Below are 56882 nucleotides of genomic sequence, written 5' to 3'. Positions count from 1 at the left end.
CGGCACGGTGAGCACCGCGTGGGGCAGCACCGCCGACGTGGTGACCGCGGACGACGCATCCGTTCTCGTCTGGTCCGACGGCGTCGTCGCGGCGACGGTCTCGCCGACGACCGTTCCCGTCGGCACGCCGGAAGCCGCCGCCGGGGACGTCGCGTACACCGTCACGGGCGGGCAGGTCGCGGGGGCGAGAACCGTCGAGGTGCCCCTCCGTCTCTCCGGTGAACTGGAACCCGCGGGTGCCTGGTGGCGGCTCACCCATCCCGGTGCCGTATTCGGCTGACGCCGCTCCCGGCGCCACGCCCGGCCGACGCCGCTGCCGGTATCGCGCCCGGCCGACGCCGATTGCATATCAGACTTCCGCGCGGGTTGGCACCCTCTTCACAGGGTCGGACCGTAGTGTAGAAAAGAATCAACGCGAGCGATTGCTCAGTACACCGACTGGCGAGTCGATGAAAACCAGAGGTTTCATGAGCAGCTCAACGATTTCGACGCCCGCCGTGCGCATTGTGCGCACGAAGCCCGGCGGTGGCGGCAGCGGTAAGAACGTCGCATCCGAATACTCCGCGCTCCTGCACACCGTGCGGGAGGCCGGACTCCTGGGGCGTCGCAAGGCGTTCTACATCACCATGTTCAGCATCATCTGCCTGCTCACCGCGGGCGCCTGGACCGCGTTCGCCCTGCTGGGTGACAGCTGGTACCAGCTGATCGTCGCGGCCGGCCTCGGCATCCTCTTCACCCAGTTCGCGTTCCTCGCTCACGAGGCGTCGCACCGTCAGGTGTTCGCGTCGGGCAAGGTCAACGACACGTCGGGCCGACTGCTCGCCAACATCTTCGTCGGCATCAGCTACTCCTGGTGGATGACGAAGCACAGCCGTCACCACGCCAACCCGAACGTGGTCGGCAAGGACCCCGACATCGAGCCCGACTTCATCGTCTTTCGCGAGGAGGACGCCACCGGCCTCAGCAAGTTCCGCACCTGGGTGACGCGTCGACAGGGCTACCTCTTCTTCCCGCTCCTGCTGCTGGAAGGCCTCAATCTCCACGTCACGAGCCTCCGCACCGTGTTCGGCCGCGGCAAGGTCGACAAGCGCGCCCTCGAGATCTCCATGCTCAGCGTGCGGATCATCGGCTACCTCGCCGTGGTGTTCTACTTCCTGCCCCTCGGCATGGCGTTCGCCTTCGTCGGCGTGCAGCTCGCCGTCTTCGGTCTCTACATGGGTGCGTCGTTCGCCCCGAACCACAAGGGAATGCCGCAGCTGCCGAAGGACAGCAAGGTCGACTTCCTTCGCCGCCAGGTGCTCACCTCGCGCAACATCCGCGGCGGTGTCGTGATGGACAGCTTCATGGGCGGCCTCAACTACCAGGTCGAGCACCACCTCTTCCCGAACATGGCGCGACCGAACCTGCGGAAGGCCCAGCAGATCACGCGGGAGTACTGCGCGAAGCACAACATCCCGTACACCGAGACGTCGCTGATGGAGTCCTACAGCATCGTGGTCGCCTACCTGAACCGGGTCGGTCTCGCGGCGCGCGATCCGTTCGACTGCCCGATGACCTCGCAGTTCCGCACGCGATAACCACCCCCGTAATGCCGAAGGCCCGCCCCGTTAGCTCGGGGCGGGCCTTCGGCATTACGGGGCATGGGCCTTCCGCTTGCGCGATAGGAGCCCCCCTTTTCGCCTGCGCGACAGGGGCGGCGCGTACGCGGCGGGTCAGGACGCGTAGGGCCCGGCTTCGGGTCGCTTCGCGGTCCGCCCGTCGCCGGACGACTGGTTCCGCACCCGACGGAGCACCCACGGCACGAAATACTCGCGCGCCCAGACGAGGTCCTCGGCCCGCGCCTGTCGCCACGTGCCGACCGGCAGCGCATCCGGCTGGCGGGGCTCGAGCTCGTTCTCCACGTGGAGCGCGGCCAGCATCGCCCGAGCCACCGTATGGTGGCCGAGCGGTGCGAGGTGCAGGCGGTCGACATCCCACATCCGGGTGTCCTGCAGCTCGCGCATGGCCCACAGGTCGACGACCACGCAGTCGTGGCGGGCGGCGATGGCCCGCAGATGCTCGTTGAGGACCGCGACTCTGCCGCGCAGCCTCGAGAAGACCGGTGCCCAGCCCACGTCCATGCCGGCGAAGATCACGACCGTTGCGCCGGTGCTGCCGAGCCGCTCAACCATGCCTTCGAAGCGCGCGGCGATGTCGTCCGGGTCTCCACCGGGCCGGAGAATGTCGTTGCCCCCGCCGTTCGCCGACACGAGATCCGGCTTGAGCGCGACCGCCTGCTCCACCTGTTCGTCGATGATCTGCTGCAGCAGCCGCCCCCGGATGGCGAGGTTGGCGTAGGCGAAGTCGTCGGGGCTGGCGGCGAGGACCTCGGCCACCCGGTCGGACCATCCCCGGTGCCCGCCGGGGCTGCTCGGTTCCGGGTCGCCGACGCCTTCGGTGAATGAGTCGCCGATGGCGACGTAGCGCCGCCACGGATGCAGTTCTGACACGGTCGCCCCTCTCGATGATCGCGCCCCCCATTATCCGCCCCCGCGAGCGCGCCCTGCATCCGCCTTCCGACGGACCCGCTTCCGGCTTCCGACCCTTCGTGTCGGTGCCGGAGGGGCTGGGGATCGCGTCGGGGCGAGGCAGACTGGAGGGATGACACGCTCGCTGCTCGACGACGCCCAGCTCGAGCGGATCCGCGGACGTGCGGCGCGGTACGACCGCGACAACGCGTTCTTCGCGGAGGACCTCGACGAACTGAAGGATGCCGGGTACCTGCGCCAGTGCGTGCCGGTGGCGCTCGGCGGTTCGGGTGCGTCGCTGGAGCACGTGCTGCACGAGCAGATCCGGCTCGCCACGGCGGCTCCCGCGACGGCCCTCGCCCTCAACATGCACCTGCTGTGGACTGCGGTCGCACGCATGCTGGCCGAATGGGGCGACCCGAGCCTCGACTGGGTGCTGCGGGAAGCGGCCGACGGGCAGGTGTTCGCATTCGGAGTGAGCGAGCCCGGCAATGACGAGGTGCTCTCCGACTCGCTCACGCGGGCCGAACCGCAGCCGGACGGCGGCTACCGATTCTTCGGCACGAAGATCTTCGGCTCGCTGTCCCCGGCCTGGACCCGCCTCAGCGTCTTCGGGCGGGACGACTCCGACCCCGGCGCACCGGTGCTCGTGCACGGCTTCATCGAGCGGGACGCAGCCGGCTACCGCATCCTCGAGGACTGGAACGCGCTCGGGATGAGGGCGACGCAGAGCCACACGACCATTCTCGAGGGGGCGTTCGTGCCTGCGGAGCGGGTGGTGCGGGTGCTGCCGGTCGGCCCATCCGCCGATCCGTTCGTCTTCGCTATCTTCGCCGGCTTCGAGCTGCTGATCTCGGCGGTGTACGTGGGGATCGGCGAGCGCGCCCTCGCTCTCGCGGTGGAGTCGGTGCGGTCGCGCACGTCGCTCCGGGCAGGGGGTGCCCCGCTCGCCGACGATCTGGACGTGCGTTCGGCCCTCGCCGATGCGGGTATCGCCCAGGACGGCCAGTACGCCCAGCTGACGGCTCTCGCCCGCGATGTGGACTCCGGGGTGGCCGCGGGCGCGGAGTGGTTTCCGCGGCTGTCCGGGGCGAAGGTGCGGGTGACCCGCACGGCGCGTGAGGTGGTCGACCGCTGCGTGGCGGTAGCCGGGGGCGCGTCGTACCGGGCGGACTCCGAGCTGTCGCGCCTCGCCCGTGACGTGCTGGCCGGCCAGTTCCATCCGTCGAGCGAGCGGGCCGCCCGGCGGGCGATGGCGGCGTCCCTCCTCGGCCCCGTCACCGGTCGCGGCGCCTGACCCGGGCGACCGTGTGTCGCACCCCACGGTCCCTGAGCCTGTCGAAGGGACGTGACGGGCCCGTGTGTCGCACCCCACGGTCGCTGAGCCTGTCGAAGGAACGTGACGGGCCCGTGTGTCGGAGCGGACGCGCCGCGGTTTCGGTCAATCGCCAGCGAAGCAGCGGCGGCGATTGACGGAAACGGCGGCGGCGGTGAGCGAAAGCGCGGCGATCGACCACAGCGGCCGCTCCGACCGCGTGGCGTCAGTGCCTGCGGACGTCGCGACCCGTGACGGCGAGCAGGCGGGACTGCAACGGCGCATCGTCGGGAAGCGGCACCGCGGGGGCGAACAACCCGCTCAACGACAGGGTGTCCTGCTGCGGCTCGTAGATCGTCCACGTCGCCGCCACGAGCTCGGCGTCGAGCGTGTCATCCGTGCCGGTCGCGCGGGCGAGGTCCCAGGCGTGGATGGTGACGTCAGCCACCTGTTCGGTCAGGTAGTCCTCCGCGGACACCACATCGGTGGAGAGGCGCACGGTGGTGCCGGACGGCACGGACAGCCACGCCGCGAGCGCGGCCCTCGAGGCGTGCGCCCACTCGGCGGGCAGATCCGCCTCCGGGCCGACGCTGGCGGGTGCCGGGCTCCCGGCGAGGAGCATCGGCACGGCGCGCTGGCCGTCGATCACGTGGCGCACCAGGTCGCCGACGCTCCAGCCGTCGTCGGGCGTGGGCGCGTCCCAGTCGGTGACCGAGGCGAGTCGGGATCCGAACTCCTCATGGGATCGGTGTTGCAGTTTCAGCCAGTTCACGGTCACGTCGTTCTCCTTCGCGTTCCTTGTGGCCAACGCCGGGGAAGTGCGCATTTCTTCCCGGAGCGGGAACGCACCACCGACAACGGATCACCGATGGCACACCGCCGACGGCAGCCACCGACGACGCAGCGGCGACGGAACCGTCGGTGCGGAACGGTATCGTGTAGTCAAGTGAGCACCCCGGCAATCGACTCCCCGCACCCCGAGGACTCCCGACCGGATCGGATGAGCGCCACGCACCCCGAGGGCCCGCATCGGGACACCAGTCACCTCGGCCGATCCGCCGCCGAACACCTGTCGCCGGCATTTCCGGAGCGCGCGGCGTGGGGCACGGTCACCAAGCTGCGCGCCTGGCAGGAGGAGGCGCTCACCGCCTACTTCGATCGCGAGCCGCGCGACTTCCTCGCCGCGGCCACGCCGGGCGCGGGCAAGACCACGTTCGCCCTGCGGCTCGCCTCCGAGCTGATCGCTCGTCGTGAGATCGACCGCGTCACCGTGGTGGCGCCCACCGAGCACCTGAAGCGTCAGTGGGCCGACGCCGCTGCCCGCATCGGCATCCGCCTCGACCCCAACTTCCGCAACAGCGACGGCTGGCAGGCACGCCACTTCCACGGCGCGGCGGTCACATACGCGCAGGTCGCCGTGCGCGCGGGCCTGCACCGCAGCATCACCGAGTCGGGCCGCACCCTGGTCATCCTCGATGAGGTGCACCACGGAGGCGACGCACTCAGCTGGGGCGACGCCATCCGCGAGGCGTTCCAACCGGCGACCCGACGGCTCTCACTCACCGGAACGCCGTTCCGCACCGACACGGCGCCCATCCCGTTCGTCACCTACGCGCCGGACCATCGCGGGGTGCGGGTGAGCCTCACCGACTACAACTACGGCTACGGCCGTGCCCTGTCCGATGGCGTCGTGCGCCCCGTGCTCTTCCTCGCTTACGCCGGCAACATGCGGTGGCGCAACAAGATGGGCGACGAGATGGAGGCGCAACTCGCCGAGGGCAACACCAAAGATGTGACGTCCCAGGCGTGGCGCACCGCCCTCGACCCCGAGGGCGAGTGGATCCCGCAGGTGCTCGCCGCCGCCGACCGGCGCCTCACCGAGGTGAGGCACGCCATCCCGGATGCGGGCGGTCTCGTGATCGCCACCGACCACACCACCGCCCGGGCCTACGCCGCCATCCTGCAGCGGCTGACCGGCGCACCCGTCACCCTCGTGCTGTCCGACGACAAGGAGGCGAGCGACCGCATCGAGTCGTTCTCGCACGGCACGAGCCGATGGATGGTCGCCGTGCGGATGGTGTCCGAGGGCGTCGACGTGCCGCGTCTCGCCGTCGGCGTGTATGCGACGTCGGCGTCGACGCCGCTGTTCTTCGCGCAGGCCATCGGACGCTTCGTGCGCGCGCGACGTCGCGGCGAGACCGCATCGATCTTCCTGCCGAGCGTGCCCAACCTGCTCCTGCTCGCGAGCGAGCTCGAACGCGAACGCGACCACATCCTCGACCGGGAGAGCACGGGCGAGGACGGCTTGTTCGCCCCCGAGGATGCGATGATGGCGGAGGCCAATCGTGACGACAAGGGATCGGACGCGCTGCTCAGCGAGTTCACGTTCGAACCTCTCGGGTCGCAGGCGACGTTCGATCACGTGCTCTTCGACGGGGCGGAGTTCGGATCGGTGGCCGACGTTGGCAGTCTCGAGGAGCAGGAATTCATCGGTCTTCCGGGAATCCTCGAACCCGACCAGGTGCGCGAGCTGCTGCGGCAGCGATCCGCACGCCAGTCCCGGCACGCGTCGGAGCGGGAGCGGTCGGCGGCCGCGAGCGGGGAAGCGCCCAAGGACGTTCCGCTCTACCGCACCCTCAAGGAGCAGCGTGCGTTGCTCAACCGTCTCGTCGGGATGCGAGCGAAAGTGGCGGGGGAGCCCCATGGCATGGTGCACGCCGAACTGCGGCGCATCTGCGGCGGGCCCGCCGTCGCCCAGGCGACCGTGACCCAGTTGCAGGCGAGGATCGACCAGCTCCGGCGCTGGATGGCCGGCTGACCCCGTCGACTCCGGAACCGGGGCCGACTGCGAAACGCCCCATCGTCTGCGAGGGTTGAGGCATGCAGACTTTCCTGCCCTTCGAGAGTTTCTCGCGCAGTGCCGAGGCGCTCGATTCCCCGCGACTCGGCAAGCAGCGCGTCGAGACGCTGCAGGTGCTGCGCGCCCTCGTGCTCCCCGGCTACGGGTGGCAGGCGCACCCCGCCGTGCAGATGTGGCGCGGCTACGTGCCGGCGTTGACCCGGTACGGCCTGGACATGGTCGAGGCCTGGACCGATCGCGGCCACGCGGACTCCACCGCCCCGCAGATGCTCGAGTTCGCGCCGGAGGTCGCCGGACTCTCGCAGAGGGATCTCGGGAACGCCGGGCGGCTGCCCTCCTGGATCGGGCGGGAGGACCTGCACCTGAGTCACCGGTCCAACCTGGTGCGCAAAGCTCCGCAGATCTACGGGCCGGTGTTCCCCGGCGTGCCGGACGACCTGCCCTACCTGTGGCCCGGGCCGGACCCGTCGCCGGCCGAGGACGACGAGGTGCCCGGCGCGACGCTGTGGATCCTGCGCGCGAGGGACGAGGCCGAGATGGACGAGTGGCGGGCGACGGGGGAGGTGCGTCTCGGGGTGGTCTCTCCGCGCGGAACCGTCTCGCGCAAGTGGCGCGGCCAGTTGGACGACTTCGCGAGCGGCATACGTCGGGGTGATCGTGTCGCGGTGCTCACCGGGCCCGGCACCGAACTGCACACCGGGGTCGTCACGGGCTACCCCCGGGACGTGTCGACGGGCGATGAGACACCGCCGTTCGTGGCGCGCGCCGTGGACTTCGACGGCGTGCTCGCCCGATCCGCGATGCCGTACCCCGCGATGCTGCAGGACCCCCGCGTGCTGTTCCCGGTGCGCGTCGAGTCGTAGGCCCAGGCGCGAAGCGGGTGGCGAGCGGCGGCCGGGGCGCGAAGCGGGTGCCGAGCGGCGGCCGGGGCGCGAAGCGGGTGTCCAGCGGCGGCCGATAGGCTCGCGACGTGCCTGAACGCCCTCCCGAACCGACCGCATACGAGGTGCTGGGGGTACCGAGAACGGCCTCGGCGGCCGATATCCGAACCGCCTATCGTCGGCTGGCCCGGCGGGCTCATCCCGATGTCGGCGGGACAGCGGAACAGTTCCACCGGGTGCAGCTGGCGTGGGAGCACATCGGTGCCCCGAGCGCCCGCGCCGACTACGACGCGGGCCTGGCGTCATCCGCCGAAGCACCGCATCCGGCCTGGGCGGCCGGCACCGCGCCGCCCCGCCGCACACCGCCGCCGTCGTCGTCGGGAGGGTGGACGAGTTCGGACGACGCCGCGCGGGACGCGCGCTCCCGGGCGCGCTCGACGCCGGCGCGGAGCTTCGGGCACCCGGGAGGCAGCGCACGTCAGCACTACCTCGATCTGCTGCGGACACGGTTGTCCGATCCGGTGCCGCCGACTCCTCCGGCGCGGTCGTTCGTCTACGACGGACCGCCGCCCCTGGGCTGGAGCCCCGCTCCCTACGTGCGGCGCGCCTTCTGGCTCGTGCCGGCTGCGGCCGCCGTTCTCGGGTTCGGCTGGTGGGTGATCACCGCTCTCGCTTCCGGGTCGATCGACGGTGGCGCACTGATGTCCGCCCTCTTGATCGCGGGCATCGCCGCGGTCGTCGGGGTGGCTCTCGCCTGGCCGCTCGGCATGCTCGCCTTCACGGCGCAGTCCGGCCGCCGGACCCGGGTGACTCGATCGGCCGAGGACGCTCTCCGGCACGAACAGCGCCTCCGTGACTATCCCGGGCTGCAGCGCCAGTACGAGGAGCATGTCGCGCGCATCCGGCCCGTGCGGGAGCGCGTGCTCGCCGCACCCTATGCCGACGAGACGCAGGGCGACGTGCCGGCCGACATCCGCCTCTGGCTCGAGCGGGCCCGTGCCGAGGAGGCGACCGCCCGTGAACTGCTGAGCCTCGGACCGGATTTCACGGTGTGGAGCGACGTGGCCGTGCCCGGCACTGCCGAGAAGGTCGATCATCTCGTCCTCGGGTTCCAGGGTCTGTTCGTGGTGGATTCGGGCTCGGCGGGCGGAGCGAGCGACTGGACGGCCGAGGGGCTCGCCGCGGAGCATGTCGCCGACGCGGTGAAGAAGCGCGCCCGGACCCTGGGGCGCGCGCTCGGAGCCGACGTCGCCGCGATCGTGCTCGTGGTGGACCGCGACCCGGGCGGCGCGTCGGGAGCCCGCCTGGTGCGCGGCGGATCGCTTCCCGCGTTCCTGGTCGCCCGTTCCCGGCTGGCGGCGGTTCTCGGCTCGGGCCTCCCGGAGGTCGAACGGGGAAGCCGGGACGAGGTGTTCGCCGCGCGGTCGCGACTCGTCGGCAGTGTGCCCTTCGTCTGAGCGCGTGGGCGAGCGGCCGACGGTGCGGTGCGGCTGCACTGCGCGCCTGCCTCGCCATCCCTTCCCGAGCGGGTAACTTCGGTCCGGTGAACGACGACCGCTACGGCTCCGATGTGCTGGCCACCGACTGGAAGAACTCGCGCCGGAAGCCCGCCGAGCGGGTCGAGGCGGAACGGGACCTCGTGATCGAGGATGCGGGAACGGGCTTCTGCGGAGCGGTACTGCACGTCGAGAACTCCGCCGTGCACCTCGAGGACCGGCACGGTCGCGTTCGCGCGTTCCCCCTCGGCCTCGGCTTCCTCCTCGACGGCGTGCCGGTGGACCTCGTGGCGCCGACCCGGCGGCCATCGGCGGGCGCGATGCCCGGGCGGACGGCATCCGGGTCGCTCGCCGTTCCGGAGGCCCGCGCCCGGGTGGCGCGCGCCAGCAGGATCTTCGTGGAGGGTCGGCACGACGCCGAACTCGTGGAGAAGGTGTGGGGAGACGACCTCCGTATCGAGGGAGTGGTGGTCGAGTACCTCGACGGCGTGGACGATCTCGCGTCGCTTCTCGCCGACTTCGGCCCGACTCCCACGAGGCGGGTCGGTGTGCTCGTCGATCATCTGGTGCCCGGGTCGAAGGAGAGTCGCATCGCCGAGCGCGTCCGCTCCGGACCCCACGGCGCGAACGTGCTCGTCGTCGGGCACCCGTTCGTGGACGTGTGGCAGGCCGTGCGTCCGGAGCGGCTCGGAATCGCGGCGTGGCCGGTGGTTCCCCGGTCGATCGAGTGGAAGCACGGCATCTGCGAGGCGCTGGGCTGGCCGCACGGCACGCAGGCGGATATCGCTCGCGCATGGCAGCGCATCCTCGGTCGCGTGTCGACCTATGCGGACCTCGAACCGGCACTGCTCGGTCGCGTGGAGGAGCTCATCGACTTCGTCACCGCGGCATGAGAGCCGACACTCAACCGGATTTCGAACGGAATGCAAGCCCCTAGGCGCGCTCTGCGCGCGGTCTTTGACTGGGGAGCACCACAGCAGCTCCTACGGAAGGCACACCATGAGCACCCCCCAGAACAACGACCGGAATGTCGGTCGCCCCGACGACTCCGTCGCGCGTCCCGTGGGCCGCGGCGATGTCGGCACCCCGCAGACGACCGGCGCCGCGCATGACCGTCACTCGGTGGTCGCGCGCGAGAAGGAGCAGTTCGGCGGCATCAAGTTCGGTTCCGCGTTCTTCGGCTGGCTGGCCGCCACCGGTACCGCCGTCATCCTGACCGCACTCGTCGCCGGAGCCGGAGCCGCCATCGGTCTCGGAGCCGTCGAGGACGCGGACGCTGCCGCGGACGTCGCCGCCGCCAACGCGGAAACCGTCAGCCTCATCGGCGCGATCGCGCTCATCGTCATCCTGTTCGTCGCCTACTACTGCGGTGGGTACGTGGCCGGCCGCATGGCCCGATTCGACGGAGCGAAGCAGGGCTTCGCCGTGTGGCTGTGGGCCATCGTCATCGCGATCATCTTCGCGATCGTCGGTGCCATCGCCGGAAGCAACCTCAACGTCCTGGCGAACCTGAACAGCTTCCCGCGCATCCCAATTAACGAGGGCGACCTCACCACCGCGAGCATCATCACCGCCGTCATCGTCGCTGCCGCGGCGCTCATCGGCGCGGTCCTCGGTGGTCTGGCCGGCATGCGCTTCCACCGCAAGGTCGACAAGGCCGGTCTCGGCGCCTAGTCGACACCCGTCTCCTCCGTCAGCGGCGGCCCCCCGAGGGGGCCGCCGCTTCGGCGTTGACCCGCGGCCGCGCAGGGAAGCGACGTGCGGATGACTTCGGCGTAGGCGCGGTTACCCGCTGCATTCGGATGGAAGGCGTCGGGACCATCGGCCAGCACGAACGGCTGAGCCGAGCCGATGCCGTGGCCGGTGAAGGCGCCGATCACGTCGACGAAACACACGGCACGACCGGACGCGACGGCCGGTGCCACCGCGGCGCGGATGGCGTCATTCAGCGCCACCGTCGTCTCGTTCAGCGCGGCGACGGCGTCGAAGGACGGATCATCGGGGGCCGGGGCCTCGAACAGGAGCGGGTATCCCGTCACCACCAGTGCCGCATCCGGGGTAGCGATCGCGATGTCGGCGAACGTGGCCGAGAGACGCTCCGTGAGCTCACCGGAGTTCAGCAGTTCGCGCACGGCGGCCAGCGACGCATCGCACTCTGGGGATGCCGGGGCTTCGGCGCAGAGGACGGCTACCCCGACGGCATTCAGGTCATTTCCCCCGACGGTGATGGTGACGAGGCCGGTGTCGTCGGGCAGTCGAGGCACCTGCTCCGCCCGCACGTCGACGGTGGTGGCACCGGAACAGCTGGCGTCGACCACGAGGTCGATGGCCGGCTCGGCGGACCCTTCGCCCGCGTCGGTTCCGGCGCGGGACCCATCGAGTTGCGCCGGGTATCCCGCATCGCTTCGGTAGCACACACCGGTCGACCCGCCTCCGCCCTGGCCGGCGGCGAAGGAATCGCCCAGCGCACCATAGCGAAGGGGGAGGGGAGCACCCGTCGGTGTGGGTGACGTGGTCGGCGACGCGGTCGGCGTGCCGGGGAGGGGAATCGGCGATTCGACGCCACGCCCCGTCAGGAGCACGGCCGCGCCGACGAGAACCACCAGTGCCGAGACGATGGCGATCACCACGAGGGCCGGACTCCGCCCGTTCCGCCCCGACTCCATGGGCCGACCGTACTCGCCGGTGAGTCGTGCCGCGAGTCGACGCTCCGGCATGTGACTTTCGGCCCTGTCCTCGCGCACGTGCACTCGGCAGGGTGGAAGCATGGATGTCGCGCCGTCCTTCCCCGGAACCCTGCTGGTGCCCTCGGCCTCGGCGGTGCTCGACGGCCCGCTCACCCGGCGATTCGTGGTCGGGGTGGACGGGTCGGACGCCTCCATCGATGCGCTCCGGCAAGCCGCCCTGCTGGCCCCCGCGTTCGCCGCGACAGTCGAAGTCGTGAGCGCCTGGCAGTATCCACCAGTGGTGATGGACGCGTTCCCCACGGTGGCGTGGACTCCCGAGGAGGACGCGGAGGAGATCATCGCGACCGCCGTGGACACGGTGTTCGGGGGAGCCCCGCCGGCGTGGGTGTCGTCCACCGTGGCGTCGGGGCCCGCGGCGAAGGCGCTGATCACCGCCAGTGAGGGGGCCGACCTCCTCATCGTGGGCAGTCGAGGGCACGGAGGTTTCGTCGGCCTCATGCTCGGTTCCGTCAGTTCCGCCTGCTCCCAGTACGCCCGCTGCCCGGTGCTGATCCTGCACGAGCGGCACGAGCGGCATGAGCGGCACGAGCGGCGGGAACGAGGCGGGCGACCCGAGGGTGACGTCCGGAATGAACGGGCTGACGGACATGCGCTCTGACCACCCCGCCGTCCTTCCCGTCCCATTGCGGGCTCGAATAGTCCACAGGTCCGGCGACTTCCGCGAAGCGCTTGCTACCATGGGTGTCCGACGTCGACGCACAGCAGCTCCGACGCCCACCCTCGAGGGCCGCGCACTCCGTGCGGCGCCGACACGAATGTCGAACATTCGTCCCCGCCTTTCCGAGCAATCGACCCGCTCCGCTCGCGACTCCCGCAACCACGAGGACCCCACCGTGACCGACCTTCACGATCGCATTCTTTCCGCCGCGTATCCGCTCTTCGTCTCCCGGGGCATCCGCGACGTCTCCATCGATGACGTGCAGCGCGCGGCGGGGGTGAGTTCGTCGGAGTTTTCGCGCGAGTTCGCGTCGAGAGATGCGTTGGCAACCGAATGCCTCGAGCTTCGGGAGCGGGAGTGGACCATCGGCGTCGTCGTGGCGGGTGCCCGCTCGCGGGGCACCACGCCGGAGGGACGGCTCCTCGCGATCTTCGACGTCTTCGAGGAGTGGTTCCACCGGGACGACTACGAGGCGTGCACCTTCGTCAGTGTGCTGCTCGAGATGGGGAAGGATCACCCGCTGGGGGCGGCGAGTGCCGGACACCTGCTCACCATCCGCCGTCTCGTGGCGACGCTGGCCGACGAAGCGCAGTTGCGGGACGCCGACGACTTCGCGCTTTCCATGCACATCCTGATGAAAGGCTCGATCGTCAACGCCGTCGAAGGGGACCGCGACGCCGCGGCGCGGGCGAAGGAGATGGCGCGCGACCTGATCGCCCGCCACCGCTCGCACGATCTTCCGCGGGAACTGACTCACACCGACGTCGACTGGTTCGACGGCTGTCTGCCCGACGCGGGCTTCCTCGACGTGCAGTACGACACGACGACCACCCCGGAGGGCTCGCACGCCGACGCGTCCTCTGTCAACGCGGCGGAGGACGCCGGCGAAGACGCCCCGCCCGCGGTGCCGGCGGTGACGTGGGGGGCGGTGCGACGCGATCTGTGGGTCGGTCGCCAGGACGGCGAGTTCGCCGGAATGGTCGAGGAGATCGCGGGCAACTACTCCGCCACCAGCAGGCACGGCAAGTTCGTGGGCACGTTTCCGACCCTCGGCGAGGCGCAGGACTCGCTGAGCGCGGAGGCCACGTCTCCCGCCGAGTGGTGGATCTGAGCCGGCCGACGGACTGAGCGGCCCGAGCATCGGGCGGACCTGGGGCTCGGCGCTGCGCCGTCGAAGAAGCGGCGGTCGTCGCCCGACCGTTCGGCTGCCGAACGCTCCGTTCCCTCGGCGCACTGCGCCCCTCAGTCGGACGGAAGGGTCGCATCCAACGCGACGTAGTACTCGAGCATCGGTTCGTCGTATGCGCTGAAGGGCGCGGGCTCCCGCTGCTGTCTCGCCGCCTCGAGCCGGTCGAGGTAGAACTCCCAGCCCGCCCCCACGGTCGACGGCATCACGCCGTTGCGGAGCAGATGACGGAGGGTGAGCGTGGTGGTCCCGGCCTCCTCGGTGAGGTTCACCGTCACCCGCCACAGGCCGGCGTCCTCACTCCCGGTGATCACCGCCAGCCGGGTGGGTGGAGCGCACTCCAGCACACGGACGGTCTCGGTCGGTGCGCCGTCCTCGGCGGTCCAGCTCATCTCGATCGAACCGGACGCGGGATCGCCCGACCACCTTCCCGCCCAGCGAGCGGTCCAGTCGGGGTGGGTGAGGCTCGTCCACACGTCGTCCGGGGCCGCGACGAATCGGCGATCGAGCGCCAGTACAGGACCATCGGGCGTGTTCTCGATCCGTCCGGTGGGTAACGGTGTCATGGGAATCTCCTTCCTCGTCATCGTGCGCCCACATCGCGACTCGGGCAATCATCCGCTGAGGGAGGCGACGTGGTTCAGTCGTAGTCTCGACCACCGACGCGCCGGGCGGAAGAGTGACCGGGGTGATGAGTGGGCCTGGAACCCCGGGGGCTGTGCTGATGGACGGCGGGGGCGGCGCGCGCCCCCGAAGGCACGCTCCCGTACTGGGGGTGCCGACCGGGTTCACGAATCCGTAACGTGTGTGGCGGGGGATGCGTCGGACGCTCACGACAGAGCGGAAGTCGCATCGGGGGATGCTTTCCGATCGTCGGCTCGTCGAGTCACGTAACGGTTGGTCATCGCGCCACGAGGACGGCGACGCCGCACCGGTGGTGCGGGATGACCGCGCACGACCGATGCTCTGCGCTTCCACCGCGTGCACACCGGTTCGACCCCCGGTGTGCGGAAAGTGACTCATGAAGAAGCCCTCGGCTCGCATCCGCACCGTCCTCGGTCTGTCCGCCGCACCGGTGGCCATCCTCCTCGCCGGAGGTATGGTCTGGCAGGCGTCATCCGCCGCCTTCACCGCCACCACCCGTAACGCGGGCAACTCCTGGTCCACCGGGTCGGTCACTCTGACCGATGACGACCGGGGCGTCGCGGCCTACTCCGTCACCAATCTGGTTCCCGGACAGACCGGCACGAAATGCCTCGTCGTCACGTCGACCGCAACCGTGCCCGGCGAGGTGCGGTCCTACGTGACGAACCTCGCCCCCTCCGCGATCGGCCTCGCCGAGAGGATCACCTACAAGCTGGAAGCCGGCACCGGCGGTTCGTTCAACGACTGCACCGGCTTCGTCCCCGATGCCGGAGTGCAGGAGACGGCGTACCCGGTTTCCGTGGTCGCCGCGGCCCGGCATGACTATGCGTCCGGCGGTCACTCCTGGATCACGACCGGTAAGGCGGGCGGCGAATCGCGTTCGTACCGCGGGACGTGGACTTTCGACACCACGGGCATGACGCAGCAGCAGATCGATGCCCTGCAGGGGTCGTCGATGACCGCGGACCTCGTGTGGGAGTTCCGCAACACCACCCCGGCCCAGTAACGGCACCCGTGCGGAAGCCGCCCGTGACCGCTCCGTCCGGCCGTTCCCTCTGGCGGGACGGCTGGGCGGGGCTTCTCGTCGTGTCGTCCGCGAGGTCGTACCTGATGTTCCTCGCCACGCTCACCGCGATGGCGATCCTGCCTGGGCTGCTCGGCTGGAGCGGCTCGGTGGTGCAGTCCGGGTCGATGGAGCCGAACATGTCGGCGGGAGACGTCGTCCTGACGTCGAAGCTGGCCGACACTGCTCCGCTTCCCCTCGGCCGGGTCATCACCTTCCTGGTGGACGACACCCAGGTGGTGCACCGGCTGGTCACGGTGGGAGACGACAACACCATCGTCACGGCGGGGGACGCCAATCCGGAGGTCGACCCGTGGTCGCCCGCGCGGGAGGACATCACCGGTCAGGCACGAATACTGGTGCCCGCGATCGGACTGCCGAGCTTGTGGATCGGCACGGGGAACCTGTTCGCGTTCGCCATCTGGGCCTCGGCCACGGCGATCGCGCTTCTCGTCGTCGGCTCCTCCCTGGGCGGGAGCAGGTCGAACGCTCCAGGTGCTCGACGTGCACCCGGTGGCCGATCGGGACGGCCGTGGTGGCCGCGTCGGTCGCGGGTCGGCCGGATAGCCCTCGGGACCACCGTCGCAGTGGTCGCCGCGATGGCTCTGCCCATGCTGCCGCACGGCTCGGCCGATGCCGCGTTCTCGGGACAGACCCGGGCGTCCGCCTCATGGTCGGTGCGGTCACAGGCGCCGGTGACCGTGGGATCCATGGCCGGATACGGGATCATCGCGGCGAGCGCGATCACGGATGACAGCAACAACGGGTTCGGCAACGGCAGCTTCGTTCGAGGCTCGGTGGCCACGACGCCCGGCACGACCGTCATCGGGTACAAGGCCCGCGAGATCGACGGACGCATCGACCTCGCCAATGCGGCGGCACGGAACGCCATGGCGGCAGCAACTGCGGCACGATCGGCGCTGCACACCCGCGCCATCACCGCGACGATCGCTCCGACCCTCTCCGGGACCCTGTCGGCCGGCGTGTATGCATCGAGCACCGGCGCATTCTCCGTGCCCGGCAGGCTCGTGCTCGACGCCCGGGGAGACCCCGGGGCCCAGTTCGTCTTCCGCCCGGCGTCGACGCTGACGATGGCCGCGCGAGCACAGATCGTGCTGGTCAACGGCGCCCGGGCCGAGAACGTGTGGTGGGTGGTCGGCACGACCGCGACCCTCGGTTCGACCACATCGTCGACGGACACCATCGCCGCAGGGTCGTATCTGGTCTCCGGCGACGCACGGCTGCGCGGCGTCTCCCTGTCCGGGCGGGTGGTGTCCTTCAACGGGTCCGTCCACACCTCGGTGTCGGTGCTGACGCCGGCCGACTGAGGGCCGGTCAGTCGCGAAGGGGCGATCCTACGACGTCGAACGAGAAGCCGCCCATCTCGCCCGAGAGCAGCGGCATGGCTTTCTCGATCGAGGCGCGCACACTGTCGAGCTGGAGCGACGACCGATGGGCGTCCTCCGACTCCCACAGTTCGGCGACGAACACCGTGTCGGGTGACCCGTCGTCGATGCCCACCTCGTAGAGCAGGCATCCGGAAGTCCGGAGCTCCGGCATCGGCCCGAGAAGGATGGCTACGAGGTCGTCGCGCCGCCCGGGTAGTGCGCCGAGGGTGCCCACATTCGCGAAGGTCATGGGCTCATTGTGCTGATCGATTCACCGGGGGGCAATGCCCGAGCGCAAGCAGCCTGGGAATCCGGACGCGTTGACCGCCTGCGAGCGGAGAGCTGCCTAGGAGGGTAGTGCGGCCTCGATCCGCTCGACGATCTCCGGCGCATCGGGTTCGGTCGACGACCGGAATCGGAAGACGTCGCCCGTGGGCGTGAGCAGGAACTTCTCGAAGTTCCACCGCACCTTGCCCGCGCGACCGGTCGCATCCGGTGTCTTCGTGAGCTCCGCGAAGAGCGGGTGGCGGGACGACCCGTTCACGCGGACTCGCTCGGACATCGGGAACGTCACGCCCCACGTCGTGGAGCAGTACTCGGCGATGGCATCGTCGCTGCCGAGCTCCTGCAGGAACTGGTTGCTCGGGAAGCCGATCACGCTGAATCCGCGGTCTCCGTAACGACGCTGCAGTTGCTCCAGCTTCTCGTACTGGGGCGTGAAGCCGCAGCGCGATGCGACGTTGACCACGAGCAGGACCTTGCCGGTGAAATCGGCGAGAGTCGTGCGAGTGCCGTGCACGGTGACGAGGTCGAACGCGCTGAGGTCCATCGGCCGAGTCTAGGCGCCGGTTCGCCCCGCCGACCTGCGGTGACACGTCGAGGATCAGGCGCGGGCGGAGTGCAGTACCAGCTTCGCGAAGAAGTCCTCGAACATGAGACGCAGGTCGAGCCGGGTGTAGACGCGGATCGGCCGGCCCGTGCCGTCGAACTCGGCCGTGCCATCGGCGAGGATGCGCGGCGCCGGGCGGATCGCATACGCGCTCGACGACGGGTCGGCCTCGAACGCCGACTGCAGTGCGGTGAGCAGCACCAGCGGGCTGTCGCCCATGATGTAGGTCTCGCCGAGCTCCACCCCGTGAGCGCTCGCCATGTCGCCGACCGCATCGATCCGGTCGGCGAGGAGCGTGCCGATCGGGCCGTGCGGGCGCACCCGCACCGTCAATTCGGCGGACGAGAGCAGCGTCTGCCGGTAGGCGTTCCTCGGGACCTGCCAGATCGGCACCGTCGAGTCCGAGAACACCATCCGCGCGGCAGCGATGTCAATGGCCAGGTTGTACTCCACCGCCGAGGCGTTGGGCGGGGGAGTCGCGAGTGCGGGATCCTCCTGCCCGCCGATCCATACCACCGTCATCCGGTCGGCGATCCGCGGCTCGATCAGGCAGGCGCTCGCCACCTCGGTGAGACCGGCACCGCACGCGACGTAGAGCGGGAGGTCGCTGTCCCGCATCGCCTCGGCCACGATCGCGAGCGCTCCGGCGGACCGGTGCGGCGTGCGGGCGTCGGGAAGCGCCACGTTGGACCCGGCGATGACCGGCGCGGCGGTTCCGATCCCCAGCGTCTCGATCACCTCCGTTGCTGCGGCGGCCGCGTTGTCGGCGGTGCGATCGCTCGGGTCGAACGGGTCGCCCGGGCGAAGATGCGACCCGATCACGGCACGGATGTCCACCGATGGCGAGAGAAGGGAGTGAGCCAGCTGGACCAGCCCGTCCGGATCGCCGGAGAAGTCGTTGTCGATGATCACCCGGGCACGGTGGGCGATGTGGGGAAAGGCCATGGGTCCTCCGGATCGTCGCGTCCCAGTATGCACGGTCGACCTATCGCACAACCGGTTGGCCGGATAGACTCGCGGATGCTCGGCGGGCCGCGTGCGCCCGCCCCGGACGAATGGATTCTCGTATGTCTCAGAGGCTCTCTGGCAAGACCGCACTCGTGACCGGAGCGGCGTCGGGCATCGGCTTCGCCGTGGCCAAGCGCTTCGTGGCCGAGGGCGCAACGGTGCTGTTCGCCGACAGGGACGCCGAGGGTGCGGCGCGCGCCGCGGCCGAGACCGGGGACGGCGCGGTCGCCTTGACCATCGACATCACCGACGAGTCGAGCGTTCGCGCCGCGTTCGAGCGCGCATCAGCCGAGGGCCACACCCTCGACGTGGTGGTCGCCAACGCCGCCGTGCAGCTGTTCGGGGCGGACGCCCGCATCGCCGACCTCGACCTCGACACCTGGCGACGCACGATCGACGTGAACCTCACCGGCACCTTCCTCACGGTCAAGCACGCGGTCCGCGCCATGCGGGGGCGGGGAGGGTCGATCATCCTCACCGGCAGCCCGACCGGGCTGAACGGCGAAGGCGCCGACTTCACCGCCTACAGCACGTCGAAGGCGGGCATTCACGGCCTCGCCCGCACCGTGGCGGCCGCCTACGCGACCGAGAACATCCGGGTGAACACCGTCGTACCGGGGTACACGGAGACACCGCTCGTGACCACCATCTCGAGCGATGACGCGGCGCGTGCGGCCATCGTGTCGCGCATCCCCCTCGGCCGTCCGGGCACGCCGGCCGACGTGGAGGGTGTCATGGTGTTCCTCGCCAGCGACGACGCGTCGTACGCCACCGGGAGCCTCTTCCGCGTCGACGGCGGTATGACGACGCTGTGATCGAGCGATCGTGACCTCGCCTGCGGAGCTCCGCCGCGTCTGGCTCGACGACGAGCCGGGGGCGCTCGGCATCCGTGCCGGGCGCTTCTCGGCGACTCTCGTCGGCGACTCCCTGTCCGATATCCGGTTCGACGGCCGAGCCGTGCTCACCGCCATCCGTTTCGTCGTGCGGGATCACGACTGGTCCACCGTGCCCGCCGAGGTGGTCGCCGTGGACGTGGAGTCCGACCCGCACCGGCCGGATGCCGGGCTCCGGCTCGGCATCCGCGCGCAAGCGGGAGACGGGCCCGAGCTCGAATGGACGGCGCGCGTCGAGGTGGACGGCGATCGGCTGCACGTCTCGGCGTCCGCCGTGGTGCTCCGACCGTTCCGGCGCAACCGGATCGGCATCGTGCTGTTGCATCCGCCGTCGTGCGCCGGTGCCGCCCTGACGGTGCGGCACACGGAGGGGGAGACCCGGACGCGCTTCCCCGTCGGGATATCGCCCCATCAGCCGGCCGTCGACATCGTCGGCCTGGAGTGGGCGAGCGCCGGCGTCCGCACCCGCGTCGACCTCGAGGGCGACGTGTTCGAGATGGAGGATCAGCGCAACTGGACGGACGCCTCCTTCAAGACCTACGGCACACCGCTGTCGGTGCCGTTCCCGGTGGAGGTCGGGCCCGGCGGTCGGATCGACCACGCGGTGACGATCACCTGCGCCGCAGCGGACACCGCGGCGGTTGACAACGACACGGAGGACGAAGGCTCCTCCGCGGCGGCTGATGGCCGGTCCCGCACCGTGCTCCGACTGGCGCGTTCCGACGGCCGGATGCCCGCGATCCTCGTCGGTGCGTCCACCGCTCCGGATGCGGCGGGCACGGACGGCGTGGGTCGGCCCGACTGGCTCGGCTGCGGCGTGCTCGTGGAACTCCGGGCCACCGACGACAACTGGCGGGCGGTGCTCGAGCGGGCGGAACGGGAAGCCGGTGCCGGTGTCCTCGACGTGCGCATCGTCGCGTCCGACGCCCGCGAGGTCGACACCGTGCTCTCCGCGCTGACCCCCGGCGGAGCCCGACGCATCGACAGGCTCGGGGTGTACGCCCTCGAGGGGAGCGTCACTGAACCCGCCCTCTGGCGGGCCCTCGTCGACGGGATGGCGGCGTCATCGCTCTCGGCAGAGCTGGTGGGCGGGGCCCGCTCGCACTTCACCGAGCTGAACCGTCGGCACGAGGCGCTTCCCGAGGACGTCCCCGCCCTCACCTTCAGCATCACCCCGCAGATGCACGACGTGGGCCGCACGCAGGTCGTCGAGTCGCTCGGGATGCAGCGGCTCGTCGTCGAGCAGGCCGTGCGCATCGCGGCCGGTCGACCGGTGCACGTGGGACCGATAACCCTGCGTTCCCGCTACAACGCCGTGGCGACCACGCCGCCGGAGGGCATCCGCATTCCGGATCTGCAGAACGGTTACGGCGCGCACCTCGTGGCAGGAGCGACGGATCCGCGGCAGCGCGGCTGGGGGTACGCGGCGTGGGTGATCGCTTCCGCCTCCGCACTGTCGGTCGACGGCGTGGTGTCCCTGACGTTCGCCGAATCGTGGGGACCGCGCGGCTTCCTCGATGCAGCGGGACGCTTCCCGGCGTCATGGGCGATCGAGTGGCTCACCGCCCTGGGCGGACGACCGCGCGTCGCGGTGACCGGGCCCATACCGCCGTCGACCGCGGTGCTCGGTGCGGAGGCCGACGGCTCGACGGTGCTGCTCGTCGCGAACGCATCGTCCGAGGCGCATGAGTTCGACCTGGCCGTGGGCGAGTCGGCCTCGGGTCGACTCGAACGGCTGAGTCCGGGAGCGGACGACCCGGTCGTGGAGGATTCCGCCGCTCGCGGCGGGGTGCTCCGCATCCGCGTCGTACCGGGGGGAATCGCCCGCTGGATCGGTCGGGACGGGTAATCCTCGATCGCTCCGTTCGCCCGACGCTGACCGTCGCGGCGTCGGCTCAGTCCGTTGCCGGGACGGTGTGCTCGATGCGGTCGGAGGCGGTGCGCATGTGCTCGCGCATGGCCGCGGCGACCGCGTCGGGGTCCCGAGCGGCGAGCGCCTCGAGCACGGACTGGTGCTCCCGGTAGGCGATCACCGCCTGATCGGTGTCGCGGAGGGCACGCTCCACCCACAGGCGCAACAGCGAGCGCACCGACTGCAGCAGGTCGCGCAGCACGATGTTGCCCGAACTGGTGGCGATCTGCAGATGGAAGCGGGCATCCGCCTCGATGAAGGCGGTCATGTCATCGAGGCTGTCGCCCATGGCCGCCACGTAGCCGGCCAGCAGTTCGAGGTCCGCGTCGCTGACGCGCTCCGCCGCCAGAGTGGCGGCCTGCACCTCGAGCCCGCTGCGAAGCTCCAGGAGCTCGGCTGTGCGGTTCGCCGACAGCATGAGGCCCCAGCTGAGCGTGGTGGGCAGCAACTCGGAGGTGCTTTCCCGCATGTAGGTGCCCGAGCCCGGCCGGACCGTCACGATGCCGAGAATCTCCAGGGCTGCGAGCGCCTCGCGCACCGCGGACCGACCCACCCCGAGCGCCTCGGAGAGTTGCCTTTCGGGCGGGAGTCGCGACCCGGGTACCAGCTCACCCGTGGTGAGAAGGTCGGTGAGCTGCCGCACCACCTCGCCCACCGCCGTTCCCCTCGGCACCGACTGCAGCTCGAGGCGCACGAGCGACGGGTCGTCGTTCCGGAAGGCGGGCATGTCAAAACAGTACCGCGTGGACTCTGTGCCGACCGGTATGGCCCTAATTCGGACAACCGGTTGACATGTTGCGACGAAACAGGCACTCTGGGGGAGGCCGCGACTGGCCGCCCGACGTTCCATCCCAATGAAGCGAGTGCTCGTGATCCGACAGACCGGCCCGAATCGACGGTGCGGAGCGTGAGCATCGGTCTCAGCACGTACGCCTACTTCTGGCGAGGGTCGGAGCGCGTCGCTCGGCCGATGGATCTGTCCGACATGATCCGGGACACCGCCGCGCTCGGACTCGGGCTCTTCCAAATCTGCGACTGGCCCGCCTTGGACACCATGGACGACAGGGAGCTCGCGGGAATCCGGGAGCTCGCGTCGTCCCTCCGGGTGCGGCTGGAACTCGGCACGCGGGGTCTCGACCCGGACCACCTCCGTCGGCAGATCGCTATCGCGACGGCACTCGGCGCGACGCTGCTCCGCAGCATGTGGACCGCCGGCGACGACCGTCCCGCACCGGCGGAGGCGGAGCGGCGCGTGCGCGAGGTGCTTCCCGACCTCGAGGCCGCTGGCGTCACCCTCGCCCTCGAAACGTACGAGCAAGTGCGAACCGACGCTCTGGTCGAGCTCGTCCGCAGCATCGATTCCGCTTCGGTGGGCATCTGCCTCGACCCCGCGAACACCGTGGCGAATCTGGAGCTGCCGGCTCAGGTGACCGAGCGATGCGCCCCCTTCGTCGTGAACTGGCACGTGAAGGACTTCGACTTCTCTCGCGCACCCGGTTGGGTCGGCTTCGCACTCGCGGGCACGGCGCTCGGACACGGTCGCCTCGACTACGACGCCATGCGCGAGGCCATCCGCCCCGAGGAACGGGGGATCTCGCAGATCATCGAATTCTGGCTGCCCTGGCAGCAGGACGAAGAGACCACCACGCGGCGGGAAGCCGAGTGGACCGCCATCACCATCGACTATCTCAGGAGCAGAAATGACTGACCTTTCGACCGGACCCTTCACCGTCGCCGTCATCGGGGCGGGCGGGAAAATGGGCATGCGCGTGTCCAACAACCTCGTGAAGAGCGCCCACACCGTCTACTACAGCGAGGCGTCGCCCGCCGGGCAGGAGCGCGTGCGTGAGGCGGGCCGGGAGGTCACGGAGACCGCCGATGCCATCGCCGACGCTGACGTCGTCATCCTCGCCGTACCCGACGTGGTGCTGGGCAAGGTCTCCGAAGGCGTCGTACCCCAGCTCAAGTCTGGTGCCATCGTGCTGACGCTCGACCCCGCCGCCGCCTATGCCGGCCTGCTCGCGAAGCGCGACGACGTGGAGTTCGCCGTGGCGCATCCCTGCCACCCGTCGCTCTTCCTCGAGCGTCGCACCGACGAGGAGTACGCCGACACCTTCGGCGGCATCGCCGCCCCGCAGGAGGTCGTCGCGGCGATGGAGTCCGACAACCTGGAGAAGCGCGCGATCGCCGAGGAGATCATCACCGTGATCTACTCGCCCGTGATCGCGGTGCACTGGGTGACCGTGCGCCAGCTCGCGGTGCTCGAGCCCACGCTCGTCGAGACCATCGCCTGCATGATCGGTGCGCTGCTCAAGGAGGCCCTCGACGAGACCGTCAACACGGCTGGCGTACCCTACGAGGCCGCACGAGCGATGCTCTGGGGTCACGCGTCCATCGCGATGACCAACTCCCTGCGCGGCTCGAACCCGTTCTCCGAGGCGTGCCTCATCGCCATGGACTACGGCCGCGAGAGCATCGTCAAGGACGACTGGAAGAAGATCTTCGAGCCCGAGCAGCTCGACTACGTGATCGCGAAGATGCTCAAGATCGACGCCGTCAAGCGCTGATCCGCCGCGTTCCCGTGCCGGGCCGCCGCTACTCGGTTGCCCGGCACGGGAGACGGCCCCTGAGTACGGTCCCTGAGCCCGACGGTCCCTGAGCCTGTCGAAGGGACGCGAGCGCCGTACGGTCCCTGAGCCTGTCGAAAGGATATGAGCGCCGTACGGTCCCTGAGCCTGTCGGAGGGGCGCGCGCGCCTTACGGTCCCTGAGCCTGTCGAAGGGACGCGACGCCCCTACTTCCGGAACACCTCGTCGTCCATCGCGTCGTACCCCTCGACCTGAGGATCGCGGTGCAGACCGCCGCTCAGTGCGTACTCCTCCTCCGGCGAGAGCACGAGGCGGTGACGACCGTAGACGGCGAAGCCGAGAAGGATCACGGCGTAGACGATGACGATCGCGATGATCGCCGGCTGGAAGGTCACGTTGAGCAGGAAGCCGAGGAAGATCAGACCGGAAATGACGGCGGCGATCACGGCGCCGGGCACCCCCCACGGACTGCGATAGGGCCGGTCGGCGTTCGGGAACTTCCTGCGCAGCAGCACGAACGAGATCATCTGCAGCAGGTAGGCGAGCACCGCGCCCCAGACGGCGATGTTGAGGATGATCGCGCCGGCCACAGCGCCCGCTCCCTCCTCGTCGACGCGGCTGAGGATGTCGAGCAGCACGAGCGCGACGAAGCCGAGTACCGCTCCCGCGACGAGTGCCACCCAGGGCGTCTGCCGCTTTCCGGTGAGGGAGAAGAACTTCGGGTAGTAGCCGGCCCGCGAGAGCGAGTACATGTTGCGGCCGTAGGCGAACATGATCCCCTGCAGTGACGCGAGCAGACCGACGAGAGCGAACAGGGCCAGCACGGCGGCGGCGCCATCCCCAACCATCGCGCGGAAGCCGTCGAGAAGCGGTTCGAGAGAGACCGCGGTCGCCTCGGCGCCGAGCACCCCGGTGTTGAGGACGAGCACGAGGAGGCCGGTCACGATGAGGGTGCCGCGAGCCCAGAATCCGGCCTTCGGGATGTCACGGGCCGGGTTGTGCGCTTCCTCCGCGGCGAGCGGCAGCTCCTCGATCCCGAGGAAGAACCACATGGCGAAGGGCAGGGCGAACAGGATCGGCAGCACGCCGTGCGGGAGGAACGCGGTCTGGCCGGGGTCGGGTGCGATGTTGAAGAGGTTGTCCCAGCTGAACAGGCCGGAGAACGCCGCCATGGCCGAGAACACGAGCAGGATGCCGATCGAGATGATCGAGACCACGATGGCGAAGGTGAAGGAGATATTCGCTCCTGCCGAGTTCAGTGCGATGAACGCCGCGTAGAGCACGAGCCACCAGATCCACATGCTCCCCTCGAGGGAGAAGCCGAGCAGTTCGCTCGTGATGCCATTGGCGTACTGGGCGGAGAAGAAGACGATGACCGCGGTCGTCGCCACGTACTCGATGGTCTCGGCGAGGCCGGTGACAAGACCACCCCACGGCCCCATGGCGGATCGGGCGAAGGAGTACGCACCACCCGTGTGCGGCATGGCCGCCGCCATCTCGCCGATGCTGAAGATCATGCCGTAGTACATGACGACGAGCACCGCGAAGGCGATCAGCATGCCGCCGAAGCCCGCGAAGTCGATACCGAAGTTCCAGCCGGAGAAATCGCCGGAGATGACCGCGGCGACGGCGAGCCCCCAGAGGCCCCAGATCCCCGCGGAGCGCTTGAGGCTCCGCTTCTCGAAGTAGCCGTCCGCAGCCGGCGTGTAGGTGACACCGGACGCGCGTCGATTGCCTGTCGCACTCATTCGTATTCTCCCGGGCAGTGGATCACCGATGCAGCGCGCGACCAGGGTCGCGCTCGGGTGACTAGAGCGTAGTGGCGCAATGGTGGGTCGTGTCTACCTTTGCGGGCAACAAGTTTGTGTCACCGTGCCGAAATAACGGGTCCCGCTGTGATTCAATGGTCGGGCGTCCGGTGCCGGTGACCGCGCACGCCGCTTCCCCGAAGCAGTGGAGTCGGAGAGGTGCCGAGGACGCGGTGCGAGGGTGCGCCGCAGGAAATGGCAGACCGCAAGCAGGAGGCGTACGACCATGGCAGAACGCCTGGGCATGCTCAGCACGAGCACGCTGAACGGACTCATCGACTCCGGCGACATCGACACAGTCCTCGTCGTCTTCACCGACATGCAGGGCCGCTTGCTCGGCAAGCGGGTCGCAGCGCGCTTCTTCCGCGACGAGGTTTCCGGGCACGGCGCGGAATGCTGCAACTATCTGCTCGCCGTGGACGTCGAGATGAACACCGTCGACGGTTACCGCATCTCCTCGTGGGAGAAGGGCTACGGCGACATGGCGATGGTCCCCGACCTGTCGACGCTCCGGCTCGTCCCCTGGATCCCGGGAACCGCCCTCGTGCTCGCCGACTTGACCTGGGTCGACCGCACGCCGGTCCGACCGTCACCGCGCGAGGTGCTGAAGACCCAGCTGGCCCGGCTCGCCGAGCGCGGGCTCGAGGCGCACGTGGGAACCGAACTCGAGTTCCTGGTCTTCGAGGATTCCTACCGGGATGCCTGGAGCAAGGGCTACACCGGACTCACGCCCTCCAGCGACTACAACATCGACTACGCCGTGCTCGCCTCCACCCGGATGGAGCCGTTGCTCCGCGACATCCGGCGCGGCATGGAGGGCGCCGGTATGTATTGCGAGGGCGTCAAGGGGGAGTGCAACCTCGGGCAGCAGGAGATCGCCTTCCGGTACGACGAGGCGCTGGTCACGTGCGACAACCACTCGATCTACAAGAACGGGGCGAAGGAGATCGCCGACCGGCACGGCAAGTCGCTCACCTTCATGGCCAAGTTCAACGAGCGCGAGGGCAACAGTTGCCACATCCACATCAGCCTCCGGGGCACCGACGGATCCGCGGTGTTCGCCGACGAGAGCGCGGAGCACGGGATGTCGCCGCTCTTCCGGTCGTTCCTCGCCGGCCAGCTCACCGCGATGCGGGAACTCACCCTCCTGTTCGCGCCGAACATCAATTCCTACAAGCGATTCGTCGAGGGCTCGTTCGCGCCGACGGCGGTCGCGTGGGGCCTCGACAACCGCACCTGCTCGCTGCGAGTGGTCGGCACCGGTGCCGGCATGCGGGTGGAGAACCGGGTGCCCGGCGGAGACGTCAACCAGTACCTCGCGGTGGCCGCGCTCATCGCCGGCGGCCTCTACGGCATCGAGAACGACCTCGAACTCGAGCCGATGCTCGAGGGCAACGCCTACGGCAGCGCGGCGGCCCGGGTGCCGACCTCCCTGCGCGAAGCCGCCGACCTGTTCGCGGACTCCGCGCTGGCGCGGGAGGCGTTCGGCGATGACGTGGTGGAGCACTACCTGAACAACGCGCGTGTGGAGCTCGCCGCGTTCGATGCCGCGGTGACGGACTGGGAGCGCGTGCGTGGTTTCGAGCGACTCTGATTTCCGGCCGCTGATCGGCATCACCACCTACCTCGAACAGGCCCAGACGGGCGTGTGGGATGTTCGCGCAGCGTTCCTGCCGGAGGTGTACCTGCAGTCGGTGACCGATGCCGGCGGCATCGCCGTGCTGCTCCCTCCGCAACCGGTCTCCGACGGCGTGATCGACCGCATCCTCGACTCGCTCGACGGCTTGGTGCTGAGCGGCGGTGCGGATGTCGATCCGGCGCTGTACGGACACCCCGCGCACGAGCGCACCAGCGCCCCGCGCACCGACCGCGACACCTGGGAGGTGGCCCTCATCCGTCGAGCCGTAGAAACCGGCAAGCCGTTCCTCGCCATCTGCCGCGGGGCGCAACTGCTGAACGTGGCCCTCGGTGGCACGCTGCACCAGCACCTCCCCGACGTCGTGGGCACCGAGCGCTACCAGCCGGGCCCGGCTCGGTTCGGCGAGATCGACGTGTCCGTGGAGTGGTCGAGCCGACTCGGCCGGGTGCTCGGCGGTACCGCCGCGAATCTCAGCGTGCAGTGCTACCACCACCAGGCGCTCGATCGCGTGGCCGACGGCCTCACCGTGAGCGCCCGAGCCGACGACGACGGTGTCATCCAGGCGGTGGAACTGGCGGATTCCCCGTTCGGGATCGGGGTGCAGTGGCATCCGGAGCAGGATGCCGTCGACCGACGGCTGTTCGAGGGACTGGTGAAGGCGGCACGATGACGTCCACGACATTGATCAACCCCGCCGACGAGAGCGTCCTCGGCACCATCGAGCACGCCACGATCGCCGAGGTGGATGACGCGGTCGCGCGCGCCGTCGTCGCCCAGCGCCGGTGGGCCGCACTCGCGCCCGCGGAGCGTGCCGCCGCCCTGCGCCGCTTCGCCGCGGCCGTGGACGGCGCGGTCGACGAACTCGCTCGGCTCGAGGTCCGCAACTCCGGGCACCCCATCACGCAGGCGCGGTGGGAGGCGGAGCATGTGCGCGACGTGCTCACCTACTACTCCGCGGCGCCGGAACGGATGCTGGGCAGCCAGATCCCGGTCGCCGGCGGGATCGACATCACCTTCCTCGAGCCGATCGGCGTGGTCGGCGTGATCGTGCCGTGGAACTTCCCGATGACGATCGCGAGCTGGGGCTTCGCTCCCGCGCTCGCCGCCGGGAACGCCGTGGTGCTGAAACCGGCCGAGTGGACCCCGCTCACCGCCGTGCGGCTCGGCGAGCTCGCTCGCGAGTCCGGGCTCCCCGACGGCGTGTTCACCGTGCTGCCCGGGCGCGGATCGGTGGTCGGCGAGCGATTCGTGAGCCACCCGGACGTGCGCAAGATCGTCTTCACCGGGTCCACCGAGGTGGGCAAGCGCGTGATGGCGGGCTGCGCCGACTCGGTGAAGGCGGTGACCCTCGAACTCGGCGGCAAGAGCGCGAACGTCGTGTTCGCCGACGCGGACCTCGAGAAGGCCGCCGCGACCGCACCCTACGGGGTGTTCGAGAACGCGGGCCAGGACTGCTGCGCGCGCAGTCGCATCCTCGTGCAGCGGTCGGTATTCGACCGCTTCCTCGAACTGCTCGAGCCGGCCGTGCGGGGCGTGGTGGTGGGCGCCCCGGGGGACGAGGCGACCGAGATGGGTCCGCTGGTCTCCCGCGCTCACCACGACCGCGTCGCGAGCTTCGTGACCGATGACGCCCGAGTCGCGTTTCGCGGCACGGCGCCGACGGGCCCCGGGTTCTGGTTTCCGCCCACGGTGCTGCTCCCCGCATCCCGCAGCGACCGCTCCGTGACGGAGGAGATCTTCGGGCCGGTGGTGGCGGTGCTTCCGTTCGACGACGAGGCCGACGCGATCGCCCTCGCCAACGACAGCGTCTACGGCCTCTCCGGATCCATCTTCACCCGCGACCTCGGACGCGCACTCCGCGTGTCCCGCGGCATCGAGAGCGGCAACCTCTCCGTGAACTCGCACTCCTCGGTGCGCTACTCCACCCCGTTCGGCGGCTTCAAGCAGAGCGGGCTCGGCCGTGAGCTCGGCCCGGATGCCGCCGCCGCCTTCACCGAGACCAAGAACGTGTTCCTCAGCACCGACGCCTGACCGCGCTGCGCTCGCCGTTCGACAGCACTGCCCGACCGACGCCCACCTATACCGACGCCCACCTATACCGAGCACGACGCTTTCCCGCACGATTCCAGGAGGAAACCCATGACCGTTACGCCCCTCGATCTGACGCAGCGGCTCGCCGGCAAGGTCGCCGTCATCACCGGCGGCGCGAGCGGCATCGGCCTCGCCACCGCCCAACGGTTCGCGGCCGAGGGTGCAACGGTGGTGATCGGCGATGTCGACGAGACCACGGGTCGAGCCGCCGCGCAGTCGGTGGACGGCCTGTTCGTGCGGGTCGACGTCACGGACGAGGAGCAGGTGGACGCCCTCTTCGCGGCAGCGAACGACACCTACGGGTCGGTCGACATCGCCTTCAACAACGCGGGCATCTCGCCCCCCGACGACGACTCGATCGTCACCACCGAGCTGCCCGCGTGGCAGAAGGTACAGGACGTGAACCTCAAGTCGGTGTACCTGTGCTGTCGGGCCGCGCTCCGCTACATGGTGACTCAGGGCAGTGGGTCGATCATCAACACCGCATCCTTCGTCGCGGTGCTCGGGTCGGCCACGAGCCAGATCTCCTACACGGCCTCGAAGGGCGGGGTGCTCGCCATGAGCCGGGAGCTCGGAGTGCAGTTCGCGCGCCAGGGCATCCGCGTGAACGCGCTGTGCCCGGGGCCGGTCGACACCCCGCTGCTGCAGGAATTGTTCGCAAGCGACACCGCTCGTGCCCAGCGGCGCCTCGTGCACGTGCCGATCGGCAGGTTCGCCAAGCCGCAGGAGCTCGCGGCCTCGGTTGCGTTCCTCGCGAGCGACGACGCATCCTTCATCACCGGATCGACCTTCCTGGTCGACGGCGGCATCAGCGCCGCCTACGTCACGCCGGAGTGACGATGGCCGTGACGGGAGGGTCCGATGCACCGGGGTCGCCTGGTGCGCCCGATGCGCCGGTAGCGGCTGTGGTTTCGGAAGCGCCGGACGCCCGGACGGTGCCCGCCATTCCGTCGCCCGGAGCCCCATCGGCTGCCGCCGGGGAGACGCTCGCCCTCGCGGACGAGGCCCTGTTCCGCCCCGTGCGGGCCGGAAACGCCTTCGAGGAGACGGTGGCGCGGTTGCTGCAGACCATTCGTCTCGGCATCGTCGCCCCGGGTGACGCGCTTCCCGCGGAGCGTGACCTCGCCGTGCGCTTCGCGGTGAGCCGTGACACCGTGCGCGACGCCCTCAAGTCGCTCGCCGACGCGGGTTTCGTGGTGTCCCGCCGGGGCCGGTACGGCGGAACGTTCGTGCAGTCGACCCTGCCCCCGCGCGGAGTCGCGAACGCCGTCGAGGACCCGACCGGGGTCGGGGAGGTGACGGCGGCGGAGATCGAGGACATCCTCATCCTGCGGGATGCGCTCGAGACCGGAGCGGCGCGGGCCGCAGCCGGTCGATCGCTGCCCGCGTCCGAGCGCGACGCGCTGTGGAGACGCCTCCGCGACGCGGAGAGCGCGCCGGCGGGGGACTACCGTCGACTCGACTCGCGGCTGCATCTCACCATTGCGGAATCGGCCGGTGCGCCGTCGCTCGTGCCGCTGCTCGCCGAGAATCGGATGCGCGTCAACGCGCTGCTCGACGCGATCCCCCTGCTCGAGCCGAACATCGTGCACTCCAACGAGCAGCACGAGCGCGTCGTGCTCGCCATCCTGACCGGCAACGTCGATGCGGCCGCCGACGCCATGCGGGAGCACCTCGAGGGTTCGGCGGCGCTCCTCCGCGGCTTCCTCGCCTAGTCCCGCCCGCCCGGCCGGCGGTCCCTGAGCCCGTCGAAGGGCGGTCCCTGAGCCTGTCGAAGGGCGGTCCCTGAGCCCCGTCGAAGGGCGGTCCCTGAGCCTGTCGAAGGGACGCAGACCCTCACCGCCGCGATTTCCGTCACGCGCCCCGGATGCGCTCAGCCGCGCCGTCGCTTTCGTCGATCGCCGCCGCAGATACCCGGGCGATTGACCGAAAGGGCGGCGCCAGGGGCGAGGTCCGCCTACCTCCGGGCGGTCGACCATTCGAGCAGGCGATCGAGCGGCCAGGTCGTGACGATCCGTTCGGCCGGAACGCCGCACGCGGCAGCCCGCTCGGCACCGTACGCGAGAAAGTCGAGCTGCCCGGGGGCGTGCGCGTCACTGTCGATGCTGAAGAGGCATCCGGCGCTGAGGGCCAGCTCGATGAGCTCGTTCGGCGGGTCCTGCCGCTCCGGCCTCGAGTTGATCTCGACCGCCACGTCATTCTCCGCGCACGCCGCGAACACGCGCTCGGCATCGAACTCCGACTGAGGACGGGTGCCTCGAGATCCCGTCACGAGTCGGCCCGTGCAGTGCCCGAGCACGTTGGTGTGCGGGTCGCGGATGCCGCCGAGCATGCGGCGCGTCATCGTGTCACGATCCGACCGGAGCTTCGAGTGCACGCTCGCGACGACCACATCGAGCTTCCCGAGCATGGCGGGAGTCTGGTCGAGGGTGCCGTCTTCGAGGATGTCGACCTCGATGCCGCGCAGCAGCCGGAAGTTCGCGTGCTGCGCGTTGATGTCCGCCACCACGTCGAGCTGCGTTCCCAGGCGCTCGGCGGTCAGCCCGTTCGCGACGGTGAGGTTGGGGGAGTGATCGGTGAGGGCCAGGTACTCGCGGCCGAGCATGCGTGCGGCGTCGACCATGAGCGGGATGGGCGAGCCGCCGTCCGACCAGTCGCTGTGGCTGTGCAGGTCGCCGCGCAGGACCGCGCGCAACTCGGCGCCGCCCGTGGCGAGCGGCTCGGCTCCGCGCTCCCGCAGGGCGGCGAGGTAGTCCGGCACCGCTCCATCCGCCGACTGGCGGATCACCTCGTAGGTGCGCGCGCCGATGCCCTTGCGGTTCTTCAACCGGCCGTCCCGGGCCTGCGCCGCCAGCTCATCCCGGTCGAGGTCGCCGACGGTCGCCGCGGCTTTCCGGAACGCCTGCACCTTGAACGTCGGGGCGAGCTCGCGCTCCAACCAGAAGGCGATTTCGGCCAGGGCGTCGACGGGGTCCATGCGTCCATTGTGCCGCTCGGGGAATCGGTTGGTCGTGTTGCCGGCGACGTGCATTCGGCTGCGTCCCTTCGACAGGCTCAGGGACCGTGGGGTGCGTGTCGGGGAGCGGTGCGTCCCTTCGACAGGCTCGGCGACGGTGGGGTGCGGGCGTCGGGGAGCGGCGCGTCCCTTCGACAGGCTCAGGGACCGTGGGGTGTGGGCGGCAGAGAGCGGTGCGTCCCTTCGACGGGCTCAGGGACCGTGGGGCGGGCTCAGCGACGGTGGGGTGCGGGCGTCGGGGAGCGGCGCGGGGATCGTGGGGTGGCCGCGGGCGTCCCGGGGGTTACCCCGATGCCAGATGCCCACGGCGCGCCGATAGGGTTTTCGGCATGGAGCGAATTTCGTGATCGAGGTCCGAGGACTCAGCAAACACTATGGAGCGACGGCCGCCGTCGACGACATCACCTTCGATGTGAGGCCCGGGAGGGTGACCGGATTCCTCGGCCCGAACGGCGCGGGAAAGTCCACCACGATGCGCCTCATCGTCGGACTGGATGCGGCGTCGGCCGGTACCGCCACCGTGAACGGCAGGCCGTACGCCGAGCACCGCGCGCCACTTCGCGAAGTCGGCGTGCTGCTCGACGCGAAGGCGGTGCACACCGGGCGGAGCGCCACGAACCATCTCCGCGCGCTCGCCGCGACGCACGGCATCCGCCGATCGCGGGTCGACGAGGTCATCGCCCTCACCGGGCTGGAGACCGTCGCCTCGAAGCGAGTGGGCGGTTTCTCGCTCGGCATGGGCCAGCGCCTCGGCATCGCGGCCGCACTGCTCGGCGACCCCGCCACCCTCATCCTCGACGAACCGGTGAACGGTCTCGACCCGGAGGGGGTGATCTGGGTGCGCACGCTCGCGCGGCACCTCGCCGCCGAGGGGCGCACCGTGTTCCTCTCCTCGCACCTCATGTCGGAGATGGCGCAGACGGCCGATCACATCATCGTGCTCGGCCGCGGCCGGGTGATCGCGGATGCGCCGGTCGGGGACATCCTCGCGATGTCCACCGGAACCATCGTGCGTGTTCGCACGCCCGACGCTGACCGGCTGGCCGGCCTCCTCGCCGGCCCCGACGTCGTGGTGACGAGGACCGACGCGGACCGGCTCGACGTGACCGGGCGCACCGCGCCGCAGATCGGCGAGCTCGCCGCCGGCGCCGCCGTCGTGCTGCACGAACTGACGCCCGCCTCCGGATCACTGGAGGACGCCTACCTCGCCCTCACCGCCGACGAAGTGCAGTACCACGCCGGAGGAACCACCGGTTCGCCCGCCTCGCCCGAAGGAACGCCCTCATGAGCACCGCATCCACCGCAATCCCCGCCCGGGCCGCATCCCCGGGAGGATCCGCAGTCTCCTTCGGCGGAATCCTGCGCTCCGAAGCCATCAAGTTGTTCTCGCTGCGGTCGACCATCTGGTGCCTGGCGATCATCTTCGTCGTGCCCATCGGACTCGCCTTCCTGCTCGCCGGCACGGTCGGCGACACCGTCGGGATCCCCCAGGATGCGCAGCAGAGCATCTGGGTGCAGAGCGCCACGCTCGGCATCGGCTTCAGCCAACTGGTCGTCGCCGTGCTCGGAGTGCTCGTGATCACCGGTGAGTACAGCACCGGCATGATCCGCTCCACGCTCGTGGCCGTGCCGCGGCGCATACCGGCTTTGCTGGCCAAAGCGCTGGTCATCGGTGCGGTCACCTTCCTGGTGGCGCTGGCGTCGATTCTCGCCGCGGCGTTCCTGCCACTTGGTCTGCTGGCATCCTCGGGGGTACAACCCGACCTCGGCGACCCGGCGGCATGGTGGGCCTTCCTCGGCGGTGCCGGCTACCTCGCACTGCTGTCCACGCTCGCGTTGGCGATCGGCACGATCGTGCGCAACAGCGCGGGTGGGATCGCCGCCGTGCTCGGTCTGCTGCTCGTGCTCCCCACGGTGCTGCAGATTCTCGTCGCCATCACCGGTGCCGAGTGGGCGCGCAACGTGGGCACCTTCCTGCCGGACTCTGCGGGCGGGCGGATGTTCGCCTACGTGACCGAGGCGCAGGCGGCTCCGGCCGGCGTGCTGGTGCTCGAGCCGTGGCAAGGTCTCCTTGTGCTCTCGGCATGGGTCACCGCCCTGCTGCTCCTCGCCGCGTTATTGCTGAAGCGCCGCGACGCCTGACCTTCCGGCAGCGTCTCCGGCAGCGCGTTCCCGGCGGCACGTTGCCGGCGGCACGCGGCACGCCTCGGCGGCATGCGCACGGGCGGCAGGCGCCCCGGAACGCGCGGTGGGTACGGCGTTGACGGCCCGCCGGGTGTACAACTTGATCGGGCGCCCGAACTGCGGGTTCGCCATCGATCGCAGGGATACGACATGGCGAAGGCCAAGAGCACCAAGCGGATGCCGAAGAAGCTGTACGAGGCCGAGCTGAAGCGGTTGCAGATCGAACTCGTCAGCATGCAGCAGTGGGTGACGGCCACCGGTGCCCGCATTGTGGTCATCTTCGAGGGCCGGGATGCTGCGGGCAAGGGCGGCGCCATCAAGCGGGTCATGCAGTACCTCAATCCGCGCTCGGCTCGCGTGGTCGCCCTCCCCACGCCCAGCGAGCGGGAGCGCGGCCAGTGGTACTTCCAGCGCTATATCGAACGGCTGCCCACCGCCGGGGAGATGGTGCTGATGGACCGCTCCTGGTACAACCGGGCGGGCGTCGAGCGCGTGATGGAGTACTGCACCGAGGAGCAGTACTTCCGCTTCCTCCGGCAGACCCCGATCTTCGAGCGCCTCCTCGTCGAGGACGGCATCATCCTGCTCAAGTACTGGTACTCGGTCTCCGACACCCATCAGGAGGCGCGCTTCCACTCCCGGCTCAACGATCCGATGCGCCGATGGAAGCTGTCCGACACCGACGTGCAGTCGATCACGAAGTGGGAGGACTACTCCCGCGCCAAGGATGCCATGTTCGAGGCGACGGACATTCCCGAGGCGCCGTGGTGGACGATCGAGAGCGACGACAAGAGAGCCTCGCGGCTGAACACCATCAAGCACCTGCTCTCCTCGGTGCCCTACGAGACCCTCGAACCCAATGAGGTGACGATCCCGAGCCGTCCTGAGGCGATGGACTACGTGCGGCCGCCGCTCGACTCCCAGCGCTTCGTACCCGACCACGCGAAGTCCCTGCGGAAGTCCGCCAAGGCGGGTGCGGGCCGGAAGGGCTGAGCACCTCGGCAAAATGCCCCGCTGACCTGCCGCCACGGGGCTTTCGGTGCCCCTCATCGCGGGTCTACCATGGTCTCACCACCGGTACGCAGGGAAGGTGGATGCCGACGAGGGCATGCGTGAACCGACTCGAGCGATCCGATGGTCGTTACGGAGGAGGAGAACCATGGACACCATGCTTTCGGTACGCGAGGGAATGCGCGTCGTCGGCTCGGATGGCTCGAAGTTCGGCACGGTCGAGGACCTCAAGATCGGGGATCCCGAGGCGGTGACGGCCGACGGCCAAGTCGATCCGGAGACCGACGGTATCGCGGACGACGGCATCCGCTCGTTCGAAGAGTCGTCGGGTCTGTCGCACCACGAGGCCGAACGGCTGCAGCGCATCGGATACGTCAAGGTGAAGCGCGGCGCGATCTTCGGCCGACACGCCTACCTCGGCGCCGACGAGCTCGACCGGGTGGAGGACGACGTGCTCTGGATCAAGTCCACGGGATAACCCGGGGCGGCAATATGCCGCCGGGAATGGGGGCGAGCCGTCGAGGCGTTTGCGCGGGGCCCCGTGCGCCTGAAGACTGGGCGGACAGGGCGATCGAGGAGACACCGTGCAACCGACCAACAATGTGGATCGTTACCGGCAGATCGGCACCGTCCTCGCCCGTCACGGACTGGGCACGCTCGCCGACGCGCTGGGTATCGGCAACTGGCTGCCGGGACCGCTCCGCATCCGCGGCGGGACCGTGCGCGGCCATCTGACGAATGCGCAACGCTTCCGGCTCGCTCTCGAAGATCTCGGCCCCACCTTCATCAAGTTGGGGCAGGTGCTGTCGACACGGTCCGACCTCCTGCCGCCCGACTATCTCACCGAGCTGTCGAAGCTCCAGTCGAACGCCGTGCCGATCGACTCCGCGACCGTGCTGCAGGTGATCGCCGAGGAGTTGGGCGCGCCGGTCGACGAGCTCTTCGCGTCCTTCGATCGTGAACCGCTCGCCAGCGCGTCCATCGGCCAGGCGCACGCCGCTGTCACCCTGAACGGGACAGCGGTGGTGGTGAAGGTGCGGCGACCGGGCGCGGTCTCCCTCATCAACCAGGATCTCGAAATCCTGCAGAACCTGGCCGCGCAGGCCAGTCGTCGCTCGGAGTTGGCGCACCGGTACGACGTGGTCGGTCTTGCGTCGGAGTTCGCCCACACGTTGCGGGCAGAGTTGGACTACCTGCAGGAGGGTCGGAACGCCGAGCGTTTCGCCGAGGACTTCCGCACCACCGACTCGCTGCACATTCCCCGCGTTTTCTGGGACACGACCACCTCCCGGGTCCTCACGCTCGAGCGCATCACGGGCACGCGGGTCGACGATGTCGAGGCGTTGGACGCGCAGGGCGCGAACCGCACCGCTATCGTCACGCTCGCCGTCGACCTCATCGCCGAGATGGTATTCACCCACGGGTTCTTCCACGCCGACCCGCATCCCGGCAACCTGTTCGTGGAGTCGGACCGCCGCATCGGGCTGATCGACTTCGGCATGGTCGGCGAGATCGACGACGACCTCCGCGCAGGTATCTCCAAGCTCTTCGTCGCGCTGGCGAGCAACGACGCCGACCGCATCGGCTTCGCGCTCATCGGACTGTCGGTCACCCGGGTCACTCCCGACCGTGACGGTCTCCGTTCCGACCTCGTGCGTTTCATGGCCCTGTACCGTGGCCGCGAACTCGGCGAGGTGCGGATCGGCCCGCTCGTCACCCGCGCGTTCGGCATCCTGCGCGACCACCACATCCAGCTGCAGCCGCAGGTCATCCTTCTGCTGCGCATGCTGCTCATGGTGGAGGGGCTCGGGGTCCGGTTGGACCCGCAGTTCAGCCTCGGCACCGCGCTCGAGCCCTACGCGCGCAGGATGGCCGAGGAGCGGTTCTCGCCGGCGCAGATGGCGAAGCGAGCCGCGAAGGCCAGCCTTGCGGCGGCGGAGTTGAGCATCGAACTGCCCGACAAGCTGCGCCGCATCTTCGACCTGATCGACACGAACGGCGTCGAGGTGCACCTGCGCGCCGCCGAACTCGATCCAATTGTCGGCCGGGTCGAACGGATCGGGCATCGCCTGGTCGCGGGCATGATCGCGTCGGCCTTCATTCGCGGCGTCGGCGAACTGGCCTCGCACAGTTCCGGCCGGAACCGGATGTGGGTCGTGCCGCTGTTCCGCGTCGGTTTCGGCGCCGCGACCGCTCTCAGCGGATACCTCGCCTGGACCGCGCGGCCGAAGCTCGGGCGACGCGGCCGCTGAGGGTGGACCGCCGCCGAGGCCGCGCTGACGTCACGCGCGCGGCGGCGTCGGAGGTCACGCCTCCGGCGCGGTGAACTCGATCCGCTCCGAACGGACGGTCGCCGACACGTCCTGCTGACCGGTGTGCCACTCCTTGCGCACGCGCACGCGCTCGACCGGAACGATCTGCTTGGTCACGACGACCTGTTCTTCCGAGAGCGTCAGCTCGAGGTCCCCATCGGACTCGAGAGCGCCCGTACCGGTGCCTCCGACCGACGTGCCGTCGAGGGGCTCGCGTACAAGACGCACTTCCTCACGACGAACAGTGACGGTGAAGGTGCGCTCCTCGGTGACGATGTACTTCTCCACCCGAACCCGCTCGCTGGCCACCACCTCGGTGCCCAGGGCGAGGCGCTCCTCCGAGCGGATCATTCCGACGGAATCCTCGGCGGCGGATGCGCCGAACCCTGCCTCCGAGCCGGTGACGTTCGTGCTCTTGGTCATGGCGTGCCGATCCTTCTGCTTCGGGGACAGATGCTCGCGCTGGACGACACCCGAGCCACCCGAAGGGCGCCGGCGCACGTCTCGTCGCACGTCAACGGTAGGCGCATCGTCGGAGCGTGGCGAATCCCGCACCGCCCCTTGACCCGTGCATGTTGCGCGCGTAGTGGCCGGATCTCGACTCGCGCACCTCGGCGACCCTACGATGTGCCCGTGGTCACCTCTCACGACGTTCGCGCCGACGATGGCCGGATCCTCCGGGTTCACGACAGCGGGTCGAGCTCCGCGGACGCCTTCACCGTGCTCTGGCATCACGGATCGCCGCAGACCGGCGCCCCGCTTCGGCCGCTCGTGTCGCAAGCCGCGCAACGGGGTATCCGCCTGCTCTCCTACGGTCGTCCGAGTTACGGCGGGTCGAGTCCGCAGCAGGGCAGGGACGTGTCCGGCGCAGCGTCCGACGTCGGAACGATCGTGGAGGCGCTCGGCATCGCCCGGTTCGCCGTGATGGGCGCATCGGGCGGAGGACCGCACGCCCTCGCCTGTGCGGCGTTGCTCCCCGGGCGGGTCACCGCGGCCGCGAGTGTCGCCGGGCTGGCCCCGCTGACCGACGGCGGGCTCGACTGGTTCGCGGGGATGGCTGCAGACGGTGCCTCGCTCCGGTCCGCGTTACGCGGACCGGCGGATCGACGACGCTTCGAGGAGACCGCGGACTTCGACCCCACGAGCTTCACCGTCGAGGACTACGCGGCGCTCGAGGGACCCTGGTCCGCGCTGGGAGCGGACGTCGGTGAAGCCAGCGCCGATGGTCCCGACGGACTCATCGACGACGACCTCGCCTATGTGCGGCCGTGGGGTTTCGACGTGGGCGACATCCGGGTACCCGTGCTCATCGTGCAGGGCGGGCGCGACCGGGTGGTGCCTCCCGCGCATGCCTACTGGCTGCTGGGTGCGTGCCGCGATGGGGAGCTGTGGTTGCGCCCGAACGCCGGACACATCTCGATCCTCGACACGTGCGGGCTGGCACTCGACTGGCTGCGGGCGCACTCCGGCGACAGCTGATCAGCGACTGGTCGACTGGAGGAATCAGCCCCACATGGTCGAGACGAAATCGCCCAGCAGATCGTCGGTGGGGAAGTTCGCCTGGGCGACATAGATGTAGACGTCGTCACGGAGGAAGTGCGTGTAGCCCTCGTCGACGGGGTACTGCTCGTTCGGTCGGATCAGGTAGCACCGGTCGCCGTCGTGCACCTCGTCGCAGGTGTAGCCCTCCGTGGGCAGGGAGGCGAAGAATGCCTCAGCCTCGACCACATCGACCATCGTGATCTGGGCGAAGAGCCCAGTGATGTCTGCGCTCGGTTCCCGCCAGGCGCAGAGCAGTCGCTCCTCACCGGCGAGGCCGGCGTCGGTGTCGGCAGGCGGCGGGTCGTCCGTTCCGGAAGACGGTCGCAATCCGGTCGCGGGGTCGGCGGCCTTTCCGATGACGGCGGGGTCGTTCAGCGGAACGTTCCCGAAGACGGCGGTGTACACCTCAGGTTCCACCAGGCCGCGGCAGTCCGCGGGGATGCTGGCCGACGTTCCCGTGGTGGTCGGTGCGGGCGTCGGTGCCTCCGTCGGGGTGCTCGAGCTGGTCGTCGGTGTCGGTTCCGTCCCGGTGCCGGATCCGGCACCTGATCCGGGGAATGCGGAGGTGCAGCCGGTCACGGCGAGGGCGGCGAGCATGAGGAAGCCCACTCCGGTGCGGCGGAGCGGGTGGACCAGCGGGGGGAGCGTCATGACGGAGCACATCCAATTCTCGGGTGTCGGAATGCCTGGAGGCTAGCAGTGCGTCGACGCGTCCTCCGGAGCGGCGGCATAACGATTGCTGCACTCTTCCCACCACGCCCCCGCGTCCCGCATTTCCGCGCCCCCGGAAGGTATCCCGTCCGAGTCATTGCCCACTGGCAAGTGCCGCAGTACTGTCGGGGAACGCACGCACGCACGCGGCATCTCGATCGAGGGGTAATCATGATCATCACCGGCAATCGGGAGCGTCGAGTCGCGATCGGAATGGCAGCGGTTCTGGTGGTCGGCGGGGTGCTCACGGGCACTCCGGCTGTGGCCGGCAGCGCCCACCCACGGGTGGCGGTGGACCGGTCGGTGTCCACGTCCTACGGCTCAGGAGGCGCCGTGTCGTCGGTCGATCGCTCGGCCAGCGAGGTCGGGATCCAGGTGTTGAAGCGCGGCGGCAACGCCGTGGATGCCGCCGTGGCCACCGCCGCGGCGCTCGGCGTGACCGAGCCCTACAGTGCGGGAATCGGCGGGGGCGGATACTTCGTCTACTTCGACGCCGACACGGGGGAGGTGACCACCCTCGACGGGCGCGAGACCGCACCGGCCGGCATCACGCCGGACGCTTTCCTCGATCCCGCGACCGGGGCACCGTATCCCTTCTCTCCCGAACTGGTGTCGTCGGGCGTGGCAGTGGGCGTGCCCGGCACGCTCGCCACCTGGGACACGGCTCTCGAGCGCTTCGGCAGCCTGCCCCTCGCGCGGGTGCTGGCACCCGCCATCCGCCTCGCCAACCGCGGCTTCGAGGTGGACGCGACCTTCCGCAACCAGACCCTCGACAACGCCGAGCGATTCGCCGCATTCCCGGGCACCGCCGAACTCTTCCTGCCGGGCGGGGACGCGCCCGAGGTGGGTACGACCTTCCGCAACCGCGACCTCGCGCACACGCTGGCTCTCATCGCGCTGAACGGTCCGGAGTACTTCTACGAGGGCCGTCTCGCCGGTGAGATCGCGGACGTGGTGCAGAATCCGCGGAAGGATCCCGACTCGTCCCTGCCGGTGCCCGCCGGAACGCTCAGCATCGACGACCTCGCGGGCTATTCGGTGACCGAGCAGGCGCCGACGCGAGTGTCCTACCGCGGCCTCGACGTATACGGAATGGCACCCTCGTCCTCCGGCGGCACGACCGTGGGTGAGGCCCTCAACATCCTCGAGAATCACGAGCTCGGGAGCGGCGAGCACCTCGGATCAAGTCTGCACTTCTTCCTCGAGGCGTCGGCACGTGCCTTCGCCGACCGGGGCGCCTACGTGGGCGACCCGGCCTTCGTCGACGTGCCCACGGAGACGCTGCTGAGCCAGGCCTTCGCCGACGCTCGCGACTGCACGATCGACCCGAATGAGGCATCCGAGCGGCCGGTCGCCGCCGGTGCGCTCGACGGCTCCGGATGTTCGACGGTGTCGTTCCCGGAGCGCGAGGACACGGAGAATGTGTCGACCACTCACCTGTCCGTGGTGGACGCCGAGGGCAACGCGGTGGCGTACACGCTGACCATCGAGCAGACCGGCGGATCGGGCATGACCGTGCCGAACCGCGGCTTCCTGCTGAACAACGAGCTCACCGACTTCAGCACCGTGTACAACGAGGACGACCCCAACCGGATCGAAGCGGGCAAGCGTCCGCGTTCCTCCATGGCGCCGACCATCGTGCTCGACGACGGCGAGGTGCGTTTCGTGCTCGGGTCACCCGGAGGCGCGACGATCATCACGACCGTGTTGCAGATCCTCATCAACCGCATCGACCTCGGTATGACGCTGCCCGAGGCGGTGGCGGCTCCGCGGGCGTCGCAGCGCAACGCCGCCGCCACCCCGGCCGAGCCCGAGTTCATCGACGAGTACGCGGAAGTGCTCGAGCCCTTCGGCCAGGTGCTGGTTCCGTCGGGCGACACCTTCACGTCGGCCGCCCAGATCGGTGCGGCGGCCGCCATCGAGGTCGAGCCGTCGGGACGGATGATCGCCGCGGCGGAGCCCGTGCGCCGCGGGGGAGGCGCCGGTCTCGTGGTGCGCGACGCCCGCTGACGGCCCGTCCGGCCCACGGTCCCTGAGCTTGTCGAAGGGACACGAGGCGCGAACGTCGCTTCGACAGGCTCAGCGACCGTGTCCGTGGAAGGGACAGGAGGCGCGAACGTCGCTTCGACAGGCTCAGCGACCGTGTGCGTCGAGGGAATGCAAGCCGAACCGGAATGCGCCGAACACTCCCTCATTCGCCGCGAATGCCATATCCTATAGGAAATACCGCCATCGACGAAGGAGTTCCCATGGCCCTCACCGCCGACAACTGGCCCATCACCGCGGCCCTGCTGCAGTTCCCCGGCACGAAGCGCGACGGCACGGTCGTGCAGGACGCGGAGCCGTCCGAGTGGGTCGACACCTTCGCCGAGGTGCGCGAGGCCGGCTTCTCGGCCGTCGACATCACCGACAGCTGGATCCGCCCGGGTGACCTCTCCGAGTCGCGACTCGACGACCTCGCTCAGGCGGCGAAGGATGCCGGCGTGACGATCCCGGTCATCTCCGCCATCCGCCGGAGCGTCATCGACGCCGAGACCGGTGACGACAACCTCGCGTACTCGCACCGCACCATCGACGCCGCCGCGCATCTCGACATGGCCGTGGTGTCGGTCGGCCTGCACCAGGCGCTCACGCCCGAGCAGCAGAAGCAGCTGTGGTTCTGGACCGTCGAGGGTCATCACGACCCCGAAGACGACACGGAGACCTGGAAGAAGACGGTGAGCCGTCTGCAGGAGCTCGGCCGTCACGCGGAGGAGGTCGGCATCCTGCTCTCCCTCGAGATGTACGAGGACACCTATCTCGGCACCGGCGACTCCTCGGCGCGGCTCGTGCAGGACATCGGTATGTCGAACGTGGGCATCAACCCCGACGTCGGAAATCTCGTGCGCCTGCACCGTCCGATCGAGGACTGGTACTCCGTCTTCGAGAAGACCCTGCCCTACAGCAACTACTGGCACGTCAAGGGCTACATCCGCGACGAGGACGTGGCGCGCGACTCCTACGTCGCCATGCCCTCGCCCATGGAAAGCGGCCTCATCAACTACCGCGACGCGTTCAAGCTCGCCATCGCGAACGGCTTCCAGGGCATCATCTGCGCCGAGAGCTACGGCGGGGACGGCCTCAGCGTGTGCGCCGCCAATCAGGACTACCTGCGCGGCCGCATCCTGCCGAAGACCGAGGACTACGCGCTGGGCGAGAGCAAGGTGACCCAGCGCGTGGTGCGAGCCACCCCGTCGAGCTAGCCTCCAACCATCCCACGTCAGGAAGAAGCACCATGTCGAAGAAGACCATCGCCGTAGTCGGTTCCGGATACATGGGCGGGGGCATCGCCCAGATCCTCGCGATCTCCGGCGCAACCGTGCTCATCGCCGACATCTCCGCCGAGATCGCACAGACCAACTACGACCGGCTCATCCGCGAGTCCCGCGAGTTCGTCGCCGCCGGCCTGTTCCCCGAGAACGCCACGGAACTCATCGAGGCGAACCTCACGCCGACCGCATCCATCGAGGATGCGGTGCGCGACGCCGACTTCATCGAGGAGGCCGTTCCCGAGAAGATCGAGATCAAGCACGCCACCCTGGCCCGCATCAGCGCCGCGGCCCGCCCCGACGCGATCATCGGCAGCAACACGTCGACGATCCTGATCGGCAAGCTCGCCGAAGCGGTCACCCACCCCGAGCGGTTCCTGGGCGTGCACTTCAGCAACCCGGCACCGTTCATCCCCGGCGTGGAGCTGATCCCGCACGCGGGCACCGACACGGCGCTGCTTCCCACCGTCGAGGCGATCGTCACCGCCACCGGCAAGGAGACGGCACGGGTGAAGGATGCGACCGGATTCGTGCTCAATCGCCTGCAGTACGCGCTCTTCCACGAAGCCACCCAGCTCGTCGAGGAGGGTGTGGCCACGCCGGATGACATCGACACCATCGTGCGCACCACCTTCGGCTTCCGCCTGCCGTTCTTCGGTCCGTTCGCCATCGCCGACATGGCGGGACTCGACGTCTACGCGTTCTGCTACGCGTCCCTCCAGACCGAGTTCCCGGAGCGCTTCGCCACGCCGAAGATCCTTGAGGACCTGGTCTCCGCGGGCAAGCTCGGCACCAAGTCGGGCGCCGGGTTCCTCAACGTCCCCGCCGAGCGCACCCAGGCCCTCATCGAGTACCGCAACAGGGCGTACGTCGCGATGAAGAAGCTCGTCGACGAGCTGGGCCCCGCGCCGATCAACTAGCACGCATCGATAAGGCATTCGAACTGGAGAACCCGCATGACAGCATTCCCCTCAGAACGCACCGCAATCCTCACCGGGGCGGCGTCCCCGCGCGGGATCGGCCGAGCCGCGGCCTTCTACCTCGCCGAGCGCGGGTGGCACATCGGCATCCTGGACATCGATGCCGACGCGAGTGCGGCGACGGCAGCCGAACTCACCGAGGCCCACGGCGTGCGCGCCCACGGTGTGCGGGCGGACGTGTCCGACGAGGCGTCGGTACGCGCCGCCATCGATGAGCTCGAGGCGGAACTGCCGCAGATCGTGGCCCTGGTGAACCTCGCGGGCGTCAGCTCGCCGGTGCCCTACCTCGAGGTCACCACGGAGGAGTGGCGACGGGTGCTCTCGATCAACCTCGACGGCGTCCACTACGCCACGAGGCGCGTCGCCGAGTCGCTGGTGAAGCACCGCATCGGCCGCATCGTCAATATCTCCTCGGTCTCGGCCCAGCGCGGCGGCGGGACCTACAGCAAGACGCCCTACTCCGCCGCCAAGGCCGGTGTCATCGGCTTCACCAGGTCCGTCGCCCGCGAACTCGGCGAGTACGAGATCACCGTCAATGCCATCTCGCCCGGTCCCATCGACACGGACATCATGGGAGGCACACTCACCGACGAGCGCAAGGCCGGTATGGCCGAGGAACTGCTGCTCAACCGGATCGGTACGCCCCGGGACATCGCGGCCGCGATCGCCTTCCTCATCAGCGAGGACGCGGGATTCGTGACGGGGCAGACGCTGAACGTCGACGGCGGCTTCTACATGCACTGATGCCCTCCGCGTTGCCCCACCCGACCAAGGAGTTCGACAGATGACCAGTGGCACCATGGAGACCCGTGTCGTGACGGGTACGGACCTCGTCACCTCCCGGGCCGTGCTCGGCACGATGACGTTCGGCGCGCAGCTCGACGCTGCGGAATCCGCCCGCGCCGTGGACATCGCCCGGGCCGCCGGGGTCACCCACTTCGACTGCGCCAACTCCTACACGGACGGTGTGGCGGAGGAGGTGCTCGGAGCCGCGCTCGGGAGATCCCGTAGCGAGGTCATCGTCGCCACCAAGGCGTTCAACCCCGTGCGCGGGGTGAGCGGCCTCGGGCGAAAGGCCCTCACTGACGCGCTCGACGCGAGCCTTGGCCGGCTGGGCACCGACTACGTCGACATCCTCTATCTGCACATGCCGGACTGGCAGACGCCCATCGAGGAGACGATCGAGGCGCTCGATTCCCTCGTGCAGCAGGGCAAGGTGCGATACCCGGCCATGTCGAACTACGCGTCGTGGCAGATCGCCGAGGCTCGAGCCCTGCAGCAGGTGCGGGGCTTCGCGCCGGTGCATATCGCTCAGCAGATGTACAACCTCATCACCCGGGGTCTCGACGACGAGTACGCGGCGTTCGCCGAGGCGTACGACATGACCACGCTGATCTACAACCCGCTCGCCGGCGGGCTGCTCACCGGCAAGTACTCCTCCGTCGACGACGCCGCGGCGCCCGGCACGCGCTTCACCGGCCAGCCGTACCGCGATCGCTACTGGAGCGAGCGCCAGTTCGCGGCTGCGGCACAGGTCGCGGCGATCGCGGCCGATGCAGGGCTGACCCCGATCGACGTGTCACTCGGATGGGCGCTCGGGCGCCCTCTGGTCGATGGGATCATCCTGGGCGGCTCGAGCGTGGATCAACTGGAGACCAACCTGGCCGCATTCGCCCGTGGCCCGCTCGGTGAGGACCTCATGGAGCGCTGCGATGCCGTGTGGCAGGAGCTCCGCGGACCGATTCCACGCTACAACCGATAACCGCACCCCTTATAGTCCCTGAGCCTGTCGAAGGGACACACTCCACGGTCCCTGAGCCTGTCGAAGGGACACACTCCACGGTCCCTGAGCCTGTCGAAGGGACACACTCCACGGTCCCTGAGCCTGTCGAAGGGACGCACTCCCCGGTCCCTGAGCCTGTCGAAGGGGCGACCGCACCGTCGAAAGGACACCCCATGACCGAATCCCTTCAGGAAGAACTCGCCCGGGTCGGAGTCGAGCGCTTCACCGCTTCCGATTACGGAGTGGGCGAGGTCGTGCACATCGTGCTGTTCCGCTTGCGTGATGGCAGCACGGCGGAAGACGCCGCCGAGGTCGAACGCCGGTTCCGAGCGTTGTCGGACAGTCGCCGGAGCGGCGAACCGTACATCGTGTCGATCCGGTCCGGGGTGCAGAACAGTGGCGAGGGTGCCTCGCGCGGGTTCGAGCTCGGATTCGTGCTCACCTTCGCCTCGCTGGGCGATCGCAACTTCTACGTCGGTGAGCCGATCATCTCCGACCGCGAACATTACGACCTCGAGCACGCCGCGTTCAAAGAGTTCGCCGGCCCGTTCATCCAGCCGGGGAACGGCGGTGTGCTGGTCTTCGATTTCCAGGATGTTCGCTGAGAACGCGGAGATTCATGCAAAGGAATATATCTAGTCGTGCAAGGGTTGGGGATCACGACGGTGCGAGGACGCGCGGAGCGTTCCCGCACCTTTTTTGCTTCCCTCTGAATCGATAGAAAGCGATACCCATGACGAAGATCGGCATCATCCTCGGAAGTACCCGCCCCGGACGCAACGGCAAGGCCGTGGCCGACTGGGTGCTGCAGCACGCGCAGGAGCGCACCGACGCGGAGTACGAGCTCGTCGATCTGCTGGACTTCAACCTTCCGCTGCTCGACGAGGCGATTCCGGCATCGCAGGGCATCTACGACCACGAGCACACCCAGGTGTGGGCCGACAAGGTTGCCGAGTTCGACGGCTACATCTTCGTCACTCCCGAATACAACCACGCCACGTCGGGCGCCCTGAAGAACGCGATCGACTTCGTCTACGCGGAGTGGAACAACAAGGCCGCCGGCTTCGTGAGCTACGGCTCCGCCGGTGGAGCGCGTGCCGTCGAGGGACTGCGTCTCATTCTGGCCGAACTGCAGATCGCCGATGTGCGGGCCCAGGTCATGTTCTCGCTCGCCACCGACTTCAAGAACTACTCCGAGTTCACGCCTGCCGACGCGCACGTGGGCACGCTGAACGGCATGCTCGACCAGGTGACCGCCTGGTCCAACGCGCTGAAGACCGTGCGGGAGCCCGCACGCGTCTAGTTCTTCTGACGCGGGCAGTGCTGCCGACGGGTGCAGCGCTGCCGACTCGAGGGGTCGATCATTCCAGGATGGTCGGCCCCTTCGTCATGGTCGGACACGGTCGGACACGGTCGGAGAAGGCCGGGTCGGCGGTCGGTTCCGCACGCCCCCGAGCGGGGGCTGGCGAGGCGAAGGGAGATCGCCGTGCGGAATTCACCTGAAGTCCGGTAAATCACTCTTGCGGAAAGGGCCGGGCCTCGCCATCCTGAACGCATGGAAACCCCCACTCGCACACATCGTGCCGCTCTCGTCGCGCTCCTCGCGGCGTCGAGCATCGTCTTCGCCGGTACACCGGCGCACGCGTTGTCAGTGCCGACAACGTCCGACCGATTCGGAACGGCCGCCGCGGTCGCCCTGGATCTGTACCCCGATGGTGCCGACGTCGCCATCCTCGCCTCAGGCGAGAACTATGCCGACGCCCTCGCCGCAGCGCCCCTCGCGGACGCCTACGGAGCACCCATCCTGCTCACCCGCTCGACCACGCTTCCCGAGGTCACCGCGGCCGCGCTCGAGGCGCTCTCCGTGAGCGACGTGATCATCATGGGCGGACCGTACGCGGTCAGCACGTCGGTCCACAACGCGCTCGAGCTCGACTACCAGGTCTCCCGTGTGGCCGGCGTCGACCGGTACGGTACCGCCGCGGCGGTAGCCGGAGCCGTCTTCGACGACGGTGCGGACGTGGCCGTGCTCGTGTCCGGCGAGAACTTCGCCGACGCGCTCGCCGCGGCTCCGCTGGCCTGGGGATACGACGCACCCATCCTGCTCACCGGGAGCACCACGCTTCCCGCGGCCACGGAGGCGGCCCTCGAAGGTCTCGAAGTAGCCGACGTCATCGTGGTGGGCGGGTCCGCCGCCGTCAGCACCGACATCTCGAATGCGCTCGAGTCGGATTACCAGGTCTCGCGCATCGCCGGCGCCGACCGCTTCGAGACCGCGGCAATGGTCGCGGCCGAAGCGTTCCCCGACGGCACGGACATCGCCGTGCTGGTGTCGGGGGAGGGCTTCGCCGATGCGCTCGCGGCCGGTCCGCTCGCCAACGGCTACTACGCTCCGATCCTCCTGACACGTCAGGGGATGCTGCCGGAGGCGACGGCAACGGCGCTCGCTGATGCCGAGGTGGCTGACGTGCTGATCGTCGGTGGTCCCGCCGCCGTCGGCTTCGACGTATCCAACGCGTTGGAGATCGATTACCAGGTGACCAGGATCGCCGGAGGCTGATCCCTCCACCGCCACTCGCACAGAAGCGGCCGGACCACTCGTGGCACGGCCGCTTCTCCGTGAGCGCTCAAGCTCAGCGAGACGGGGAGGAACTCAGCTGGTACTTCCCGGCTGCTCCTCGGTGCTGTCCACGGAGATGCTCCCCGCGTCGGCGTTCCCGACGTCGGTGGTCCCGAGCGGCACCTCGGTGGCGGGCGACGAGTCACCGGCGCCCTTGATGGCGATCTTCTTCGGCGACGGCTGCTGCTTGAACGGTACGGTCACCGTGAGCACACCGTTGGCGAACTGGGCGTCGATGTTGTCGGGGTCGGCACGGTCGGGGAGGGCGATACGGCGGTGGAAGCTGGCGCTGCTTTCGCGCACCATGTACTTCTTGTTCTTGTCCTCCTCCTTCTCGTGCTTCTCGGCCTGAATGACGAGGGAGCCCTCGTCGATGCTGACGTCGATGTCGCTGTCGCTGAAGTTCGGGAGGTGCGCCTCCACGATCAGTCGACTGTCGTTCTCCGTGTAGACGTCCGTGGTCGGAAGAACGGTTCCGCGGAACTTCGTGAGGAAGTCGTCACCGAGGAACTGCCGTTGCAGCGCATCCAGTTCGGCGAGGGGATTGAATCGGGGAATGCTGCGAGCCATTGTGGTCCTCCGTAGTTGTCGGGGTGGTGCGGCTGATGCGTGCGTGGAGTGTTGAGGTTGTGCGGCTGATGCGCCCGTAGTGTGTCGAGGTGGGGCGGCTGATGCGTGCATGCTAGGCGTATTGCCGACGCCCTCGACGTTACCGGCGTGACTACGGGCGCGCCACCCTGACGGGATGACGAGCTGTTCCGCCCACCAGCACCAGCCCGCGGCGATTGGGGCAACGCGCACCCGCACCGGCATAATGCAGCTACCGGTGGCCGTCCTGCTCGGAGGGCGACGACGCGCGAGGGAGGAACGATGCGGCGAGGATCGAACCTCCGGGCGCTCGGCGGCTTCAATCAGACCGTCGTGCTCGACGTCATCCGGCGCTCCGCGTCGGGCGTGAGTCGGGTGGAGATCGCGGAGCAGACGGGTCTCAGCACCCAGACGGTGTCCAACGTGGCGCGTCGCCTGCTGGATGCGGGCATGATCCGGGAGGCCGGAATCCAGATCCGGGGGGTCGGAAAACCGCGGACGGTGCTGCAGCTGGACCCCTCGGGTCACTTCGCCATCGGGGTGCATATCGATCCGGCGGTGATCACGTACGTGCTGCTCGACATTCATGGCACGACCATCGGTCACACCGCCAGCCGCCCGCCGTTCGGCGCCGATCCTGCCGCCGTCATCGCGGGAATGAGCGACACAATCGAGGCGCTGCTCGCGAGCACCGGAGTGGACCGCGCCCGGGTGCTCGGTGTCGGCATCGCGTCCCCCGGTCCCATCGACGCGAAGCGGGGTGTCGTCCTCGATCCGCCGTTGTTGACCACCTGGCACGGCGTCGCGCTTCGCGACGAACTCGAGCGGGTGACCGGGTTCTTCGTGGTGCTCGAGAAGGACGTGAGCGCTGCTGCGGTGGCGGAGGTCTGGACGAGCAGCGGCCACGAACGCGACGACTTCCTCTTCCTGTACTACGGCTCCGGAGTGGGCGTCGGGCTGGTTCTCGGCCGCGAGGTGGCGCGCGGCCCCACCAGCAACGCCGGCGACGTGGGCCACGTCATGGTGGATCCCGACGGTCCGGTATGCCGCTGCGGCCGCCGCGGGTGCCTGGGTGATGCGGTCAGCCCGGAGACCCTCGTGACCACGGCCGTCGCGGGCGGCGTCATCGACGCATCGCCGCAGCCGCTGACCACCGACGACATCGACCGCGGGTTCTCGCGCATCGCCGAGTTGGCGGATGCGGGGGAGCCGCAAGCGATGCGCATCCTCGATGAGGCGGTGCGCGACCTCGCAACCGCGATCGTCACCATCGTCACGCTGCTCGACCTGCACGTGGTCGTGTTCGGCGGTCCCTACTGGGAGCGCATCTCGTCGTTCGCGTCGTCGCGCCTGCCCGAGCTGATCAACGACTCGCCGGCTCTGGTGCTGACCGCACCGGTCGTCGTCACGAGTTCCGCCATCGGTGAGGACGTGGCCGCGGTGGGCGCGGCCTGCCTCATCCTCGACTTCGCCCTGTCGCCGCGGTCGTCCGCACTGTTCATCTCGAAGTAGTCGGACTCTCCTCCCAACCGGAGGCCATTCACCTGTGATGGCGGATCGGCCATTCACCTGTGATGGAATTCCGGCTCGTCGTCTTGACAGCAATTAGTCCATCCGATGTAGTTATACGGGCGCGCACCGTCGGCAACGACGCCGACGGGGATGACGCCACGGACTCGAAGGGGAATCCAATGAAGAAATCGTTCGTTTCCATCCTCGCTGTGGGAGCAGCAGCCACGCTCGCCCTCACCGGCTGTTCCGCCGGCGGCGGATCGGGCTCGGAGTCCGACACGATCAAGGTCGCCTATCAGAAGTTCGGCGCGTTCGTGCAGGTCGACAACCACATGAAGGCGGTGAAGGAGGCCTTCGAGGCCGAGCACGAGGGCATCACCGTGGAGCTCGTTCCCATCGAGGCGCAGGAGAACGACTACGCCACCAAGCTGGCTCTGATGAACCGGTCGGCCGCCACCGCCCCCGACATCATGTACGTCGACACCTTCCGCGTGCAGCCCGACAGCGACGCCGGATACCTGGCCCCCCTCGACGAGTACACCGCCGAGTGGAGCGACTGGGACAACTTCTACGAGAACGCCAAGAGCGCCGGTCTCGGAAGCGACGGCAAGACCTACGGCATCCCCATGGGCACCGACACCCGGGCCCTCTGGTACAACAAGGACCTCTTCGCCGAGGCCGGTCTGCCGGTGCCGTTCGAACCGAAGACGTGGCAGGACGTTCTCGACGCCGCCGCGACGATCAAGGCGGAGCTGCCCGATGTCATCCCGCTGAACGTGTACTCCGGAAAGGCCCAGGGGGAGGCCGCGTCGATGCAGGGTTTCGAGATGCTGCTGTACGGCACGGAGGACACCCTCTACGACGCCGACTCGCAGAAGTGGGTTCTCGGTTCCCAGGGTTTCATCGACTCGCTCGGCTTCATCGAGGACGTGTACCAGGGCGGCCTCGGCCCGACCCCCGAGCAGGCGCTCGACAAGAACGTGGGCAACCTGGTCTCCTCCGAATGGCTCCCGCAGGGCACGTTGGCGATGGATCTCGACGGTTCGTGGCTCAGCGGAACCTGGATCGACGGGGGCACGGCACCGTGGCCCGAATGGAACGACGTGATGGGCCAGGCGGCCATGCCCACGCAGGAGGGGCAGGCACCTGGAGCGACCAGCATGTCGGGCGGATGGACGCTCGCCATGGGCGCCGACTCGGCGAACAAGGATGCCGCGTGGGACCTCATCGCCCTCGCCCTCAACAAGGAGAACTCGCAGGCCTACGACATCGCGGCCAGCCAGATCGCCGTGCGCTCTGACGTGTCGGAAGACCCGACCTATCAGGAGGCGAACCCCACGTTCGGGTTCTTCTCCGAGATCGTCGAGTTCACCCACTTCCGCCCAGCCACGAGCGACTACGCCCAGATCTCCAGCGAGATCACGGTGGCCATGGAAGCCGTGATGACGGGACAGCAGACGCCCGAGGAGGCCGCGGCCGCGTACGACGAGGCAGTGATCGGCATCGTCGGCGAAGACGCCACCACGAGCGCCGAGTAACCCGGTGTCCGCGCCCACCACGGCGCGGCAGAACGACCGGCTGGGCCGGGAGAAGCCATCTCCCCGGCCCCGCCGGCCGCACGCCGCGACCCACCGCTCGTTCCTGCGCGCCGTTCCTCTGCTTCCCGCCGTCATCCTGCTCGCCGTCTTCCTGCTCGGGCCGGTGATCAGCTCCTTCTACGGATCGCTCACCGACTCGTCGCTCTCCGGCGCATCCGCTCAGGACTCGCGCTTCGTCGGGCTGGACAACTACTCGGCGCTCTTCGCGGATGCCGACTTCCCCAAGTCGATCCTCCTCACCCTGCTCTTCCTCGTCGCCTCGGCGATCGTGGGACAGAACGTGCTGGGGTTGGGGCTCGCGCTCCTCATGCGGTCGTCGAACCGGGTCGTCCGGTCGCTGGTCGGCACCCTCGTCGTCACCGCGTGGGTGCTGCCCGAGATCGTCGCCGCCTTCGCCGCCTATGCCTTCTTCAACGACTCCGGCACGCTGAACAACATGCTCGGCGCAGTGGGCATTGACGGGCCGAACTGGCTCTACACGCTGCCCATGCTGTCGGTCATCCTCGCCAACGTCTGGCGGGGAACCGCGTTCTCCATGCTCGTCTACGCCGCGGCCCTGCAGGACGTGCCGCCGGAGATCACGGAGTCGGCCGAGGTGGACGGTGCGCACGGCTGGCAGCGCCTCATCTTCATCACCATTCCGATGATCCGGCGCAGCATCTCCACCAACTTGATGCTCACCACGCTGCAGACGCTGTCGGTGTTCACGCTCATCTTCGTGATGACCGGTGGCGGGCCAGGTACCGACAGTTCGACCCTTCCGGTGCTCGCCTACCAGGAGGCGTTCCAGTTCGGCCAGCTCGGGTTCGGGACGGCCATCGCCACCATCATGCTGCTGGTGGGTGCGGTCTTCTCGATCGCCTACATCCGCGTGCTGAAGCCGGAGGTGGACTGAGATGGGGATGACCTCGCCCAGCAGGCGCACCATGAGGGCGGCGTCGAACAGCGTGCTGCTGCTCGTCACCGCGGCCTTCGCCCTCCCGCTCATCTGGCTCGTGCTCGCCTCATTCGACACGCGCGCGTCGCTGTCGATCAAGCTGCCCGACAGTCTGTCGCTGCAGAACTTCCGTGACGTGATGACTCCGGAGACCGCCTTCGTCCCGTTGCTGAACAGCGTGTATCTCGCCGGCGGATGCGCGATCATCACGGTGATCGTCGCCGTGCTCGCCGCGTACCCGCTCTCGCGGTACCGGATGCGGGTGAACAAGCCGTTCCTCTATGGCGTGCTCTTCGGCACGTGCCTGCCGATCACCGCGATGATGGTGCCGGTCTACGCCCTGTTCGTCGCATTCAACCTGATCGACTCGGTCGCCGGTACCACGCTGTTCCTCGCCGCGACGAGCCTGCCGATCGCGATATACATGACGAAGAACTTCATGGACAGTGTGCCGGTGAGTCTGGAAGAGGCGGCGTGGATGGACGGCGCATCGATGCTGACCACCCTCACCCGCATCGTCATCCCGCTGATGCGACCCGGTATCGCCGTGGTCTTCATCTTCGTGTTCATCGGAGCCTGGGGGAACTTCTTCGTGCCGTTCGTGCTGCTGCTGTCGCCCGACAAGCTGCCCGCCGCGGTGAGCATCTTCTCCTTCTTCGGGCAGTACGGCACGGTCGCCTATGGACAACTCGCCGCCTTCTCGTTGCTGTACTCCCTTCCCGTCATCACGCTCTACGTCTTCGTTTCCCGCGTTCTCGGCGGGTCCTCCGCCATGGCCGGCGCCGTCAAGGGCTGACCACCACACCTCCAAGGAGCTCCTCGTGCACGACAAGTCCACGCTCATCCGCGCCCGTATCCGTCGCTTCGTGAGCGAACGGGTGGCCCCCGCGCTCTACCGCGCGTCGTCGCCCCTCACAATCACGGCCTGGGAGGTGCCCGGGGAGCCGGTGCCCTTCGCCGATGCCCGCGATCAGCAGTTCTCGCCGATCGCGATCGGGGACTCCTGGGGGAGGCCCTGGGGCACGACCTGGCTGCACGTGACCGGAACGGTTCCGGCCGAGTGGTCGACGTTCGACGACCTGGAGACGCGCACCGAGGTGCTCGTGGACCTCGGCTTCCTGTCGGGTCAGGCCGGCTTCCAGGCCGAGGGGCTCGTCTTCGATCCTGAGGGCCGCATCGTCAAGGCGGTGGAGCCGTTCAACAACTATGTGCCTGTGACGGTGGGTCCCGGAGGGAGCATCGATCTGTACATCGAGGCGGCATCGAACCCCGACGTCGGCAGCGACTGGAAGTTCCAGCCGACACCCGTGGGGGACCTCGCGACCGCGGGCGACGAGCCGATCTACCGACTTCGGCGCATGGACGTCGCCCTCCTCGACACCCGCGTGTGGAACCTCGATCGCGACGTGTGGACGCTGTTCGGTCTGATGGAGCAATTGAGCAGCGACCTTCCCCGCACGGCCGAGATCCTTCGGGCGCTCGAGGAGATGACCGACCGCATGGACCCTGAGGATGTGAGCGGTACCGCGGAACTCGGGCGTGGCATCCTCGCGCCGATCCTCGCGAAGCCGGCCTACGCGAGCGCTCACCGCATGGTGGCCGTGGGCCACGCGCACATCGACTCCGCCTGGCTGTGGCCGGTGCGCGAGACCATCCGCAAGTGCGCCCGCACCTTCTCGAACGTGCTCCACCTGATGGAGGAGGACCCAGATTTCATCTTCGCCTGCTCGTCGGCTCAGCAGTACGCGTGGATGAAGGAGTACTACCCCGAATTGTTCGAGCGCATCCGCGCACGAGCGATCGAGGGACGCTTCGTGCCCGTGGGCGGCATGTGGGTGGAGTCCGACACGAACATGCCGGGCGGTGAGGCGCTCGTGCGCCAACTGCTCACGGGCAAGTCGTTCTTCATGCGCGAGTTCGGCATCGAGCCGCTCGAAGTATGGCTGCCGGACTCTTTCGGTTACACGGCCGCATTCCCGCAGATCGTCGCCGCGGCCGGATCGCGATACTTCCTCACCCAGAAGATCAGCTGGAACGAGACGAACGTGATGCCGCACCACACGTTCTCCTGGGAGGGCATCGACGGCTCCCGGGTCTTCACCCACTTCCCGCCCGTGGACACCTACAACTCGCTGCTGTCGGGCGAGGAGCTCGCGCGCGCCCAGCGCCAGTACGCGGAGAAGGGCGCCTCGAACGTGTCACTCGTGCCGTTCGGCTACGGCGACGGCGGCGGCGGACCCAACCGGGAGATGCTCGCCGCCGCGGAGCGGACGAAGTCGCTGGAAGGGTCACCCACCGTGCGGATGGCGACGCCGCGGGCGTTCTTCGAGGAGGCGGAGGCGTCCTATCCGCATCCGCCGGTGTGGTCGGGCGAGCTCTACCTCGAGTTCCACCGCGGCACCTACATCTCGCAGGCCAAGACGAAGGCGGGCAACCGTCGGAGCGAGCACCTGCTGCGCGAGGCGGAGCTGTGGGCGGCCACCGCGGCCGTGCGCGCCGGTGCCGAGTACCCGTACGACCGGCTGGAAAGCGCGTGGCACACGGTGCTCCTCAACCAGTTCCACGACATCCTGCCGGGTAGCTCCATCGCGTGGGTGCATCAGGTCGCCGAGGCGGCCTATGCCGACGTGGCCGCCGACCTGGAGGACCTGATCGCCGCGTCCATCGGAGCACTGTCCGGCACCGGCGGTGCCGGTGATGGCGGTGCAGGTGGGGATGACGGTGAAACCGGAGCCGCGGCGTTCAACGCGTCGCCGTTCCCGGTCGCGGGTGTGCCCGCGCTCTCGTTCGCCCCGTACGCCGCATCCGGTGGGGTGCACGCGACGGAGAGCGACGGCGGGGTCGTGCTCGAGAATGACGCGGTTCGTGTGGTGCTCGATGCGCGCGGCCTCCTGGTGTCCTTCGTGGACCGCGCGAGCGGGCGCGAGGCCGTGCCCGAGGGCCAGCCCGGCAACCTCCTGCAGCTCTTCCGCGACACGCCCACGCAGTGGGACGCGTGGGACATCGACGAGCACTACCAGCGCAACGGGGTCGATCTGGTCGATGCGGACTCTGTGGAGCTGGTGACGCAGGACGCGGGGCGCGCGACCGTGCGGGTGACGCGGAGCTTCGGATCGTCGACGGTGTCGCAGGAGCTGACGCTCGAGGGGGAGTCGACCGCGCTCGACATCGTCACGACCGTCGACTGGCACGAGCGCCAGAAGCTG

Annotated in this window: 53 protein-coding genes (2 of these 53 running past the window's edge); 40 read left to right on the top strand and 13 right to left on the bottom strand. The window is 69.1% G+C overall.

Going from position 1 to position 56882, the window contains the following annotated elements; genetic code table 11:
* Both EY822_RS14360 and EY822_RS14355 read left to right on the top strand, forming a co-directional pair.
* A protein-coding gene (locus tag EY822_RS14360) for a D-alanyl-D-alanine carboxypeptidase family protein (protein ID WP_227497372.1) crosses the window boundary here: on the top strand, nucleotides 1-280 show its 3' portion. Its footprint begins 968 nt before the window's first position; only the last 280 of its 1248 coding nucleotides appear in the window; the start codon falls outside the window, past its left edge; its stop codon occupies nucleotides 278-280.
* Between the two features lie 187 nt (nucleotides 281-467).
* Nucleotides 468-1577 carry a fatty acid desaturase family protein gene (locus tag EY822_RS14355; protein ID WP_150309137.1) on the top strand — a complete coding sequence of 370 codons (1110 nt, stop codon included), beginning with the start codon at nucleotides 468-470 and terminating at the stop codon, nucleotides 1575-1577.
* Nucleotides 1578-1712: 135 nt separating this feature from the next.
* Here EY822_RS14355 and EY822_RS14350 read toward each other — a convergent pair whose 3' ends face one another.
* Nucleotides 1713-2489: an SGNH/GDSL hydrolase family protein gene (locus tag EY822_RS14350; RefSeq protein WP_150309136.1), complete on the bottom strand. Its 777-nt coding sequence runs from the start codon at nucleotides 2487-2489 to the stop codon at nucleotides 1713-1715.
* A gap of 151 nt (nucleotides 2490-2640) precedes the next feature.
* On the opposite strand from EY822_RS14350, the gene EY822_RS14345 reads away from it, so the two are divergent.
* The gene (locus EY822_RS14345; protein ID WP_150309135.1) at nucleotides 2641-3804 is read left to right on the top strand and encodes an acyl-CoA dehydrogenase family protein; all 1164 of its coding nucleotides are present in this window, start codon (nucleotides 2641-2643) and stop codon (nucleotides 3802-3804) included.
* 244 nt (nucleotides 3805-4048) lie between these two features.
* Here EY822_RS14345 and EY822_RS14340 read toward each other — a convergent pair whose 3' ends face one another.
* Complete coding sequence (locus EY822_RS14340; protein WP_150309134.1) at nucleotides 4049-4600, bottom strand: TIGR03086 family metal-binding protein; 552 nt, start codon at nucleotides 4598-4600, stop codon at nucleotides 4049-4051.
* 222 nt (nucleotides 4601-4822) lie between these two features.
* Between EY822_RS14340 and EY822_RS14335 the strand changes: the two genes are divergently transcribed.
* The 5 genes from EY822_RS14335 to EY822_RS14315 all read left to right on the top strand — a co-directional run bounded on the left by EY822_RS14335 (nucleotide 4823) and on the right by EY822_RS14315 (nucleotide 10733).
* Entirely contained in the window at nucleotides 4823-6640 is a 1818-nt protein-coding gene (locus EY822_RS14335; RefSeq protein WP_150309306.1) for a DEAD/DEAH box helicase, read from the top strand.
* A 62-nt stretch (nucleotides 6641-6702) separates the two neighbouring features.
* Nucleotides 6703-7545: an MSMEG_6728 family protein gene (locus tag EY822_RS14330; protein WP_150309133.1), complete on the top strand. Its 843-nt coding sequence runs from the start codon at nucleotides 6703-6705 to the stop codon at nucleotides 7543-7545.
* Nucleotides 7546-7652: 107 nt separating this feature from the next.
* Nucleotides 7653-9020: a J domain-containing protein gene (locus tag EY822_RS14325; RefSeq protein WP_150309132.1), complete on the top strand. Its 1368-nt coding sequence runs from the start codon at nucleotides 7653-7655 to the stop codon at nucleotides 9018-9020.
* 86 nt (nucleotides 9021-9106) lie between these two features.
* Nucleotides 9107-9952, top strand: a complete 846-nt coding sequence (locus EY822_RS14320) for a DUF3097 domain-containing protein (RefSeq protein WP_150309131.1) — start codon at nucleotides 9107-9109, stop codon at nucleotides 9950-9952.
* Nucleotides 9953-10058: 106 nt separating this feature from the next.
* The gene (locus tag EY822_RS14315; protein ID WP_227497371.1) at nucleotides 10059-10733 is read left to right on the top strand and encodes a hypothetical protein; all 675 of its coding nucleotides are present in this window, start codon (nucleotides 10059-10061) and stop codon (nucleotides 10731-10733) included.
* On the opposite strand, the gene EY822_RS14310 is transcribed toward EY822_RS14315, so the two are convergent.
* On the bottom strand, nucleotides 10730-11776 hold the full coding sequence (locus EY822_RS14310; protein ID WP_227497370.1) for an SGNH/GDSL hydrolase family protein: 1047 nt from the start codon (nucleotides 11774-11776) through the stop codon (nucleotides 10730-10732). The two genes, EY822_RS14315 and EY822_RS14310, sit on opposite strands and share 4 nt — an antisense overlap.
* A 49-nt stretch (nucleotides 11777-11825) precedes the next feature.
* Between EY822_RS14310 and EY822_RS14305 the strand changes: the two genes are divergently transcribed.
* Together EY822_RS14305 and EY822_RS14300 are read left to right on the top strand one after the other, a co-directional pair.
* A complete protein-coding gene (locus tag EY822_RS14305; RefSeq protein WP_150309129.1) occupies nucleotides 11826-12404 on the top strand; it encodes a universal stress protein in 579 nt (192 codons plus the stop codon).
* Nucleotides 12405-12639: 235 nt separating this feature from the next.
* Nucleotides 12640-13575, top strand: a complete 936-nt coding sequence (locus EY822_RS14300; protein WP_227497369.1) for a TetR/AcrR family transcriptional regulator — start codon at nucleotides 12640-12642, stop codon at nucleotides 13573-13575.
* A gap of 131 nt (nucleotides 13576-13706) precedes the next feature.
* Here the strand turns inward: EY822_RS14300 and EY822_RS14295 are convergent, their stop codons facing one another.
* Nucleotides 13707-14216: an SRPBCC domain-containing protein gene (locus EY822_RS14295; RefSeq protein ID WP_227497368.1), complete on the bottom strand. Its 510-nt coding sequence runs from the start codon at nucleotides 14214-14216 to the stop codon at nucleotides 13707-13709.
* 455 nt (nucleotides 14217-14671) lie between these two features.
* On the opposite strand from EY822_RS14295, the gene EY822_RS14290 reads away from it, so the two are divergent.
* Entirely contained in the window at nucleotides 14672-15301 is a 630-nt protein-coding gene (locus tag EY822_RS14290) for a hypothetical protein (RefSeq protein WP_150309126.1), read from the top strand.
* Between the two features lie 23 nt (nucleotides 15302-15324).
* Nucleotides 15325-16686, top strand: coding sequence for a signal peptidase I (locus EY822_RS14285; RefSeq protein ID WP_150309125.1), 1362 nt, complete (start codon nucleotides 15325-15327; stop codon nucleotides 16684-16686).
* A gap of 7 nt (nucleotides 16687-16693) precedes the next feature.
* Here the strand turns inward: EY822_RS14285 and EY822_RS14280 are convergent, their stop codons facing one another.
* The 3 genes from EY822_RS14280 to EY822_RS14270 form a co-directional block, all read right to left on the bottom strand.
* Entirely contained in the window at nucleotides 16694-16996 is a 303-nt protein-coding gene (locus EY822_RS14280; RefSeq protein WP_150309124.1) for a putative quinol monooxygenase, read from the bottom strand.
* Nucleotides 16997-17092: 96 nt separating this feature from the next.
* Nucleotides 17093-17575 (bottom strand): glutathione peroxidase, encoded by a 483-nt coding sequence (locus EY822_RS14275; RefSeq protein ID WP_150309123.1) that lies wholly within the window; start codon nucleotides 17573-17575, stop codon nucleotides 17093-17095.
* 54 nt (nucleotides 17576-17629) lie between these two features.
* Nucleotides 17630-18580 carry a nucleoside hydrolase gene (locus EY822_RS14270; RefSeq protein WP_150309122.1) on the bottom strand — a complete coding sequence of 317 codons (951 nt, stop codon included), beginning with the start codon at nucleotides 18578-18580 and terminating at the stop codon, nucleotides 17630-17632.
* 122 nt (nucleotides 18581-18702) lie between these two features.
* Here EY822_RS14270 and EY822_RS14265 point away from each other — a divergent pair, with 122 nt between their 5' ends.
* Both EY822_RS14265 and EY822_RS14260 read left to right on the top strand, forming a co-directional pair.
* Nucleotides 18703-19458 carry an SDR family NAD(P)-dependent oxidoreductase gene (locus EY822_RS14265; RefSeq protein ID WP_150309121.1) on the top strand — a complete coding sequence of 252 codons (756 nt, stop codon included), beginning with the start codon at nucleotides 18703-18705 and terminating at the stop codon, nucleotides 19456-19458.
* A 10-nt stretch (nucleotides 19459-19468) separates the two neighbouring features.
* Nucleotides 19469-21385 carry a hypothetical protein gene (locus EY822_RS14260; protein WP_150309120.1) on the top strand — a complete coding sequence of 639 codons (1917 nt, stop codon included), beginning with the start codon at nucleotides 19469-19471 and terminating at the stop codon, nucleotides 21383-21385.
* Nucleotides 21386-21431: 46 nt separating this feature from the next.
* On the opposite strand, the gene EY822_RS14255 is transcribed toward EY822_RS14260, so the two are convergent.
* Complete coding sequence (locus EY822_RS14255; protein WP_150309119.1) at nucleotides 21432-22175, bottom strand: FadR/GntR family transcriptional regulator; 744 nt, start codon at nucleotides 22173-22175, stop codon at nucleotides 21432-21434.
* A gap of 180 nt (nucleotides 22176-22355) precedes the next feature.
* Between EY822_RS14255 and EY822_RS14250 the strand changes: the two genes are divergently transcribed.
* The gene (locus EY822_RS14250) at nucleotides 22356-23156 is read left to right on the top strand and encodes a sugar phosphate isomerase/epimerase family protein (protein WP_227497367.1); all 801 of its coding nucleotides are present in this window, start codon (nucleotides 22356-22358) and stop codon (nucleotides 23154-23156) included.
* Nucleotides 23149-24015 carry a phosphogluconate dehydrogenase C-terminal domain-containing protein gene (locus tag EY822_RS14245; protein ID WP_150309118.1) on the top strand — a complete coding sequence of 289 codons (867 nt, stop codon included), beginning with the start codon at nucleotides 23149-23151 and terminating at the stop codon, nucleotides 24013-24015. The genes EY822_RS14250 and EY822_RS14245 overlap by 8 nt, the downstream gene beginning before the upstream one ends.
* A 227-nt stretch (nucleotides 24016-24242) precedes the next feature.
* Here EY822_RS14245 and EY822_RS14240 read toward each other — a convergent pair whose 3' ends face one another.
* Nucleotides 24243-25784 carry an amino acid permease gene (locus tag EY822_RS14240; protein WP_150309117.1) on the bottom strand — a complete coding sequence of 514 codons (1542 nt, stop codon included), beginning with the start codon at nucleotides 25782-25784 and terminating at the stop codon, nucleotides 24243-24245.
* A gap of 286 nt (nucleotides 25785-26070) precedes the next feature.
* Between EY822_RS14240 and EY822_RS14235 the strand changes: the two genes are divergently transcribed.
* From EY822_RS14235 to EY822_RS14215, 5 genes are all read left to right on the top strand, one after another.
* Nucleotides 26071-27438, top strand: a complete 1368-nt coding sequence (locus EY822_RS14235) for a glutamine synthetase family protein (protein ID WP_150309116.1) — start codon at nucleotides 26071-26073, stop codon at nucleotides 27436-27438.
* Nucleotides 27419-28153 carry a gamma-glutamyl-gamma-aminobutyrate hydrolase family protein gene (locus EY822_RS14230; RefSeq protein ID WP_227497366.1) on the top strand — a complete coding sequence of 245 codons (735 nt, stop codon included), beginning with the start codon at nucleotides 27419-27421 and terminating at the stop codon, nucleotides 28151-28153. The genes EY822_RS14235 and EY822_RS14230 overlap by 20 nt, the downstream gene beginning before the upstream one ends.
* Nucleotides 28150-29514 carry an aldehyde dehydrogenase family protein gene (locus tag EY822_RS14225; protein ID WP_150309115.1) on the top strand — a complete coding sequence of 455 codons (1365 nt, stop codon included), beginning with the start codon at nucleotides 28150-28152 and terminating at the stop codon, nucleotides 29512-29514. Before EY822_RS14230 ends, EY822_RS14225 begins: the two co-directional genes overlap by 4 nt.
* A 108-nt stretch (nucleotides 29515-29622) precedes the next feature.
* Nucleotides 29623-30411: a 3-oxoacyl-ACP reductase gene (locus tag EY822_RS14220; RefSeq protein WP_150309114.1), complete on the top strand. Its 789-nt coding sequence runs from the start codon at nucleotides 29623-29625 to the stop codon at nucleotides 30409-30411.
* Between the two features lie 107 nt (nucleotides 30412-30518).
* Nucleotides 30519-31289 (top strand): FadR/GntR family transcriptional regulator, encoded by a 771-nt coding sequence (locus EY822_RS14215; RefSeq protein ID WP_227497392.1) that lies wholly within the window; start codon nucleotides 30519-30521, stop codon nucleotides 31287-31289.
* Nucleotides 31290-31531: 242 nt separating this feature from the next.
* Here EY822_RS14215 and EY822_RS14210 read toward each other — a convergent pair whose 3' ends face one another.
* The gene (locus EY822_RS14210; protein ID WP_150309112.1) at nucleotides 31532-32551 is read right to left on the bottom strand and encodes a PHP domain-containing protein; all 1020 of its coding nucleotides are present in this window, start codon (nucleotides 32549-32551) and stop codon (nucleotides 31532-31534) included.
* Nucleotides 32552-32933: 382 nt separating this feature from the next.
* On the opposite strand from EY822_RS14210, the gene EY822_RS14205 reads away from it, so the two are divergent.
* From EY822_RS14205 to EY822_RS14185, 5 genes are all read left to right on the top strand, one after another.
* Nucleotides 32934-33878, top strand: a complete 945-nt coding sequence (locus EY822_RS14205; RefSeq protein ID WP_150309111.1) for an ABC transporter ATP-binding protein — start codon at nucleotides 32934-32936, stop codon at nucleotides 33876-33878.
* On the top strand, nucleotides 33875-34732 hold the full coding sequence (locus EY822_RS14200) for an ABC transporter permease subunit (protein WP_150309110.1): 858 nt from the start codon (nucleotides 33875-33877) through the stop codon (nucleotides 34730-34732). The genes EY822_RS14205 and EY822_RS14200 overlap by 4 nt, the downstream gene beginning before the upstream one ends.
* Nucleotides 34733-34924: 192 nt before the next feature.
* Nucleotides 34925-35767, top strand: coding sequence for a polyphosphate kinase 2 (ppk2, locus tag EY822_RS14195; RefSeq protein WP_150309109.1), 843 nt, complete (start codon nucleotides 34925-34927; stop codon nucleotides 35765-35767).
* A 166-nt stretch (nucleotides 35768-35933) separates the two neighbouring features.
* Nucleotides 35934-36263 carry a DUF2171 domain-containing protein gene (locus EY822_RS14190; protein ID WP_150309108.1) on the top strand — a complete coding sequence of 110 codons (330 nt, stop codon included), beginning with the start codon at nucleotides 35934-35936 and terminating at the stop codon, nucleotides 36261-36263.
* A 106-nt stretch (nucleotides 36264-36369) separates the two neighbouring features.
* Nucleotides 36370-38037, top strand: coding sequence for an ABC1 kinase family protein (locus EY822_RS14185; RefSeq protein WP_150309107.1), 1668 nt, complete (start codon nucleotides 36370-36372; stop codon nucleotides 38035-38037).
* 54 nt (nucleotides 38038-38091) lie between these two features.
* Here EY822_RS14185 and EY822_RS15525 read toward each other — a convergent pair whose 3' ends face one another.
* Complete coding sequence (locus tag EY822_RS15525) at nucleotides 38092-38520, bottom strand: YsnF/AvaK domain-containing protein (protein ID WP_227497365.1); 429 nt, start codon at nucleotides 38518-38520, stop codon at nucleotides 38092-38094.
* A 210-nt stretch (nucleotides 38521-38730) separates the two neighbouring features.
* On the opposite strand from EY822_RS15525, the gene EY822_RS14175 reads away from it, so the two are divergent.
* A complete protein-coding gene (locus EY822_RS14175) occupies nucleotides 38731-39576 on the top strand; it encodes an alpha/beta fold hydrolase (RefSeq protein ID WP_227497364.1) in 846 nt (281 codons plus the stop codon).
* Nucleotides 39577-39600: 24 nt separating this feature from the next.
* Here EY822_RS14175 and EY822_RS14170 read toward each other — a convergent pair whose 3' ends face one another.
* Nucleotides 39601-40290, bottom strand: coding sequence for a hypothetical protein (locus EY822_RS14170; RefSeq protein WP_150309106.1), 690 nt, complete (start codon nucleotides 40288-40290; stop codon nucleotides 39601-39603).
* A gap of 231 nt (nucleotides 40291-40521) precedes the next feature.
* On the opposite strand from EY822_RS14170, the gene ggt reads away from it, so the two are divergent.
* The 8 genes from ggt (at nucleotide 40522) to EY822_RS14130 (ending at nucleotide 48981) form a co-directional block, all read left to right on the top strand.
* The gene (gene ggt / locus EY822_RS14165; RefSeq protein WP_150309105.1) at nucleotides 40522-42360 is read left to right on the top strand and encodes a gamma-glutamyltransferase; all 1839 of its coding nucleotides are present in this window, start codon (nucleotides 40522-40524) and stop codon (nucleotides 42358-42360) included.
* A 239-nt stretch (nucleotides 42361-42599) separates the two neighbouring features.
* On the top strand, nucleotides 42600-43592 hold the full coding sequence (locus EY822_RS14160; RefSeq protein WP_150309104.1) for a sugar phosphate isomerase/epimerase family protein: 993 nt from the start codon (nucleotides 42600-42602) through the stop codon (nucleotides 43590-43592).
* A gap of 32 nt (nucleotides 43593-43624) precedes the next feature.
* Complete coding sequence (locus EY822_RS14155; protein WP_150309103.1) at nucleotides 43625-44578, top strand: 3-hydroxyacyl-CoA dehydrogenase family protein; 954 nt, start codon at nucleotides 43625-43627, stop codon at nucleotides 44576-44578.
* 36 nt (nucleotides 44579-44614) lie between these two features.
* Nucleotides 44615-45382, top strand: a complete 768-nt coding sequence (locus EY822_RS14150) for an SDR family NAD(P)-dependent oxidoreductase (protein ID WP_150309102.1) — start codon at nucleotides 44615-44617, stop codon at nucleotides 45380-45382.
* A gap of 40 nt (nucleotides 45383-45422) precedes the next feature.
* On the top strand, nucleotides 45423-46400 hold the full coding sequence (locus EY822_RS14145; protein WP_150309101.1) for an aldo/keto reductase: 978 nt from the start codon (nucleotides 45423-45425) through the stop codon (nucleotides 46398-46400).
* Nucleotides 46401-46594: 194 nt separating this feature from the next.
* Nucleotides 46595-47026, top strand: a complete 432-nt coding sequence (locus EY822_RS14140; protein WP_150309100.1) for a Dabb family protein — start codon at nucleotides 46595-46597, stop codon at nucleotides 47024-47026.
* Nucleotides 47027-47154: 128 nt separating this feature from the next.
* Nucleotides 47155-47724, top strand: a complete 570-nt coding sequence (locus tag EY822_RS14135) for an NADPH-dependent FMN reductase (protein WP_150309099.1) — start codon at nucleotides 47155-47157, stop codon at nucleotides 47722-47724.
* A gap of 252 nt (nucleotides 47725-47976) precedes the next feature.
* Nucleotides 47977-48981, top strand: coding sequence for a cell wall-binding repeat-containing protein (locus EY822_RS14130; protein WP_150309098.1), 1005 nt, complete (start codon nucleotides 47977-47979; stop codon nucleotides 48979-48981).
* 93 nt (nucleotides 48982-49074) lie between these two features.
* Here EY822_RS14130 and EY822_RS14125 read toward each other — a convergent pair whose 3' ends face one another.
* Nucleotides 49075-49611, bottom strand: a complete 537-nt coding sequence (locus EY822_RS14125; RefSeq protein ID WP_150309097.1) for an Hsp20/alpha crystallin family protein — start codon at nucleotides 49609-49611, stop codon at nucleotides 49075-49077.
* A 300-nt stretch (nucleotides 49612-49911) separates the two neighbouring features.
* On the opposite strand from EY822_RS14125, the gene EY822_RS14120 reads away from it, so the two are divergent.
* The 5 genes from EY822_RS14120 to EY822_RS14100 all read left to right on the top strand — a co-directional run.
* Entirely contained in the window at nucleotides 49912-51141 is a 1230-nt protein-coding gene (locus EY822_RS14120) for an ROK family transcriptional regulator (RefSeq protein WP_150309096.1), read from the top strand.
* Nucleotides 51142-51320: 179 nt separating this feature from the next.
* A complete protein-coding gene (locus EY822_RS14115; RefSeq protein ID WP_150309095.1) occupies nucleotides 51321-52679 on the top strand; it encodes an extracellular solute-binding protein in 1359 nt (452 codons plus the stop codon).
* Between the two features lie 4 nt (nucleotides 52680-52683).
* Nucleotides 52684-53634: a carbohydrate ABC transporter permease gene (locus EY822_RS14110; protein ID WP_150309094.1), complete on the top strand. Its 951-nt coding sequence runs from the start codon at nucleotides 52684-52686 to the stop codon at nucleotides 53632-53634.
* A 7-nt stretch (nucleotides 53635-53641) separates the two neighbouring features.
* Nucleotides 53642-54472, top strand: coding sequence for a carbohydrate ABC transporter permease (locus EY822_RS14105; protein WP_406610383.1), 831 nt, complete (start codon nucleotides 53642-53644; stop codon nucleotides 54470-54472).
* A gap of 25 nt (nucleotides 54473-54497) precedes the next feature.
* Nucleotides 54498-56882 carry the 5' portion of an alpha-mannosidase gene (locus EY822_RS14100; protein ID WP_150309092.1) on the top strand. The gene runs 705 nt beyond the window's last position, so the window shows 2385 of its 3090 coding nt (coding positions 1-2385); the start codon lies at nucleotides 54498-54500; its stop codon lies beyond the right edge, outside the window.

Origin of the sequence: Planctomonas psychrotolerans, from assembly GCF_008642235.1 — a bacterium.
GTDB lineage: Bacteria > Actinomycetota > Actinomycetes > Actinomycetales > Microbacteriaceae > Planctomonas > Planctomonas psychrotolerans.
This window is presented reverse-complemented; position numbering and strand designations above follow the sequence as displayed.

What these genes read in the sequence shown, in the direction of transcription:
- EY822_RS14355 (WP_150309137.1), top strand. Translation starts at nt 468, where the DNA reads ATGAGCAGCTCAACGATTTCGACGCCCGCCGTGCGCATTGTGCGCACG.
- EY822_RS14345 (WP_150309135.1), top strand. Translation starts at nt 2,641, where the DNA reads ATGACACGCTCGCTGCTCGACGACGCCCAGCTCGAGCGGATCCGCGGA.
- EY822_RS14335 (WP_150309306.1), top strand. Translation starts at nt 4,823, where the DNA reads ATGAGCGCCACGCACCCCGAGGGCCCGCATCGGGACACCAGTCACCTC.
- EY822_RS14330 (WP_150309133.1), top strand. Translation starts at nt 6,703, where the DNA reads ATGCAGACTTTCCTGCCCTTCGAGAGTTTCTCGCGCAGTGCCGAGGCG.
- EY822_RS14315 (WP_227497371.1), top strand. Translation starts at nt 10,059, where the DNA reads ATGAGCACCCCCCAGAACAACGACCGGAATGTCGGTCGCCCCGACGAC.
- EY822_RS14310 (WP_227497370.1), bottom strand. Translation starts at nt 11,776, where the DNA reads ATGCCGGAGCGTCGACTCGCGGCACGACTCACCGGCGAGTACGGTCGG.
- EY822_RS14305 (WP_150309129.1), top strand. Translation starts at nt 11,826, where the DNA reads ATGGATGTCGCGCCGTCCTTCCCCGGAACCCTGCTGGTGCCCTCGGCC.
- EY822_RS14295 (WP_227497368.1), bottom strand. Translation starts at nt 14,216, where the DNA reads ATGACACCGTTACCCACCGGACGGATCGAGAACACGCCCGATGGTCCT.
- EY822_RS14290 (WP_150309126.1), top strand. Translation starts at nt 14,672, where the DNA reads ATGAAGAAGCCCTCGGCTCGCATCCGCACCGTCCTCGGTCTGTCCGCC.
- EY822_RS14280 (WP_150309124.1), bottom strand. Translation starts at nt 16,996, where the DNA reads ATGACCTTCGCGAATGTGGGCACCCTCGGCGCACTACCCGGGCGGCGC.
- EY822_RS14275 (WP_150309123.1), bottom strand. Translation starts at nt 17,575, where the DNA reads ATGGACCTCAGCGCGTTCGACCTCGTCACCGTGCACGGCACTCGCACG.
- EY822_RS14270 (WP_150309122.1), bottom strand. Translation starts at nt 18,580, where the DNA reads ATGGCCTTTCCCCACATCGCCCACCGTGCCCGGGTGATCATCGACAAC.
- EY822_RS14265 (WP_150309121.1), top strand. Translation starts at nt 18,703, where the DNA reads ATGTCTCAGAGGCTCTCTGGCAAGACCGCACTCGTGACCGGAGCGGCG.
- EY822_RS14255 (WP_150309119.1), bottom strand. Translation starts at nt 22,175, where the DNA reads ATGCCCGCCTTCCGGAACGACGACCCGTCGCTCGTGCGCCTCGAGCTG.
- EY822_RS14245 (WP_150309118.1), top strand. Translation starts at nt 23,149, where the DNA reads ATGACTGACCTTTCGACCGGACCCTTCACCGTCGCCGTCATCGGGGCG.
- EY822_RS14240 (WP_150309117.1), bottom strand. Translation starts at nt 25,784, where the DNA reads ATGAGTGCGACAGGCAATCGACGCGCGTCCGGTGTCACCTACACGCCG.
- EY822_RS14235 (WP_150309116.1), top strand. Translation starts at nt 26,071, where the DNA reads ATGGCAGAACGCCTGGGCATGCTCAGCACGAGCACGCTGAACGGACTC.
- EY822_RS14225 (WP_150309115.1), top strand. Translation starts at nt 28,150, where the DNA reads ATGACGTCCACGACATTGATCAACCCCGCCGACGAGAGCGTCCTCGGC.
- EY822_RS14220 (WP_150309114.1), top strand. Translation starts at nt 29,623, where the DNA reads ATGACCGTTACGCCCCTCGATCTGACGCAGCGGCTCGCCGGCAAGGTC.
- EY822_RS14210 (WP_150309112.1), bottom strand. Translation starts at nt 32,551, where the DNA reads ATGGACCCCGTCGACGCCCTGGCCGAAATCGCCTTCTGGTTGGAGCGC.
- EY822_RS14200 (WP_150309110.1), top strand. Translation starts at nt 33,875, where the DNA reads ATGAGCACCGCATCCACCGCAATCCCCGCCCGGGCCGCATCCCCGGGA.
- ppk2 (WP_150309109.1), top strand. Translation starts at nt 34,925, where the DNA reads ATGGCGAAGGCCAAGAGCACCAAGCGGATGCCGAAGAAGCTGTACGAG.
- EY822_RS14190 (WP_150309108.1), top strand. Translation starts at nt 35,934, where the DNA reads ATGGACACCATGCTTTCGGTACGCGAGGGAATGCGCGTCGTCGGCTCG.
- EY822_RS15525 (WP_227497365.1), bottom strand. Translation starts at nt 38,520, where the DNA reads ATGACCAAGAGCACGAACGTCACCGGCTCGGAGGCAGGGTTCGGCGCA.
- EY822_RS14170 (WP_150309106.1), bottom strand. Translation starts at nt 40,290, where the DNA reads ATGACGCTCCCCCCGCTGGTCCACCCGCTCCGCCGCACCGGAGTGGGC.
- ggt (WP_150309105.1), top strand. Translation starts at nt 40,522, where the DNA reads ATGATCATCACCGGCAATCGGGAGCGTCGAGTCGCGATCGGAATGGCA.
- EY822_RS14160 (WP_150309104.1), top strand. Translation starts at nt 42,600, where the DNA reads ATGGCCCTCACCGCCGACAACTGGCCCATCACCGCGGCCCTGCTGCAG.
- EY822_RS14155 (WP_150309103.1), top strand. Translation starts at nt 43,625, where the DNA reads ATGTCGAAGAAGACCATCGCCGTAGTCGGTTCCGGATACATGGGCGGG.
- EY822_RS14150 (WP_150309102.1), top strand. Translation starts at nt 44,615, where the DNA reads ATGACAGCATTCCCCTCAGAACGCACCGCAATCCTCACCGGGGCGGCG.
- EY822_RS14145 (WP_150309101.1), top strand. Translation starts at nt 45,423, where the DNA reads ATGACCAGTGGCACCATGGAGACCCGTGTCGTGACGGGTACGGACCTC.
- EY822_RS14140 (WP_150309100.1), top strand. Translation starts at nt 46,595, where the DNA reads ATGACCGAATCCCTTCAGGAAGAACTCGCCCGGGTCGGAGTCGAGCGC.
- EY822_RS14135 (WP_150309099.1), top strand. Translation starts at nt 47,155, where the DNA reads ATGACGAAGATCGGCATCATCCTCGGAAGTACCCGCCCCGGACGCAAC.
- EY822_RS14130 (WP_150309098.1), top strand. Translation starts at nt 47,977, where the DNA reads ATGGAAACCCCCACTCGCACACATCGTGCCGCTCTCGTCGCGCTCCTC.
- EY822_RS14125 (WP_150309097.1), bottom strand. Translation starts at nt 49,611, where the DNA reads ATGGCTCGCAGCATTCCCCGATTCAATCCCCTCGCCGAACTGGATGCG.
- EY822_RS14120 (WP_150309096.1), top strand. Translation starts at nt 49,912, where the DNA reads ATGCGGCGAGGATCGAACCTCCGGGCGCTCGGCGGCTTCAATCAGACC.
- EY822_RS14115 (WP_150309095.1), top strand. Translation starts at nt 51,321, where the DNA reads ATGAAGAAATCGTTCGTTTCCATCCTCGCTGTGGGAGCAGCAGCCACG.
- EY822_RS14105 (WP_406610383.1), top strand. Translation starts at nt 53,642, where the DNA reads ATGACCTCGCCCAGCAGGCGCACCATGAGGGCGGCGTCGAACAGCGTG.